This is a genomic window from Sphingorhabdus sp. EL138 (assembly GCF_945882965.1).
In the GTDB taxonomy this organism is placed as follows: Bacteria; Pseudomonadota; Alphaproteobacteria; order Sphingomonadales; family Sphingomonadaceae; genus Sphingorhabdus_B.
In genome coordinates this window covers 1-57,027 of record NZ_CAMCWY010000014.1, presented here as the reverse complement: position 1 = coordinate 57,027, position 57,027 = coordinate 1, and the positions used below count along the sequence as shown (strand labels likewise).

Genomic DNA, 57,027 nt, shown 5'->3' with positions numbered 1-57,027 from the left:
CTCGCTTTTCGATGCCCAAATCAGCGTCTCGTGCGCGTTGGTAAATCGCGTGCCCTTAAAATTGGGCATTGGATTGGCTTTACGCCACACGATGTCGTTCAGAATCCAATATCCAGCGTCCTGCACCGCCGTGCCAACGCGGAAAATATTGTGGTAACTGCCAATGACCCACAGCGAGCCGTTCGGCTTCAATATCCGCCGCGCCTCAGCCAGCCATTCGCGGGTGAATTTGTCATAAATCGCAAAGCTTGCAAATTTGTCCCATTCATCGTTGACGGCATCGACCTTGCTATTATCCGGGCGCAACAAATCTCCGCCAAGTTGCAAATTATAGGGCGGATCGGCAAAGACCATGTCGATGGAGCAATCAGGTAAGGAGCGCATTGCCGCAATGCAGTCCATCCGCAAAATCTGATTACGCGGCAGTTCATATACCGGTGCCAGCTTTGCTTTTGTGGCTGGCCTAATTTTATCAATAACACCCATTGCCTGCTCCCTTTGGCGCTTAATAAGCTGCGATGAGTCAGCAAGGCCCTTGGGTCAAGGTCGTTGATGGTTGGGGATTCTTCAGAACAACAGGCATTATGCCTTGCTGTAAGCGGAACGAAACGAGTCTGGCACAATATGTGGAGTCTTGCGAATCTGGGTAGACTCAACCCCTAGTGGTGTTACCCGAAGGACTCACTGCCCAAAAAAAATTACAGCAAAAGCAGTTGGGCGACTGGCGCGAAGCTTTTCCGGTGTAACGGCGTCGGACCATGCTCGCGCAGCGCGGCTAAATGGTCAGGCGTGCCATAGCCTTTGTTTTTTTCCCAACCATATTGCGCATGCTGCTGGGCGGCGGCACACATCATCCGGTCACGATGTTCTTTGGCGATAATTGACGCTGCTGAAATGCAGGGTTCTATGGCGTCACCGCCGACTATCGCACGCGCCGTCCAACGCCATTCGCGGCATCGGCCCATTGGCGTCATGTTCCCATCCACCAGCACTTCAAGCGGATCAGAACCAAGTTTCGCGCACAAGGCATCAACCGCCAGGGTCATGGCGAGCATTGTTGCGCCAAAAATGTTCAGGCGGTCAATATCCTCGACTTCGACTACACCCACCGCCCATTGGCAACGGCGCTTAATCGTGGCTTCCAACTCCGCACGGCGCGCGGCGGTGAGTTTCTTGCTGTCATCCAACCCCGAAGGCTTAGGTTTGCAAAGCAATACAGCCGCCGCAACGACCGGCCCCGCAAGCGGCCCGCGCCCCGCCTCGTCGACGCCGATAATCATATCCGCCAAGCAGGATAGCGCCTGTTTTCGCCTGCTTTATATAAGCAAACCATGTTGCCCGCAGGATCCAGCAAACGCGCCTCACGCCAGCCCCAGCTTTCATCCTGTGGCAATTGTTCAAACGCAAAGCCTTGGCTAGCCAGCTCCGTTACCCATGCGTCGAGGCGTTTGCTTTCAAAGTATAATATGGTCGATGTCGCGATATCGTCACGTTGATATATAGAAAAGGTAACGCCATTGGGCGCTTGGAATCGTGCATAGCCATTGGATGGGCTATCAACGATTAACGCAAGTCCAAGTGCCTTATAAAAATTGACGGACGCCGAATAATCGCGGCAACCCGCAGTCACATGGTTGAGCGACGGGCCAGATACCATAGCGTCCTCACGCACCGATTGATGCCCCATGGGGCCATGACCCTGCCCAAGCCCTGGCGCATCGCGCAGCGCGAGCCGCACGAACAGGCGCGCGCGCTCTATTGCGGGGACAAGCTCCATCCCCTGCCCAAGACCCGTTGCGATGGCCGTCGCCAATGTGCACCCGGTGCCATGCGTGCTGCGCGTGTGTATACGCGCATCGCGCCAACTTTCACTCTGCCCCGGCGCGAGATGCAATGCGTCGATGATATCATCCCCTTCCGCATGGCCGCCCTTTAGCAACAGCGGAAACCGCCGCGCGCGCAACGCATCCATACCGCCCAAAGCTTCCAACTCTGGCAAATTGGGCGTTGTCAGCGTGGCAAGCCGCATCAGCCGTTCAAACGCGGATATGGTATCCGCATCCGCCAAAACCGCACCGCTCGTCGCGACCATGACCGGGTCGAATATAATCGGAAAAGAATGGTAACAAAGGCTGTCTGCCACCGCATGCGCGGTGTCCGCATTGCCAATCATCCCGATTTTGACAGCGTCCACGCCAATGTCGCTGACGACCGCGCTAATTTGGTCAATCACCATCTGCGTTGGAACCATATGCACGGCATCGACGCCCAGCGTGTTTTGTGCGGTAATCGCGGTCACTGCTGTCATGGCATGGCCGCCAAGCATGGTCACCGTTTTGATATCCGCCTGAATCCCTGCGCCGCCGCCGCTATCGGACCCCGCGATAATCAAAATGCGTGCAGCCGCGCCTTTGGTCATCAGGATGCAGCAGCCCTGACCGCGTCGCAAATGCCATCAACAATACGCTCAACCTGCGCCGCGTCATCGCCCTCGGCCATCACACGGATAACGGGTTCAGTCCCCGACGGGCGGATCACCAAACGGCCATTGCCCGCCAGCTCGCCCTCGGCCTTTGCAATGACGGCCTGAACATCTGGGTTATCAAGCGGCTTGCCGCCGGAAAAGCGAACATTTTTAAGCAATTGAGGGACAGGATCGAACAAGTGCAGCACTTCACTCGCTGTCTTCCCGCTGGCGACAAGCTCAGTCAGCACCTGCAGCGCCGCTATGGTGCCATCGCCCGTCGTTGCGTGGTCCAACATGATCATATGGCCCGATTGCTCACCACCAAAATTGATGCCGTACTTACGCATTGCTTCAAGAACATAGCGGTCACCCACTTTCGCGCGAATAAGGCGCAAGTCCTGTGTTTCCAGATAGCGTTCAAGGCCCAAATTGGACATGACCGTGGCAACAATTCCGCCGCCCGTCAGCTTACCACTGCGGTTCATGGCCCCGCCCAGCAATGCCATGATCTGATCCCCGTCTACGACGCGTCCATGTTCGTCCACAACGATTAAGCGATCAGCGTCGCCATCAAGCGCAATGCCGATATCCGCGCCCGCTGCGACCACGGTTTCCTGCAACGTCGCGATATGCGTTGATCCGACCTTGTGATTGATATTCTTGCCATTGGGTTCAATGCCGATAGACGTCAGTTTTGCGCCCAATTCCCAAATCGCGGTCGGCGCGACTTGATAGGCCGCACCATTGGCGCAATCGAGCACGACGTGCAAACCGTCGAACCGGATATGTTCTGGCACGGATGCCTTTACCGCATGAATATAGCGGCCCCGGCTGTCTTCAATGCGCCGGGCACGGCCCACATCAGCCGCGTCCGCCAAAGCAAGCGGTGCATCCAGCAAAGCCTCAATGGCTAGTTCGTCCGCATCCGACAACTTAAAGCCATCGGGACCGAATAGCTTGATGCCATTATCCTCATACGGGTTGTGACTGGCCGAAATCATCACGCCCAGATCCGCGCGCATCGACCGTGTTAGCAAGGCTACGGCAGGCGTTGGAATCGGGCCAAACTGGACCACATCCATACCAACGCTGGTGAAGCCAGCCACTAAAGCATTTTCAATCATATAGCCGGACAAGCGCGTATCCTTGCCAATCACGACGCGATGCCGGTGTCCACCACGCAGGAAATGCGTGCCAGCTGCTTGGCCGACTTTCATCGACATTTCTGGTGTCATGGCACCGACGTTGCTGCGCCCCCTGATGCCGTCCGTTCCGAAATATTTGCGCGCCATTTGCGTTCCTGCTCTTTTGCGGTTGTTCAACGATTTGTCCGCACGGTGATGCCTCTCCCTTGCATAGGGAGCGACGGGCTGGCAAGACCCGATGCTATGTCTAACGCTACACGTATTCTCCTCGCCCTTGCCATCGGGCTTGCCCTTGGGATTTTCGCCGCTGCGATAGTTCCTGCCATTGGTACACAAATCGCCTATTGGCTCGATATCGTCGGCTCCTTGTGGCTTAACGGCCTTCGGATGACCGTCGTGCCGCTGGTCGTGGCGCTGCTGATTACCGCTATTGTCAAAAGCGCCGAGGCGGCGCGCGCGGGTCCCGTGGCTGCGCGGACCGTCACGTGGATTGTCGCCATGATGGGTCTTTCGGCGACCATGGGCGCCCTGCTGACGCCGACATTGCTGTCGTTATGGCCGATGCCATCGGAAAGTGCGGCAGCATTGCGTGCGGCACTTACAAGCGTTCCAGCGGTGGCAGAGCAGCAGCCGTTGCGCGACTTTATCGTCGCACTGGTGCCGACCAATCCTATTGCGTCTGCAGCAAATGACTCGATCCTACCGCTTCTGATCTTCACTTTAGTATTTGCCTTTGCGATAACCCGTCTCGCGCAAGCCCCAAGGGCGCAAATGGCCGGATTTTTCAGCGCGCTCGCCGACGCCATGGTTATCGTCATTGAATGGGTGTTAAAACTCGCACCAATCGGGGTATTTGCCTTGGCCTTTGTCGTTGGCGCTCGGTCGGGGCTCGCGGCACTGGGCGCAGTTGCCCATTACATCGTCACGGTTTCCATCGTCGGCATTATCGTCGGTGGCTTTGCGTATCTGGTCGCGGTGTTTGCCGGTAAGGTCCGCTTTACCGAATATGCGCGGCAGATCGCGCCGGTGCAGGCGTTCGCAGTGTCGACACAATCGTCACTCGCAAGCTTACCGCTAATGTTGAAAAAGGCAGAGGCGCTTGGTGTGCGCGAATCGACCGCTGGCTTGGTTCTGCCTATGGCCGTGGCTTTGTTGCGCGTCACTGGCCCGGCTATGAATTTGGCTGTCGCGCTCTATGTCGCGAACTGGTTTGGGGTGGAGCTCAGCGGCTTTGACTATGGCTTCGCAATCTTCATCGCTGCGTTAACCTCCATGGGCGCGGTCAGCCTGCCGGGCTCGGTTAGCTTCGTGACGTCTATCGCGCCTATCTGCTTGGCGCTTGGTATTCCGATTGAACCTTTGGCCCTGTTGATTGCTGTTGAAACACTGCCTGATATTTTCCGCACAACTGGCAATGTGCAGATGGACGTGGCGCTTGCTACGGCCATAGAGGCATCTGAAAAGGATAAAGCCGATGCAATATCGTGAACTGGGCCATGGGTTAAAAGTATCCGCACTCGGCGTCGGCTGCATGCCCATGATCACGGGCGGCAACATCACTTATGGCGAAGCTGCCGACCCGGATGAGGCGATCAAGACGATCCACCGTGCCATAGACCTTGGCATCAACTTTTTCGACACCGCGCAGATTTATGGACCGTTCCAGAATGAGGAACTGGTCGGCCAAGCCATTAAGGGCAGAAGCGACGGCCTCATCATCGCCAGTAAATTCGGCTTCAAATTTGATGGCGGGAATATTGTTGGCGTCGACGGTTCAGCCATGAATGCCAAAACGGCGGTTGAAGGCACGTTGAAACGCCTCAGCATCGATTGCCTTGACCTATATTATCAGCACCGCGTCGATCCCAATGTACCGATTGAAGAAACCGTCGGCGCGATCGCGGACCTAATCACCGAAGGCAAAATCAAGCATATCGGCCTATCCGAGGCTGGTCCGGAAACGCTGCGCCGCGCCGCTGCTGTTGCGCCGATTTCGGCGTTGCAAAGCGAATATTCGCTATGGGAACGTGATATTGAAGATGACATTTTGCCGACGTGCCGCGATTTGGGTATTGGTTTTGTGCCTTACTCGCCGCTCGGTCGCGGATTTCTCACAGGTACGTTCAGAAGCCTTGATGAACTGCCCGAAAATGACTGGCGGCGGCAGGACCCGCGTTTTCAGGGTGACAATTTTGCCGCGAACCTAAAAATTGTCGAGGTTGTGGGCGAAATTGCGGCGAAGCATCATGCGTCACACGCACAAATCGCGCTGGCATGGATTTTGGCGCAAGGCAGCGATATCGTTCCGATCCCGGGTTTCAAGCGCCGGGCGACGATGGAAGATAGCGCGATGGCTAGCGACATTGCGCTTGATACTGATGATCTTGCCAAGTTGGATGCAGCCGCCCCGCGCGGTGGCACATCGGGTCCGCGTTATGGCGAGCGGGGTATGAAAATGGTTCGGCTTTAAAAGTCGAACCAGCGGAACAGGCCGGCGCCGGGCACGCCCCAATATGGGTGCGCCCATGTCGCGAGAGCCCAGATCAACGCACCTGCGACCCAAGGGCCAATGCCCACGCGCAACAATGCGGCGGGACGGACAAAGAAGTATGTGCGGCGTAGCCACTGTGCCCATTGCCCCCCCATCAGGTTGCGCTTTTTTATCTCCTGCGCCTTGGAACCCACCAAAGCCAAGAAGATAAGACTACCTGCAAAAATGAAGTTGTCGATGCGCGGCGCAACAAGAATATGCCCCGCTCCCCATAAGGCAAAACCCCACATCATCGGATGCCGTGTCGCCTTAAACACCCCAGAGGGCGTCTGTGCGGCCAGTGCGGCAGGCACGCCGGGAAGCGACGGGTTGCGGATGAACGAGCCTGCAAACAGCACCGCCGCAAATAGGGTAAGTAAGCTCGCAAATATCCAGACGACGTCGCCCACAGGCCAAAGACCATCGGCCTTGGGTGCGCGTCCGAACGCGATAATCATCCCAACAAATGTAATCAGCGATATGGCCGAATAAAAAGCCATAAAACCGTTCGCCCCAAACCGGCTGACAAGAATTGCGCGCAACGGATGCGACATCAGAAAATGGCTGCCGACGAACAATAAGCTCGCGGAAACCAATGTTAGATAATCACCCAAAACGCCACCTCCCGCCGCTGAATAAACGCGCTAATTACACCCTTAAAAAATCAACGATCATATGCCTTGGGCAAATCACCTTCTGTGGGACGCGCATAACGGTCACGCAGGCGATTCTGACGGTTGGCGAGCGGTTGTTCAATACCGTCGATGATAACCGCAATAGCTGCACTCGAAAGCTCAAGCGGGTCGCCATCCCAGACCACGACATCTGCCGCCCTTCCTGCCTTCAAGCTGCCAAGGCGGTCGCCAACGCCCATGATCTCGGCAGGAACCGAACTAATCGCGGAAAAAGCCTCATCCCAGGTCAGACCCGTTGCACCTGGCACATATTGCAAGCCCACAATATTGCCCGCATATTGCGTTGTGTAGCGCAATTGGTGCGAATCCCGGTCGTTGATCATGCCAATGGCAACCTGAACACCGGCGTCTTTCATCCGGCCAATATTGCTTTGCGTCGCCCCCAGCATTTCGAATGTTGCGGGCAAATCATTGAGAGCGGACGCGACGACAGGAATGCCAGCCTGCGCAAGCTCGCGAGCAACCCGCCAACCTTCGCTCACGCCCACAAACACCATTTTAATCGCGGGGAATTCCCGCTTTAACTCCATCAGTCGAAGCATGTCATTTGCGCCTTCAACATGTATGAGCAAACGGGTTTCACCTTTAAGGACGGACAACAACGCCTTGGCATCCTCAGCCTTCAACAAATCATCATCAAAGGTGCCACGCCCTGCGGCATAATCTTGGGCCTCACGCAGCATGGCGCGGAAGTGCAGATGCGTTCCCGCACGGCTTCCACCCGCAGACGCAGCGCCATCTTCACCGAACTCGGCAAACTGGAACGCACGGGCTTTCGTCACCGGATTACTATCCGCACCCAGATCGGCAATCGCGCCCTGCCCTGCAAATATGTTGTCCGCAGCCTCTGGTGCAACCACAGCGCGGGTCACACCTGCCGCACGGTTGATGGCGAAGGATGAACGAAACGGATCAATCGCAGGTGCAACATCGATAGCTGCGGAAAAACCGCTTTTACCGCCGCTTTTGTCGTTTGTACCGTTAACGGCATCAACCTCAGATAGGCCAAGCCGTGTGAAGCCAGCAAAAACGCCCGGCGTTACCCAGTTGCCCGTTGCGTCAATTTTGCGGGCACCCGCGGGCACGGCAACATTTGCGCCTGCGGCGATGATTTTGCCGTCGCGGATAACCACAGTGCCACGTTCAATCGGCGCGCTGCCATCCCCGACCACGACGCGGCCACCTGTGATGGCAATGGTTTCGGCGGCAATGGGCGTTGCAAAGGCTGCCACAGCAGAGGCGGCATATAGGAAATGCCTCATTTCACATCTCCTTCACCGGGTTGGCCAAGCTCAAAATCGCTGACCGGACGTATTTTGGGGTTGCTTGCATCAAACATTAACGCACCATCAATCCACACCTTGTCTGGTCGGGCGTAGACGCTCAACGGGTTGCCGTTCCACAATACGACATCGGCCATTTTACCAGCCTTCAAGCTCCCTGTTTTGTCCGATATGCCTAACGCCTTAGCAGGGTTGTATGTCAGCCATTTGATGACTTCGGCATCGCTAATGTTGAAACCCATTCGACGGCCATCGGCTTGCGCCTTTGCCGCTTCTTGGTTCAAACGCTGAATCTGGTTTTCATCGTCGGAATGGATGATGACGCAGGCACCCGCATTATGCAGAATTGCGGCGTTTTCAGGAATGGCGTCATATGCCTCCATCTTGAAACCCCACCAATCGGCCCATACCGCCGAACAGACTTTATTGTCGCGCAACAGATCAGCGATTTTATAGCTTTCGACCGCATGGTGGAATGTCGATACCTTATACCCAAATTCCTTGGCCATATCGAGGACGAGCGCCATTTCGTCAGCGCGGTAGCAGTGGTTCTGGATCGAGATGTCACCATCCAATACGCCAGCCAATGTTTCCATGCCGAGGTCGCGGGTATATTCTTTGCCGCTATCGCGCTTTTTCTTATATTCCTGCGCCTGGATCCAAGTCTGCCGGTTCACGGCGATATTGCCCATGCGTGTTGACGGCATCCGGCCTTTGGATCCGTAAACGCGCTTGGGATTTTCACCGCAGGCCATTTTCAAACCATAAGGCGCGTCGGGAAACTTCATACCCTGCACCGTGCGGGCATAGACGTTTTTCAGGACAACGGACCGGCCGCCCATCAGGTTTGCCGAACCCGGCAATACCTGCAACGCCGTCACGCCACCATTTGCGAGCGCACGGCTGAAACCGGGGTCTTGCGGCCATACGCTATGTTCTGCCCATACTTCAGGTGTCGTGGGCGATGTCGCCTCATTACCGTCGCTATGCGCCTCAACCGATGGCGATGGATAGTTACCCAAATGGGAGTGAATATCGATGATGCCCGGCGTCACAAACTTGCCGGCTCCATCGACCACATTTACGCCCGGCGGAATGATCGTATCCGGGCCGCCAACACTGCTGATCTTGCCGCTGGTCATAAACACCACGCCATTGTCAATCTTGCCGCCTTCGCCATCATATATAGTGACGTTACGAATGGCCGTCGCCACGCCGGGATAGGCCTTATATGTTGACGGAAATGGCGCCGGGACCTTTTCCGCTGGCGCCGATGCCGGTGTGGCCGAAGCGGTCTTTGGACCGTCGGCGTTAGAGCACGCCATCAGGGCCAGTGGGGCGGCCAGTATCGACCAGAGCAAATTGCTCTTCATATGCTTATGCTGCCTTTTCTTCTGCAGTGTCTTCGTCCTTAAGCGTGTCAAGGTGCATCAGTTTCTTGATGAGCGGCGAGATGACTACAACGGCCACGCCGACGCCAATCGCGATCCAGCCAATCTGGCTATAGACGGCCATAACGACTTCACGCCCTGCGCCTTCGCCAGATGCCGCTTCTGATCCCGTTGCCGAGGCAATCAGGCCCGCAACAAAGTTCCCAGTTGCCGATGCAAAAAACCATGTTCCCATAATCAACGATGCAAGATGTGCAGGCGCAAGCCGGTTCATCGCACTTAGACCCACAGGCGACAGGCACAATTCACCAGTTGTGTGGAACAAATAGATCAGGAAGATGAACAATACAGGCACCATGCTGTCTGCACCCGCCGCAGCCGAACCCGCCACGAGGACCAGAAAGCCTATGCCCAACTGAACAATGCCAAGGCCGAATTTTGCCGTAGCCGATGGCTCAAGCCCCTTGCGGCCAAGTGATGTCCATAGCCATGCAAACAATGGAGCAAGCAGAACGATGTAGATGGCGTTTAAGGATTGGAACACTGATGCTGGAACGCCCGCGCGATCCACATGGCGGTCGGTAAACAGGTTTAAAGAAGAACCTGCCTGTTCAAATAAGGCCCAGAACAGGATCGAACCGATAATCAAGAACATCGCCGCAAAAATGCGGTCGCGGTCGTGCGGTTCAAGTTTACGCACCGCTGTCCACAAAACATAAGCAATGAGAATTGCACCAGCGACGCCAAGCAATGTGCCAACAACGCTTTGGTTTTGCACCAACCACCAGCAAATGACGACAGCCACAAGGCCGACAAGATATAGCAGCCATTCCAGCTTGATGCCCAAAACCGTCTTGTTCAACGCCTCAGGGTTTAACGGCTCACCGCGACCAAGCAGCAACGGCTTAAAAACGATAAAAACAATAAGGCCAAGCAACATGCCTACGCCCGCTGCGCCAAAGCCATAAGACCAGCCATAGGTCTCGCCCAGATAGCCGCAGAGCAGCGCTCCAAGCGCAGCGCCAAGGTTAATGCCCATATAGAAGATGGTATAGGCACCATCACGGCGCACATCGGTACGTGGATAAAGCTGCCCGACGATGACCGAAATATTTGCCTTCAAAAAGCCCGAACCGACGATGATAAACGCCAATGCGAGCCAGAAGATGTTCAGCGACGCTGCATCCTGGCCTCCAGCACCTTCAAAGCCCATGAGGAAGTGGCCAAAGGTTAGCAGAACAGCGCCATAGGTGACGGCCTTTCGCTGCCCAAGATAGCGATCCGCGAGGTAACCGCCAAGCACAGGCGTGATATACACCAAAGCAGTATAGGCCCCGTATATGACGCCGGAATCTTCATCCGAAAACAACCAGTGTTTAGTCAAATAGAAAATCAGCAGTGCGCGCATCCCGTAATAGGAAAAACGCTCCCACATCTCAGCGAAGAATAATACAAAAAGACCCTTGGGATGGCCAAGCAATGTCCCAGCTGCATCGCCTTCTTGCGCATATGATGTCGCCATCGAGCGAACCCCTCATCTTTGTTATGTTTAAAATCCCGTTAAATGGGACGATCGTGCCGGAACCTACCGAAAAAATTGCGCGTGTGAAGAATTTTATTGCCGAAAGGGTCGAATTTCGTCGAAGGGAGTGGAATGTTCAACGATCTTTCGTCTGTCACCGCCTATCTGGAAACCCGCCGCTCTGGAAAACCACGCGATATGGTCGCCCCCGGCCCCGACAGCGCGACGCTTGACCTGATCCTGCAAACGGCGATGCGCACCCCCGATCATGGCAAACTATTCCCGTGGCGTTTTGTCGAGATCACTGACCGCTCGGCCTTTGCGGACCTGTTGAAAACAGCATTCTGCGCCGCGAACCCGGATGCGCGCCAAGTGCAAATTGAAGCTGCTGTTGCGTCTGCTTACATGGCCCCAACGCTTATAATGCTGATTTTTTCCCAGCAACCAAGCCTGAAAATTCCGCTGTGGGAGCAGCAGATGAGCGTTGGCGCGGTGGGTATGAATTTGCTCCACGCGGCGCATGCGCATGGCTTTGTCGGCAGCTGGATCACAGGATGGACAAGCTATGACCCTGTGGTGCACGCGGCCATTTGTCAGGGCGAGGAGCAGATAGCGGGCATGTTCTTCATTGGTACCCCAGCGCTTGGCTTGGATGAACGCCCACGCCCCGTGCCAAGCGACATCATCCGTCAATGGCCATGACTATATAGTTTCCCCCATGCTTGACGCGCCATACTGTATTATGGCAGTGAGCATGTGATGAAAAATGATGCAAAGCCAGTCTATCTAAAATTACGCGACGTGATCACTGCGGCGATCCTAGACGGCAATTATAAAGAGGGCGAAATGCTGCCCTCCGTGCGAGCTTTTGCAGCCGTTCAGGGTGCAAATCCGCTGACCGTGGCCAAGGCCTATCAGTTATTTCAAGACAGCGGCTTGGTCGATGTCAAACGTGGCGTTGGCCTGTTTGTTGCCCTGGGCGCCACGGCAAAGCTGCGGAGTTTTGAGCGGGACAATTTCGTTCAGAATGTTTGGCCCGATGTAAAGGCACAGATGCAGCGCGCAGGTATTGATCCTTCAGAGTTACTCGCGCTGAACTAGGCCATGAGTTAGCTTCAGGCACTTTGGTCAAAGGTAAAAGGCGACATACCGCGTTCGCGTTCATTGAATACCAGCACACGGCCAGCGGGCGGCGCACTTCTTTGGGGACATTCCGGCCGCGTGCACGCTGAACAGCCAAGGCCAATCGCCGTCGCTCCGCCATTTTTAAGGTCCAACCCACGGGCAGCGGCCAAAGGCGCGGCAAGCTGTGCGTCCAAGCCAAGGCAAATCGCAAATTCTGCCTCCACGTTGCCGCTCACCGCAGTTTGCGGGTGCACTGTACGCGACAAAGTGAACCAACGACTGCCGTCCTCTAACTCCACCAGATGCGGCATAAGCGTCCCGGGCCGCGCAAACACATTATGCACATGCCATAAAGGACACCGCCGGTCGGTCGCCACCAATGGCGATGCGCTCGCACCAGCATAACGTTTGCTGCTTTGCCCTGCCCTATCAATGCGCAACATGAAAAACGGCAAACCGCGTTGGCCCACACGCTGCAACGTGGTCAGGCGGTGGGCGATCTGTTCAAAGCCTGCGCCAAAGCGTCGCTGCAAAAGCATGATGTCGTATCCCGTGGCGTCGCAGGCGCGCAGGAACCGCGCATAAGGCATCATGACAGCAGCGGCGAAATAGCTGCTTAAATGGCGCCGATAGAGCCGTTCAGCAGCCCGTTCCGGGAAGGATGCACCGGCGACGAGTGCATCAATCTCCGCCTTTGCCTCCAGAATACCAAGCTGCAACGCGGCTGCAAAGGTGCGGCTGGCGGGGTCAAGCAGTTCGGACAATTGCAGCTGCCGTGCGTGCAGGTCGAGGCGGCGGAGCCTGTCTGGCATTACGTCAAACGGCAAAATGCGGATGGAAAGCTGATGCTTTACGCGCAGCCGTTCGGTAATCGCGCCATAAAGGTCCGCATTGGCGAGGCGCAGTTCGTCCGCAAGGGTCTCCGCTTGAGAGTCCAAATCGGCAAAATGGTTGCGCCAGCGTTCAATCTCGCGTCGCGCCGATGCAATGGCTTCAGGCTCAATCTGTGCGCCGCCCCCTGCTGCGCTCGCCCCGCCGTGGGAGCCGCCCGAAAGACGGTCAAACGCCCGCGCAAACGCCTCGGCCGCATCCGGGCTTGCGGCAATCCATTCTTCGACCTGCGCCCGGTCAACGGCAAGGTCAGCAAACATCGGATCGCTTAACCGACGCCGGATAGCATCAACGCCGCCACCCGGCGTTGCACCCTTCAATGTGCGCGGATCGAAGTCATAAGACTGCGCCAGTTTCAATAACAAGGTCGCGGTCAACGGCCGTTGATTGCGTTCAATCAGGTTGAGATAGGAAGGCGAAATCGCAAGCCCATCCGCCATTGCCCCTTGGGTCAGACCATAAGCGCGGCGGATCCTTCGCACGGCATGTCCTGCAAATAGTTTCTCTTCAGCCATAGATCTCGTGTCAATAAAATTACAACATTACAAAGTAACGATACGGTTTAACGACGATAACACAATAAATATTACAAAATTGACTCGGCTTTTCTGCGGCAGTGGCGGAATACCTCGAAATCGAGCAACACGACTGAAGGAATAGAAAATGTCATATCAGACACTGATAGCCACAAACAGCGCGCAAATTGCCGCGCACAACGGAACGTGGGATTCCATCAGCGCTGAATCCGTCGCGCGGATGCAGTTGCAAAACCGCTTCCAGACGGGTCTCGACATTGCACGGTACACCGCCAAGATCATGCGCGAAGACATGGCTGCCTATGACGCAGACCCCGCGCAATATACGCAATCGCTGGGTTGCTGGCACGGGTTCATCGCGCAGCAAAAGATGATCTCCATCAAGAAGCATTTTGGCACCACCAAGAAGCGTTATTTGTATCTGTCAGGTTGGATGATTGCCGCATTGCGCAGTGAATTTGGCCCCCTGCCCGACCAGTCTATGCATGAGAAGACAAGCGTTCCTGCGCTGATCGAAGAACTCTACACATTCTTGCGCCAAGCCGACAGCCGCGAACTCAACATCCTCTTCCGCGACCTTGACGATGCGCGTGGACAGAATGACACCGCCCGCGCCGCCGCCATCATGGAGAAGATCGAAAACCATGAAACCCATGTCGTACCCATCATAGCGGATATCGACGCCGGGTTCGGCAACGCAGAAGCGACTTATTTGCTCGCAAAGAAGATGATCGAGGCAGGTGCATGTGCGCTGCAGATCGAAAACCAGGTCTCGGATGAAAAGCAGTGCGGCCACCAAGACGGAAAAGTTACCGTGCCCCATGAGGATTTCCTCCAGAAAATCCGCGCATGCCGCTATGCCTTCCTTGAACTTGGCGTTCCAGAAGGCATTATCGTTGCACGCACTGACTCGCTTGGCGCTGGCCTCACCAAGCAGATCGCCGTTTCAACCGCCGCTGGCGACTTGGGCGATTTGTACAACAGCTTCCTTGATTGTGAAGAAATCGACCCCGCCACCGCGCAAAATGGCGACGTCATTTTGAACCGGAACGGAAAATTGCTGCGTCCAAAGCGTTTGCCATCCAACCTGTTTCAGTTCCGCTCTGGCACTGGCGAAGATCGTTGTGTGTTGGATTGCATTACGTCGCTTCAGAACGGCGCCGACCTTATCTGGATCGAAACGGAAAAGCCGCACATCGAACAAATCGCCGGAATGGTTGACCGCATCCGTGAAGTCGTTCCCAATGCAAAGCTGGCCTATAACAACTCGCCAAGCTTCAATTGGACGCTGAACTTCCGTCAGCAAGTGTTTGATGCATGGTCTGCCGAAGGTCAGGACGTCTCGGCCTATGAACGCGCGAACTTGATGAGCGCAAGCTATGATGAGACGACGCTTGGGATTGAGGCGGATGTCCGCATCCAGAACTTCCAGCGCGATTCGGCAAAGCGTGCAGGCATTTTCCACCACCTCATCACGCTGCCAACATATCATACAGCGGCACTTAGCACCGATAATTTGGCCAAGGACTATTTCGGCGAAATGGGCATGCTTGGCTATGTCGCAGGCGTCCAGCGCAAGGAAATCCGTCAGGGCATCGCATGCGTCAAGCACCAGAATATGTCGGGCTCCGACATTGGTGATGATCATAAGGAATATTTTGCCGGTGAAGCTGCACTGAAGGCAGGCGGCAAAGACAATACAATGAATCAATTTGGTCAAGGCGCGTAAGGAGCGATCAATATGGGTGAGCCACCACGCGCACGTGCCGTCCTTTCTACCGAGGACCTAACGCTGCTTCGCCAAGCATTGGTACATTATCTTGAGGTCATTCAGGACAAGCCTGAATCGGTAAAATTTGCTCGGCTGTATCACCGCCTTGGTAGCGCTGGCGGCAAATAGACCTACCCGTTTTCCGTGTTTTCCTGGGGAGGAAAAACGCCTAACCGCCGGCAGCAATGTCGGCGGTTTTTTATCCCTCGGTGCTAGAAATGGACTGCTATTGCGCCGTCCAACCGCCATCAACGGACAGGTTTGTGCCAGTAATCGCGCTCGCCTCATCGCGGCACAAAAACACCGCGAGCGCGGCTAATTGATCCACCTGCACAAATTTCTTCTGCGGCTGGTTGGCAAGCAGTACATCGTTGATAACTTGATCCCGCGTTAGCCCGCGGGCTTTCATGGTATCGGGAATTTGGTTTTCGACCAACGATGTCCAGACATAGCCCGGGCAGATATTGTTCACTGTGATGCCTTGCGTAGCCACCTCAAGCGCAACCGTTTTGGTGAAGCCAGCAAGGCCATGCTTTGCGGCATTATAGGCCGATTTGAACGGCGATGCGACGAGGCTGTGCATCGACCCTGTATTGATAATACGGCCCCAACCCTTTGCCTTCATCGCGGGCAAGGCGGCCTTTGTAGTGTGAAATGCCGAGGACAAGATGATGGACAGGATCGCATCCCATTTGTCGTCGGGAAATTCGTCAACCGGCGCGACATGCTGGATTCCGGCATTATTAATCAAAATATCCGGAGATCCCAATAGGTTGGTGCATTCGGAGACCATAGCCCGGATGCTGTCGGGTTGAGTCATGTCGGCCGCGGAATACTGCGCCTTTCCGCCGCTTACCTTGCTGAGTTCGTCAACATAGCTTTGTATCAGGTCGGCATCACCGAACCCGTTTATCATCACATGTGCACCCTGCGCGGCTAACGCACGGGCATAGCCCAACCCAATACCCGAGGTTGAACCCGTGATGAGTGCTGTTTTGCCTTTGAGGAACATATGAGCATGCCTTTGCATTGGGGTCTGGACGTATTGATGACGCTGTCTTGCGCAATGCGACGCTAAACGCAATGTTCCATAAGGACAATATGCGGCGTAACGACCGTGAGCCAATCAGAAACGCAAGTAACCCTTGCGCGCGCAAACTATCCAAATAGATGCAAATCTGTGCAAGGTCTGTCATAGGACCAAAATGCGTTTAAAAGATTGCCATAATGTTGCCGATTTCCGCCGTTTAGCAGAATCGCGCCTGCCCTCACCGATCTTCAATTACATCGATGGCGCTGCCGACGATGAACGGACAAAGACGCGCAACACTTCGGCATTTGACGATTGCGATCTGGTACCCAATGTCTTGGCTGGCGTATCGGAGATCGACATGGGGGTGACCGTCATGGGGCAGCGGATTGACATGCCGCTAATGCTGTCCCCCACGGCGTTGCAGCGCCTGTTTCACTGGCAGGGCGAGCGTGCCGTTGCGTCAGTCGCGCAGCAACATAATATATGGTTTGGTATCTCCTCACTCGCCACCGTCAGCATTGAGGAAGTCGGCGCAACCATCAAAACGCCAAAAATGTTCCAACTCTACATCCACAAGGACAAGGGGCTGAACGCGTCGATGATCGAACGCTGCAAGGCGGCAAAGTTTGATGCGATTGCCCTCACGGTCGACACGATCGTTTCGGGAAACCGCGAACGATGCCTACGCAGCGGCTTCACTTCGCCGCCGCGCTTCACACCTGCGTCAGTGTTAAGCTATGCCATCCACCCGAAATGGGCGCTGAATTATATATTCCGCGAAAAATTTGCGCTGCCCAATTTGCAGACGCATGTCGATGCAGGCACCAATGTCGCGGTATCGGTGGCGGAATATTTTAACACTATGTTGGATACATCCATGGACTGGAAAATGGCCGAACGGGTCCGTTCGGATTGGGGTGGTGAATTCTGCCTGAAAGGGATCATGTCCGTTGACGATGCGAAACGCGCCGTCGACATTGGCGCGACCGCGATCATGGTGTCCAACCATGGCGGACGACAATTGGACGGGTCGCGCTCCCCATTTGACCAGATATCCGAAATCGCCGATGCGGTGGGCGGCAAGGTCGACATCATCTGCGATGGCGGCGTGCAGCGCGGAAGCCATGTATTGAAGGCGCTTGCCGCCGGCGCAACCGCGTGCTCCGGCGGGCGTTTGTATCTGTATGCCTTGGCCGCAGCGGGACAACCAGGCGTCGCGCGCATTGTCGGCAAATTGCGTGATGAGATTGATCGCGACATGCGGCTTATGGGCGTTACATCACCGGCCCAACTAGACCCGTCGATGCTGCGGTGGCGTTAGGGGCAGGCCCTAAGCTGAGCTCGCCAGAAACCAAATAGCGATACCTGCCAACAGAACGGCAAAGACGCGGCGGACGATTCGTGCCCTGGTCCCGGTGGATATCCATCCATGTGCCTGTGCCGCTAGTGCAACGATGACCAAATGCACAAAAGTGGCAATCGCTACATAGCTTGCAGAGAGCAACGCCGTTTGCGGCGCAACTGGCGCGCTTTGCGTGATATAGGCTGGCAGAACCGTTAGGAAGAAAACGGCTGCCTTGGGGTTCAGCAGGTTCAACAACAGCCCATGGCGAAACCATGCACCGAGCGCATTTTTGCTTATATTCTCCGGCATGGGTTCATTTTTGTCCGCCCATGTCTTCCACGCCAGCCAAAGCAAATAGGCAACGCCTGCATATCGCAACAGGCTGAATATCGTTGGAGAGCGCGTCGCCAACTCCGCAAGGCCAATGGCCGATGCTGTGGCCAGCGTCGCAAGGCCAAGCGCAATCCCTGCTACCGCCGCAAATCCGGACCTTTTGCCTTCGCTCGCGCTCGTCAACGCCAACCACGCCATATTTGGACCGGGGGTTAGCTCGATGAGCATTGTTGTCACAAGGAAAGGCATAAAAAGTTCAGTGATCACCAGAACGTATATCGCACGGCACGAAGAAATAGTCGATTGCGCTTGGCTTTGCGGTAATAACCCACCATCTACACCCCATGACTTCATTCTCTTTTCTTGATCTGGTGCCTGTTGTCGAAGGCGGGTCCGTTGCAAGCGCGCTCGCCAATGCGGCTGACCTTGCGGCGCATGCCGAAAACCTTGGCTTCACACGCTATTGGGTTGCCGAACATCACGGCATGCGCGGAATTGCGAGCGCAGCTACCAGCGTCGTCATCGGGCATATTGCTGCGGCGACAAAGACCATCCGCGTTGGTTCCGGCGGCATCATGTTGCCCAACCATTCCCCCTTAGTCATTGCCGAACAGTTCGGCACGTTGGATGCCCTGTATCCGGGCCGCATTGATTTGGGGCTTGGCCGGGCACCGGGCAGTGACCAACGCGTTGCCGCCGCAATCCGGCGGACGCTCGACAGCGACCCCAATGCGTTCCCGCGCGATGTGATGGAATTACAAAGCTATTTCGCCGATGATGGCCAAACCGGCATCGTCGCCACGCCGGGTGCAGGCGCCCATGTCCAACTCTACATCTTGGGCAGCAGCCTCTATGGCGCGCAGGTTGCCGCAGCCTTGGGCCTGCCCTTTGCCTTTGCCAGCCACTTTGCGCCACAAATGCTGGATGAGGCGCTGCATATCTACCGCAGCCATTTCCGCCCAAGCGCCGCGCTTGACGCCCCGCACGCCATGGCCGCGTTCAACATCATCGCCGCCGACACCGATGCGGAAGGGGAATTTTTAGCAAGTTCATTGATGCAAAGCTTCGTCGCATTTCGCACGGGCAACCCCCGCCAATTGCCGCCACCTGTGGAGGGCTATGTCGCATCCCTGCCCCCGCATTTTGCATCGGCCTTGAATGATGTACTGTCCGCAAGCGCCATCGGTGCGGCGGATACCGTCAAGGCCGCGGTGCAAGCGTTTCAGGCCCGGACGCAAGCCGACGAAATCATCGTTGCATGTTCGGTTTTCGACCATGAAAAGCGCAAACGGAGTTTGGCGATTACGGCGGAGGTTTTTGCGCGCCTTTGACGGGGTAAGGTAATCAGGCTTTTCCGCGCAAGCCGACAATCGGAGTGCGAGCCTTCACCACGTGATGGGCCCCAGCCTACGCCGGGGCGACGGTGGGTTGGGAGGATGATTTGGCAGAAGGCGGATATGTCTACATCATGGCCAGCGGCTCGCACGGCACGCTCTATATCGGCGTGACCGCCAACCTCCCAAGCCGGATTTGGGAGCATTAGAATGATCTAGGCTCCAAATTCTGTACAGAAAATGGCTGTAAGATTTTGGTCTATTATGAAGCATTTGACGACATCGAAGAAGCCATCAAGCGCGAAAAGGCCATGAAGGTTTGGAAGCGCCGATGGAAAACCGAATTGATCAGCCGAAGCAATCCTGAATGGCGGGACTTGTGTGAAGACCTGAACAAATAGCCATCAACCCAAACGTCGCCCCAGTGCAGGCTGGGGCCTATCGCGTTTATCGGTTTACACAAACCCCCGACGCGCTACCCTGATACGCGTGATAGGCCCCAGCCTGCACTGGGGCGACGGGGTGTTTGTTGACTGGGGTAATTTTCGAAATACCCCGATTTTCTAAGCCCTCAATACACCCTCGGCTTCGGCTTAATATACGCGACATCGTCGGTGAGGGTGTAGTCATGGACCGGACGGTAGTCGATTTTGACTTTACCGCCGGAGCCGCCCCAGCCTTCAAACCATGACGCCGTATGCTTCATCCAGTTGGCGTCGTCGCGCTCGGGGAAATCTTCGTGCGCATGTGCGCCACGGCTTTCCTTGCGGTTGTTTGCACTTTCGACTGTGCAAACCGCCTGTGCCATCAGGTTATCGAGCTCAAGCGTTTCGATGAGGTCGGTATTCCAGATAAGGCTACGGTCGGTCACGCGAACGTCGGCCAAACGCTTATTGACCTTCTGCATTTCAACTACGCCTTCTTCCAACAACGCAGTGTCGCGGAATACGGCAGCATGCTTTTGCATCGTGCGTTGCATTTGCAAGCGGATCTCGGCTGTGGGTGATCCGCCTTTCGCGTTACGAAACTTGTCGATGCGTGCAAGCGCAAGGTCCGCAGCGTCAGCCGGCAAAGCCTTATGCGGCGCGCCAGCAGTCAGGGATGCCTTCAAATGCAAGCCCGTTGCCCGGCCAAATACGACAAGGTCAATTAACGAGTTGGAACCCAAACGGTTTGCGCCATGCACCGAAACGCAGGCTGCTTCGCCAACGGCATAAAGGCCCTGCACGATGACTTCGGGATCATCGCCTACCTTGTTGACGACTTGGCCATGATAATTGCAAGGAATACCGCCCATATTATAGTGCACGGTTGGCGTGACGGGCAGCGGCTGCCGCGTCAGGTCAACGCCCGCGAAAATCTTGCCGCTTTCGGTGATGCCGGGCAAACGCTGCGCCAATACCGCAGGGTCGATATGATCGAGATGCAAATAGATATGGTCTTTGTGCTCGCCAACGCCGCGCCCTTCGCGCATTTCAAGCGCCATCGAACGGCTGACGACGTCGCGTGACGCAAGGTCCTTCGCCGATGGGGCGTAGCGCTCCATAAAGCGTTCGCCTTCGCTGTTGGTCAGATAACCACCCTCACCGCGTGCGCCTTCGGTGATGAGAACGCCAGCGCCATAAATACCCGTCGGGTGGAACTGGACAAACTCCATATCCTGCAATGGCAGCCCAGCGCGCAAGACCATGCCGCCGCCATCGCCGGTGCAAGTATGCGCCGAAGTGGCGGAGAAATAGGCGCGGCCATAGCCCCCGGTTGCCAACACGACTGCGTGGCTCTTAAACCGGTGAATGCTGCCATCTTCCATGCACATGGCGATGACACCTCGGCATTCACCATTTTCCATGATCAGGTCGAGCGCGAAATATTCAATAAAGAAGTCCGCGTCATACTTCAGGCTTTGCTGATACAAAGCGTGCAACATCGCGTGACCGGTACGGTCGGCTGCCGCTGCGGTACGCTGAACTGGGGGGCCTTCGCCCATATTCTGCATATGCCCGCCAAATGGCCGTTGGTAGATAGTGCCGTCGGCGTTGCGCGAGAATGGGACGCCCGCATGCTCCAGTTCGTACACCGCAGCAGGTGCCTCACGGACCATATATTCAATGGCATCTTGGTCACCGAGCCAATCGGAGCCCTTGACCGTGTCATACATATGCCAGGTCCAATGGTCCGGCGAATTGTTACCAAGCGATGCCGCAATTCCGCCTTGCGCCGCGACAGTGTGCGAACGCGTTGGGAAGACTTTGGTAATGCAAGCGGTTTTCAAACCCGCTTCTGCGCTGCCCATAGTGGCGCGCAGACCTGAACCGCCAGCGCCGACGACAACGGTATCATATGTGTGGTCAATAATCTTGTAAGCGTCTGACATCAGGCGGGAGCTCCGGTAAATGCGAGTTTTGCGACGACGAAAATGCCGAATACGGCGCTGGCGATGACGTAAAAGTTCAATAATGTCATGGCCGCAAACTTCAGGCCGTCATCATGGACATAATCCTCGATCAACACCTGAAGGCCCAAGCGGGCATGCGCAAAGATATTGGTAATCATCAAGATCATGGGAACCGCAACCAATGGCTGTGCCAGCCATTGCGCGAGCGCCGCATGGTCAAAACTTGGGATCATTAGCAAAGACAACACAAACCAAGTGGTCAGCAATACATTACCAATCGCGGTCAAGCGCTGCTTCAACCAATGTTCGCCGCCATGCTTGGCCGAACCAAGGCCGCGGACGCGACCAATATTTGTTCTACTGTCCATCACAAAACTCCAAGAAAGCGTGATGCCACAAACAGGGCGACCAATGCAGTTGCAAAAAAGGCTGCGACAAATGCAACCGATGCCCACAACCGGTTGGCCTTCAATTCATAGCCAGCGCCAATATCCAGCACAAAGTGGCGAAGCCCGGAGGCCAGATGTTGAAAGAAACTGAAGGTCACGGCCAAAGCCACAAGGCGGAAGAACCAGTTGCTAGCCATTTGCACGACCGTACCATCGGCACCTGCCGAAACGACATATTGTTGGAACGTGGCATAGCTTTGCGCACCGCCCCCAATTGCCGCCAACCACCACAATAAAGTCATCATTCCAGCAGTCGCGAGAACAAAACCTGTCGCGCGGTGGAAGATCGAAATGGCCATCTGCGGCGACCAACGATACACCTGCAAATGCGGTGACAGTGGCCGGTTAGGGTTTTTCGCCATCATATTAGCGTCCTTCATATATATTAGCGTTCGACGTTGTCACGCTCATTAACCGATTAATGCTTTGGTGCAAGACCTGCGCAGTGCGAAACGTGGAATCGGCTAACCAATTTTTGTGGTCCTGACCCTAATAACTTTAGTTGAAATTTTATCTGTGCTGTGAAAGGCAGCGCCGATGAAAACACATATCCTTATCACCGGTGCCTCACGCGGAATTGGCGCAGCAATTGCCGCAAGCTTTGATGCCGCCACAACGAAGGTAGTTGCCATGTCCGGCAAGGATGGTGACCTGAATGATCCGGCGGTTCCAGCGCAGCTGTGGGCAAAGGCATTTGACGCTTTGGATGGCCGGATTGATGTCCTCATCAACAACGCAGGCGTCTTCGAAGAAAACCCTATTTCCCGGCCAGACGACGAATGGCTGGCAAGTTGGGCACGAACGATGCAGATAAACCTGACGGCCAGTGCGGATATGTGCCGCCGCGCGGTGCTGCATTGGCAGGCCAATGGCACATCAGGCCGTATCGTCAACATCGCCAGCCGCGCCGCACATCGCGGCGATAGCCCTGCCCATTGGCATTATGCCGCGTCAAAGGCGGGTATGGTCGCGATGACCAAAACCATCGCGCGCGCTTATGCCAAAGAGGGCATTTATGCCTTTGCCATCTGCCCCGGCTTTACGATGACAGGTATGGCCGAAGAATATCTGCAAAGCCGTGGCGGCGACAAATTGCTGGCAGACATCCCCTTAGGCAAGGTCGCCGACCCCGAAGAGGTCGCGGTTATGGCGAAGTTTTGCGCTTTGGATGCCCCGCCATCCATGACCGGCGCGGTGCTCGACGTAAATGGCGCAAGCTATGTCCGGTGATTGGAAAGTCCGGTTTCCCTGCACCCGTGCAGAGGCAGAGGCAATCCACGAAGACGATGCATGGCTGGCATCGCTTGATCCCATGCCCACGATTGTAGCGGACGAGGTTGAGGCATTTAATGACGATAAATGGCGCTTGGACGCTTATTTTTCGGTTGAACCCAGCCAAGCTGTTATCAATGCCATACACAGCCGGATAAAAAGCGCCGCAAAGGCAAATCCAGTCATCGAAAAGCTGCCCGACGCCGACTGGGTCGTCATGAGCCAAAAAGCGTTACAGCCAGTCCATGCGGGCCGTTTTTATGTCCACACCAGTTCCAACAAGGGGACCGTGCCCAAGGGCGCAACGCCGTTTCTGATTGAGGCAAGCCGCGCCTTTGGCACAGGTGGCCATGAAACCACCACCGGCTGCCTGAATATGCTGGACAACATGGAACGCGCCGGCAAGCGGTTCGACGTAATCGCCGATATTGGCACGGGCACTGGGTTGCTCGCTTTTGCCGCCCACAAGCTTTGGCCAAAGGCCTATGTCACGGCGTCGGATATTGATCCGATCAGCGTTGAAGTCACCGCAGACAATGCGCGGGCCAACAACGTGCCCTGTGGCGTTTCTCAGGGGCAAATTGCACTTTGTGCAGCCGAAGGAACCGCGCACCCGCTGATCGCCGCACGAGCGCCCTACGACCTTGTAACGGCCAATATTCTTGCCAGCCCCTTGATTGAACTTGCGCCGTCGATTGCGAATATCTTGCGCGACAATGGTTCGTTGATATTGGCCGGGCTCCTGAATACGCAAGCCAAAACCGTATTACGCGCATACAAACGGCAGGGTTTCCGTCTGGAAAAACGCGTCGACTGTGGCGACTGGCCGTGTTTGTGGCTCGTGAAGCGCCGGAGTTACGGTTGGAAACGTCCCGTACGGGCGAGTGGTCGCACGAGCCAACCACCCGGAGATTTTGGAACTTGGTAGCAAAGCAGCATTGCACCGCCCGAGAGCCTTCGTTGCTGCCTTAATCAGTAGCTAGGTTGCCGGTCGCGCGTTCAATTCGCGATAATCGGGAATGCCGGGGCGGGACAGCTTGAGGACATCAATACCGCGCATAAAGGCATCGGCAGCACGCCCGGGCAGCATTGCCGATTACCGCGCAAACAACCTGTCCCAGTTGGCATGTTCATCCGCGCTGAACTTTTCCCAATTTTGGGGCACAGTCCAATCGGCATGCGCGCCAGCGGGAGGCGTTTCGTAAACATGGCTATTTGAGTTCATGGTATTAGGTTACACTTGAAACCGGATTACGGCAACTGCAACTGCTGGAACCTATCGTGCTTGGCCAGTTAGCGTCGCGCTCGGACGATAGACGTGATGGGCCCCAGCCTGCACAGGGGCAACGAAAAAGAAGGCGCGTTTCCCCTAACGTCATGCTGAACTCGTTTCAGCATCCATCGTGCCACATAGACCGAAGGGTAGAGACGAGAAATGGACCCTGAAACAAGTTCAGGGTGACGGTCGGGGGGCGACGGGGGGGGTGAAATTACACCGCCAACCCGGCCAGCACTAGACGCCTTGCACGATATTTGCCCATTCGGCTTCATCAATAACTTGAATGCCAAGCGCGCTTGCCTGCTTCAGTTTCGACCCAGCGCCCGGGCCGGCCACAACGAGATCGGTTTTTGCGCTTACGGAGCCAGCGGCTTTCGCCCCCAGCGCCTCGGCTTGTGCTTTGGCTTCATCGCGGCTCATCGTCTCCAGCTTTCCCGTGAAAACGATTGTTTTGTCCGTCCATGCGCTTTTGCGGACATTAGATACGTAAAAGGGCGCCTGCACCGCGTTCAAAAGGTCGTTCCAAACGGAGAGATTATGGGGTTCGTGGAAGAAGTCGCCCAATGCCTCGGCCACCGCGCCGCCGACCCCGTCTATCGCCGTTACATCCGCAATCGCGGATTCATCGGCCTGCGCAAGCCTTAGGCCGACCTTACCGATTTCTTCGACGGAACCGAACGCCTTGAACAAATCACGCGCCGTGACTGTCCCGATATGGCGGATTCCCAGACCAAAAAGCAGCTTTGCACCATCCGGCGCACGCTTTGCCTCAATCGCTGCCAACAGGTTATCCACAGACTTATCCTGCCAGCCATCCCGCGACAATATGTCAGCGCGGCGGTTCCGCAGCCGGAATATATCCGCCGGGCTTTCCAGCCAGCCCAGATCAAAAAATTCTTGGATGGTCTTCTCACCCAGCCCTTCAATATCGAGCGCGCCGCGACTGACAAAATGGATGAGCCGCTGCACCCGCTGCGCTGGGCAAATCAGGCCCGCAGTGCAGCGCACGTCAACTTCGCCATCTTCGGCCACCGCTTCCGAACCACATTCGGGGCAGTGCGCGGGAAAGTCGTATGGCGTGCGATCACTTTCACGGGTCAGGTTTTCAACGATCTGGGGAATGACATCCCCTGCCCTTTGCACGACCACACGGTCACCGGGACGCACGCCCAAACGCGCAATTTCGTCGCGGTTATGCAGCGTCACATTGGACACCACCACACCACCAACCGTGACAGGCGTCAGGCGGCCAACAGGCGTCAACTTGCCCGTCCTGCCAACCTGTATATCAATCTGCTCCAGCGTTGTCTCTGCGCGCTCTGCGGGGAATTTATGCGCAAGCGCCCAGCGCGGCGATTTGGCAACAAAGCCAAGCCGATCCTGCCATTCCAAACGGTCAACCTTGTAGACAACGCCATCAATATCATAAGGCAAATCGGCACGGCGACGCTCAATGTCGGCATAATGCGCAAGCGCGTCATCGGTTAGGCCAAAGCGGCGCAGCAAGGGCGATATCGGCACGCCCCAAGCGGCAATCGCCGCCATCACCTGACGTTGCGTATCGGAGGGCAAGGCGCTCACCTCACCCCAGCCATGCGCCAGAAAGCGCAAGGGGCGCGATGCCGTAACCTTTGCATCCTTTTGCCGCAAAGACCCCGCAGCCGCATTCCGCGGGTTGGCGAACGGCTTTCCACCCTTTGCCATTTGCGCTTCGTTAATCGCCGCAAAGTCCGATTTCGCCATATAGACTTCGCCGCGTATTTCGAAAATATCGGGCACGTCGCCTTTAAGTTGTTGCGGGATGTCCGCGATATAGGCGACGTTAGCGGTTACGTCCTCTCCCACACTGCCATCGCCGCGCGTTGCGGCTTGTTTAAGCACGCCTTTTTCATACCGCAGCGAAAGCGAAAGCCCGTCAATCTTGTCCTCCGCCGTTAACGCGACCTCTGCATCAGCCGCGAGGTTTAAGAAGCGCCGGACACGCGCGACAAAGTCATGCACATCCTGCGCCGCAAATGCGTTGTCGAGGCTCATCATCCGTTTGGCATGAGTGATTTTTTGGAGACCAGAGCCTTCGACCGCCGCGCCAATCTGCGTGTTCGGGCTATCGGCGCGGATAAGGTGCGGAAATGCAGCCTCTAGTGCATTGTTACGGCGCACCAATGCGTCATATTCCGCGTCGCTTATCTCCGGCGCATCTTCGGCGTGATAGCGTTTGTTATGATAGGCAATCTGTTTTGCCAAGCGCATCAGCTCATTGGCAGCGTCGGCCTCAGATGTCACTCACTCGCTCCAGTGACAGGATTGGCCACGTCAAACGCCACCCGGAATAATCGGTTCGGGCGTGCCAGTTCATAGGTCAATGTCTGGCCCGGATCGATTTCAAATGCCCAGACGTTGGTGTTCGAAACCGTGCGGCCTTCTTTGGTAAACATCGCTTTGGAATAGGCATCGACGGGAAACTCCTGGCGCATGGCCGTTCCCACCTGCGCGGTGTCGCCGCCATATTGCGATACGGGGTCTTCGGTGCCATCTTTTAACATATGGCGGTGTTTCAAGCGCAGGCCGCTGTCGGTCCGCGTGATGATCCAAGTCCGCGAACGGTCTTCGTCAACATCGAACGAAATCTGGATTTCGCGGTCGGTGCAGGTGCGGACAACTGCCTGCATCTTGGCCGTGGCAAAGCTCGCGTCGCTATCATCGCCTGCAGCTAGCTTGCCATTGAAGCTTTTGCTACACAGCGTGGACATTTGCGTAAAAAACTGGTCCGCCGGTTGCGGCGCTGCGAAGGCGCTAGCCGACAAAGACACCAAAATCCCATACATGTTCATACAATCTCCAACAACCGCATTGCCTGTGCCCTTGCCTCATCGGTTATCTCTGCGCCGGACAACATACGGGCGATTTCTTGGCGGCGGGCTTCGGCATCAAGCAAAATAACACCTGTCCGCGTGACCGTGCCTTGGCTCGATTTCGCGATAAAATAATGCGCCTTGCCTTTGGCAGCGACTTGCGGGCTGTGCGTGACGGCAAGCAATTGTGTGCGGGTTGCAAGACGCGCAAGGCGTTCGCCAATCGCCGCTGCAACTGCGCCGCCAACGCCTCGGTCGATTTCGTCGAAGATAATCGTGGCGGCTCCGCCCTCTTCGGCCAACGCAACTTTCAACGCCAGGATGAAACGCGACAATTCCCCGCCCGACGCGATCTTCGCCAAGGGCGCAAAAGGCGCACCAGGGTTGGTTGAAATCAGAAACTCAACGCGGTCCATGCCATAAGCCGTCCAGCGGTCCTCCGGCAATCTCTCCACCGCCGTCTGAAACTGCGCGGCATCCAGCTTTAATGGCGCAAGTTCATTTTTCACCGCTACGTCCAACTTGAATGCGGCTGCCGCACGGACCGCAGACAATGCGATTGCGCTCCCGACATAGGCGGTGTGCTTCGCCGCGACATCAGCCTCCAACACCGCAAGCCCCTCGCCGCCTGCCTGAATCGATTGCAACTGCGCCGTCAGCTTTTCCTGCAGCGCGATAATGCCGTCTGGCGAAATATTATGCTTGCGGGCAAGTGCGCGCAGTTCAAACAAGCGCTCCTCAATCTCATCAAGCCGTGCAGGCTCATATTCAATCGCGCGCGCCGCCGCGTTTAACTTATCCTCGGCCTCGCTCGCCTCAATCACCGCGCGGTCAAGCGCGGTCAGCGCCTCGGCCAACAACGGGTGCGCGTCGGCCAAACGGTCCAGCTTGCGCGCCGCACCACGGATCAGCGACACGCCGCTTTTCGGGCCATCAAAGCTCTCCAGCACGGCCTTCAGGTCCTCGGCAATGCGCTCACCCTTTTGCATATCCGACCGCTCGCCTGCGAGCTGCTCTTCTTCGCCGGGCTGCGGATGGAATGCGGCAAGCTCGGCCACCGCATGTTCCAACCATTCGCGGTCGCGCGCGGCGTTTTCGAGCGCTTCACGGGCAATATCCAAACGGGACTTTGCATCCTGCCACGCGGCAAAATTGGCCGACACGGTTGCGGTATCGCTGCGGCCAAAGCTGTCTAACAATCCGCGATGCCCGCGCGCATTGAGCATGCCGCGATCATCATGCTGGCCGTGGATTTCAACCAACGCTGCCCCAACTTCCCGCAAAAGCGCAGCAGAGCAGGGTTGGTCGTTGATAAACGCCTTGCTGCCGCCATCTGCCTTTACCGAACGACGGATGATTAACGGCTCATCGCTATCGATATCAATGTCATTGTCGGCCAAGAACGCCGCGACATAAGCAGGGGCATCAAAACTTGCTGTAACCTGCGCCTTGTCCGCGCCAGAGCGTACCAAGCCGCTATCGGCGCGCGCGCCAAGGGCAAGGCCAAGCGCATCCAACAATATGGATTTACCGGCCCCGGTCTCCCCCGTAAGCACGCCAAGACCGCCTGCAAATTCCAAGTCCAGTGCCTCGATCAGCACGACATCGCGGATCGAAAGCCCCGTTAGCATGGCATTACGCGGCGGGCGCGTTCTTCTGCATCAGATCATAGGCACGCGCATACCATTGGCTACCAGGATAATTGGCACCCAGCACCGCCGCTGCCTTCTTCGCCTCTTCGGGAACGCCCATCGCAAGATAGCTTTCGGTCAGGCGATACAAAGCCTCTGGTGTGTGCGTCGTCGTGTCATATTTATCGATCACTTCCCGAAAGCGCAGCGACGACGCCAGCCACAAGGCGCGGCGTTGGTAGAAACGGCCAATTTCCATTTCCTTACCGGCAAGATGGTCGCGCACAAGGTCGACCTTCAACATGGCATCCGACGCATAACGCGATGTCGGGTAACGGCGCTGCACTTCGCCCAAAGCTGCCAATGCCTGCTCCGAAATTTTCTGGTCACGAGTCACATCACTGATTTGCTCATAATAAGACAAAGCAATCAGATAATATGCGTAGCCTGCGTCCTTGTTACCCGGATGGATCGACAGGAAACGGCGCGACGATTGGATCGACTCATTATATTTCTGCGCCATATAATAGCTAAACGCGCTCATAAGCTGCGCCCGGCGGGCCCATGGCGAATAAGGATGCTGACGCTCAACCTCATCAAACAACGCCGCTGCGACTTCATATTGCTTGTTATCAAGTTTATCCTTTGCGGCGGCATACAGCGTATTTACGTCACGCGCGACATAACGGGTGTTGCTACCCGGCTTCGCACCGCCACCACCCAGACCAAGCGCAGCGCAGCCAGAAAGCATGGAAGATGCGGCCAACACCGCGACGGGCACGAGGAATTTTTTGTTCATGAATGCTCCCTAGATAATCTTGTCCGCCCCGCCAAGCCTTTTGCTTGGCACGGCGCATAAACACCCAAACAGCGTGGCCGAAATATTGTGTATCGGCGATGAACTGTTGCCCCAATGGGCACAAAAAAAGGGGCCGCCGAAGCCGCCCCCTTTCGTGTTCAATCCTTTACGGATTTAATCCTTCAAGAAAGCTGGCACATGGTCGGGATCGCCCCCGCCCTTGTTTTCGCCTTCTGAACGGTCTTGGCGTGGGCCACGGTCGCCGCGACCTTCGCCCCGCCCACCATCACGTCCACCGCCATCACGACGCGGGCCACGGTCGCCACGGCCTTCGCCGCGTCCACCACCGCCGCCTTCACGGCGGGGACCACGATCGCTACGCTCGCTCTTTTCGCGCGGCGGGCGTGTATCTTCCAGCTCTTCACCGGTTTCCTGATCGACGACACGCATCGACAGGCGAACCTTGCCGCGTGGGTCGATTTCAAGAACCTTGACCTTAACGTCCATGCCTTCGCTGACGACGTCCGTAACCTTTTCAACGCGCTCATTGCGCATTTCGCTGACGTGGACGAGACCGTCCTTGCCACCCATAAAGTTTACGAATGCGCCGAAATCAACCAGATTGACGACCTTGCCGTCATAAATCTTGCCGACTTCTGCTTCTTCAACGATGCCCGAAATCCACTTACGCGCGGCTTCGATCTGCGCGATGTCAGACGACGAAATCTTGATGAGACCTTCGTCATCAATGTCGACCTTCGCGCCGGTGGTGGCGACGATTTCGCGAATGACCTTGCCGCCGGTGCCGATGATGTCGCGGATCTTCGCTTTGTCGATCTGCATCGTTTCGATACGCGGTGCATGCGCGGACAGCTCGCCGCGTGTCTCGCCCAATGCCTTAGCCATTTCACCAAGGATATGCGCGCGGCCTTCCTTAGCTTGATTCAATGCAGCTTCAAAGATTTCGCGAGTAATACCGGCAATCTTGATGTCCATCTGCATCGTGGTGATGCCTTCGGACGTACCAGCTACCTTGAAATCCATGTCGCCGAGATGATCTTCGTCACCCAAGATATCCGACAGGACTGCGAAATCCGTGCCTTCAAGGATCAAGCCCATCGCAATACCCGAAACCGGACGCTTGATTGGAACGCCAGCGTCCATCATCGCAAGGCTTCCGCCGCACACCGATGCCATCGACGACGAACCATTGGATTCGGTAATGTCGCTGGTGATACGGATGGTGTATGGAAACTCGTCCTTGGTTGGCAACACCGCGTGCAGCGCGCGCCATGCAAGCTTACCATGGCCGATGTCGCGGCGGCTTGGTGCGCCAAAGCGACCCACTTCACCAACGCTGTACGGTGGGAAGTTATAATGCAGCATGAAGTTTTCATAATGCAGACCGCCAAGGCCATCGATCATCTGCTCTGCGTCCTTGGTGCCCAAGGTGCAGGTTGCGATGGTCTGCGTTTCACCACGGGTGAACAATGCTGAACCGTGTGAACGTGGCAAGAAATGTGTTTCTGCCAAAATCGGACGGATTTGCGTTGTGGTACGTCCGTCGATACGCGTGCCGTCCTTAAGGATGGCGCCGCGCACGATTTCCGCTTCCAGCTTCTTCATCAGCTTGCCTGCCGCCATCTGATCCTGCGGGCTTGCGTCGGTAAAGGCTTCCTTTGCCGCTGCACGCGCCACATTCAAAGCGTTCGAACGTGCCGACTTGTCGGTCAACTTGTACGCAGCAGCAATATCCTTGCCGATAAGCTTCTTCAGCTTATCCTTCGCGGCGGACAAATCAGCTTGCTCTGCCATGGCCCAAGGCTCCTTCGCGGCTTGCTCAGCAAGCTTAACGATGGCCTTGACGACTTCCTTACATGCATCATGCGCAAACAGGACGGCACCCAGCATGATTTCTTCCGAAAGCTCATTGGCTTCGGATTCCACCATCATCACGGCGTCGTAGGTTGCCGCAACGACGAGGTCGAGGTCGCCTTCGGCAACCTGTGCGTCCGTTGGATTCAGGATATATTCGCCGTTCAGGTAACCAACGCGTGCTGCGCCGATAGGGCCCATGAATGGAACGCCAGAAATGGTCATCGCAGCCGATGCAGCGACAAGCGCCAAGACATCTGGCTCATTCTCGCCATCATAGCTAAGAACTTGCGCGATTGCGTTGATTTCGTTGTAGAAACCTTCTGGGAACAGCGGACGGAGTGGACGGTCGACCAAACGCGAAACCAGCGTTTCTTTTTCGGTCGCACCACGTTCACGCTTGAAAAAGCCACCGGGAATACGGCCGGCTGCGGAATATTTTTCTTGATAGTGAACGGTGAGCGGGAAAAAATCCTGACCATCCTTCACCGACTTTGCGGCGGTAACCGCGCAAAGCACAACAGTTTCGCCGAGCGATGCCATAACAGCGCCGTCAGCTTGACGGGCAACTTTGCCCGTTTCGAGTGTTAGGGTTTGTCCGCCCCACTCGATTGATACAGTTTTCGTATTAAACATAGATTTTCCTTTGACCCGCATGCCCAATGCGATCCGGGGCCTCTTGAGTTGCGGAAATACCGATCCGCCGCGGATGGGGCATTTTCGAGCCCCGATGACAGTCCAGCCTCATTGCTGGAATGTCCTTCTACCGAACATGTCACCCTAAAATTGTTACAGAATGACATGCGACGGAATTTTTGGATCCTGAGACAAGTTCAGGATGACCCAATACGTAAACGGCCCGCCAAAGCGGGCCGAACGATTAGGTCACTTACGAAGACCAAGCTTCACAAGAAGGGCGGCATAACGCGCGCCATCAATTTTTTTCAGATAGTCGAGAAGCGAACGACGCTTGTTGACCATTTGAAGAAGACCACGACGCGAATGATTGTCCTTGTGGTGGTCTTTGAAATGTGAAGTCAGGGCATTGATACGGTCGGTAAGAATTGCAACTTGCACCTCTGGTGATCCGGTATCGTTAGGCTCGCGTGCGTGCTCTTTGATGACCTGGGCTTTACGTTCTGCAGTAATAGTCATATTTTTCCTTCGAACATCATGGCATAAGGTTAAAGCCACGGACGGTTTTCAATATCCCGTCGACGTTCTGCACCAGCGCAAGTGGCCGCAAATCTGCGCCTCTCGCCCAATGTAGCCCATCTTTCATGGCAATCCCGGTCAAGACGCGGCCCTGTTGGACCGCCCTTGCCTGTTCCGGGGAGAGATCAAGAGCCGGGATGTCGACCAGCCCTGCCTCTATCGGCAAGATAATGTCTTCTTGGCTGGCCCCATGGCCGAATGCATTCAGCCTGTCCAGTGAAATCGCGCTTTGCAGGGCGAATGGCCCGGCCCGCGTCCGACGGAGCATGGACACATGGCCAACAGTGCCAAGGGCATAAGCGATGTCCCGCGCTAGGCTTCGGATGTAGGTTCCTTTGGACACGTCCGCAGTTAACGTGATTTCATCAATAACCTCTGGCGTGGCGTCACAACGCGGTGTGACATCATTCTGTTCACGCAGAGGCGCAGAGACGCAAAGAGCGTAAACGGTCACGGCCCGTGCTTTTATCTCAACCACCGCGCCTGCCCGCGCCAAGTCATAAGCGCGTTGACCATCAATCTTTATCGCCGAATAGGCAGGTGGAATTTGTTCGATGGGACCATTAAATTGGGCAAGCGCCGCTTCGACTTGCGCCAAACTCGGGCGATGGTCTGAGGTCGCAACAACCTCCCCTTCTGCATCCAATCCGCTAGTTTCCGTGCCAAAACGGATCGTAAAGTCATAGGTTTTCGATGCATCCAGCATCCGCCCGCATAATTTGGTCGCTTCACCCAAGGCGATGGGCAGAACGCCCGTAGCCAAAGGGTCAAGCGTGCCGCCATGGCCAACCTTGACCTTGCCAAAGCCAGCCTCGCGCAAATTGCGTTTTACCGCTGCTACAGCCTGCGTTGAACCCAACCCAAGTGGCTTATCGAGGATGATCCAGCCGTGCATGCTGCGTTAACGCCCCGCCCGCGCCTCAATAAAATGTTTGCGGCACATGGCGATGTAGCGGTCATCACCGCCAATTTCGGTTTGTGCGCCGTCGACCACTGCTTTGCCGAACTCGTCCACGCGCAGGTTCATCGTCGCTTTACGGCCGCAATCACATACGCCCTTTAGTTCAACCAGACTGTCGGCAATAGCGAGCAAGGCGGCGGAGCCGGGAAATAACGCGCCTTGGAAATCCGTGCGTAGACCGTAACACACAACAGGAATGCCGGCCTTGTCGGCAAGGCTTGCGGCTTGCCAAACCTGTTCCTTGCTCAAAAACTGGGCTTCGTCGATCATCACGCAGGCCAATGGTGTTTCGTGATGCTGGGCAAGCACCGCCGCTTCAATGTCCGTATTGGATTCAAACCGGCTTGCATCACCGGCAAGACCAATACGCGAGCTGATCGCGCCAAAGCCGGGACGGTCATCAATGGCCGCGGTCCAGAGCATGACCTTCATGCCGCGTTCGCCATAATTGAATGCGGCTTGTAACAAAGTCGATGATTTGCCAGCGTTCATTGACGCATAATAGAAATAGAGCTTGGCCATTATGCCGCGTCGTCGGCCCCATCTTCGGCCAAGTCCTGCTGAACCTTTGGCTGCGCCAACAGACCGTCAATATGCGTTGCCTGATCAAAGCTGTCATCGGCGAGGAACTTCAACTTCGCCGCATATTTCATGCTCACCCGCGACGCGACTTCCTTTTGGAAAAAGGCAGTGTTGGTGCGCAGGGCCTTAAGCACCTTTTCTTCATTTGCACCCAATAGTGGCTTAATGAATGCCGTCGCATGGCGCAAATCAGGCGACATACGCACTTCAGTAACACTGACGCTGTGGCTGTTAAGGACATCGTCATGCACTTCGTCGCGCGCAAACAATTCGGACAATATATGCCGGAATTGCTCACCCACGCGCAGCAGGCGTACCGAACGCCCCTCTGGACCAGTGTCGTTATGTTTAGCCATGCTATTCCCCGTTTAGAACCGAGCTAAAATCACAACGTCCGTTCACGCTCCTCGATCTCGAACACCTCAAGCATATCGCCTGCCTTGACATCATTGGTGTCTGCCAAGACGACGCCACATTCCATACCGGACCGCACTTCGTCGACATTGTCCTTGAAACGGCGCAGCGATGCGATCGTGGTTTTCGACACGATAACATCTTCGCGGGTAAGACGGGCGTATAGACCTTTTTTGATGGTGCCCTCGGTGACCAACAAACCTGCGGCCTTGTCGCGCTTGCCGGACTTGAACACATCCTTGACCTCGGCGCGTCCAACAACGGTTTCGATGATTTCTGGCCCCAATTCGCCCGCCATTTCTTTGGCGATGTCGGCGGTCAGGTGATAGATTACGTCGAAATATTTCAAACGCACACGGTCACGCTTTGCCAAAGCAGCGGCCTTTGCATTGGGCCGCACGTTGAAACCGATCAGTGGCGCATTAGACGCTGCTGCCAACAACATGTCGGACTCGGTGATGCCGCCAACGCCCGCCAACAATATACGGACCTTGATATCGTCGGTCGAGATATTGTTGAGTGCAGTCACGATCGCTTCTACCGAACCCTGCACATCGCCCTTGATAACCACAGGATATTCCATCGCCCGCGAGGCGGACAGATTATCAAACAGATTTTCAAGATTTGGCGTGACTTGCGCCGTGCGGACCTTGGTCGATTGTTCCTTGCGATACAGGGCCACTTCGCGGGCACGCGCTTCGTTTTCAACGACGGTCAAAACGTCCCCTGCCGATGGAACACCGGTCAGGCCAAGCACTTCGACTGGGGTTGCAGGTCCAGCCTCGGATACCTGCTGTCCCTTTTCATTGACCAAAGCACGAACCTTGCCGCTTTGCGCGCCGACGACGAATATGTCACCGCGCTTCAGCGTTCCGCGCTTCACAAGCACAGTTGCGACGGCCCCGCGCCCCTTATCGAGCTGCGCCTCCACCACAACGGCTTCCGCCGGGCGGTCTGGATTGGCTTTCAGCTCCATGAGCTCGGCCTGCAAGGCAAGCTTTTCAAGCAAAGTATCAAGGCCAGTCTTCTTCAACGCTGAAACCTCAACGTCTTGAACGTCACCGCCCATTGCTTCGACCACAACCTCATGCTCAAGCAAACGCTCGCGTACCTTTTGTGGATTCGCGCCATCCTTATCGACCTTGTTGATCGCAACGATCATCGGCACATTTGCTGCCTTGGCATGCTTAATGGCTTCAATCGTCTGCGGCATCAGGCCATCATCGGCAGCCACCACCAGAATGACGATGTCGGTTACCGAAGCGCCGCGCTGACGCATTTGCGTGAACGCTTCATGGCCCGGTGTATCGAGGAAGGTAATGACTGAGCCATCCTTTGCCTTCACCTGATACGCGCCAATATGCTGCGTAATACCGCCAGCTTCGCCCGATACGACATTCGCACCGCGTAAGGCATCCAGCAAGGACGTCTTACCATGGTCAACATGGCCCATCACGGTCACGACCGGCGGACGCGGCTTCATGGTTTCGGTTCCGTCTACATCGTCGTCGTGGAAAATGTCGACGTCGGCATCCGAAACGCGTGTGATGTTGTGGCCAAACTCCTCGACCAGCAATTCTGCCGTGTCTTGGTCAATGGTTTCGTTGATCGTAATAGGCATGCCCATTTTGAACAATGCTTTGACAAGGTCGCTGCCTTTTTCCGCCATACGGTTGGCAAGTTCCTGCACCGTAATGGTTTCCGGCACGACCACATCGCGGGTTTGCTTAACCTGTGCCTGACGACTACCGCCGCCATGCAAGCGCTTTTCCTTCTCACGCGCACGCTTCAGCGCGGCAAGTGATCGGGCGCGCGCGCCATCTTCACCTTCAAGGGCGCGGGTAACCGTTAGCTTTCCAGACTGGCGGCGGTCATCGGCGGCACCGCGCGTTGGACGGTGCAGCGCCTTTTTGATTTCCTCACGCTCGCGCTCTGGACGCTTTGGTGCTTCTACAGGTGTAAAGCGACGCGGTGCAGGCGCGTCACCTTCTTTAGTGCCTTCTTCGGCAACGGCTTCAACAGGGTCAGTTGTTGCCGGAACGACCGCTTCAACGTCGGCTGAAGGCGGAGATGCAGCAACCTCCTCACGGTTGGCTTGGGCGCGCTGGCGCTCTTCTTCGGCGCGCTGCGCACGTTGTTCCGCTTCACGACGGCTGTTTTCCTCAAGCATGCCCAAGCGTGCTTCTTCGGCTTCGCGTAACAGCTTTGCCTGACGCTCCTGACGGCTCAGCATGTCATTGCCCGTGGGGCTTGGCCTTGGCGCAGGCGCAGCCGCGGGGGCCGCCGTTACTGGCGAAGCTGCGGGCGGCGGAGGTGGCGGGGGTGCCGCCACTTCGGGTTCGGGTGCATAACCTGGCTTACCGACGAGCTTTTTGCGTTTCACCTCAACCACAACCTTGTTGGTGCGGCCATGGCTGAAAGTCTGTTTCACTTCGCCCGACTCAAGCGAGCGGCTCAAAGTGAGCGGCTTGCGCGTCAAAGTTGGCTTATTATTATTTTCATCACTCATCGAAACAGAACCCGTCCTTACTCAGTCAATTGCGGGGATGTCAGCGTCATTGCCCCGCAATTCCGCAGCCGAAGCAGCGGAATCTACCGGCGCATTACTGCATCCTTTAAAATTTAGCCAGCGTCCAAGATGGTGCATCACCCGGTCCGCGGCTTTTTGGTTAATCAATGCAACGTGCACAGCATTTTGCCGTCCAAGCGCCGCCGATAGTGCATCTCGGACCACAGGCAGCTTCACGCCGCCTTTTCCGGTACCCTCGGCATCTTCGCCAACGCGCCAGGCTTGGTCGCGTTTGCCGCTCCCATCGGCGCTTGCGTCCGATGCATGCAGTAACAGCTTAACCTGCCCACTGCGTGATGCGGAATCGATCTTCTCTGCGCCCAAGATAAGGTGCCCAGCCCGCGCTTCCAACCCAAGCCGGTCCAAAAACGCCTTTTCCAATCCGCGATCAATGCGCCCCGTCAGGTCATCGATGATTTCAATCTTGTCGGTTTTGAACGCCCGGCGCAGCAATCCCGCAAGCTTACCCTTAGCCAGCGCCTTGGACAATTCTTCGCTAGAAACGCCAATCCACGCGCCACGACCGGGCGCCTTTGCGAACAGGTCAGGTGCGATACTGCCATCGGGACCGAGGGCAAGCCTGATGAGCTGGGCACGAGTCCCATGCTCACCTGACAATATGCACTTCCTTATTGGGGAGTGTCGGTTCTCATTGAGAGTCGTCCGCTGCAATCGCGTCCTCCTCTTCGAACCAATGCGCGCGAGCAGCCATGATGATTTCGTTACCCTGCTCTTCGGACAAACCAAAGACCGCCAATATGCCGGCCTTATCTTCAGTACGGTTGCGCCGAACTTCGCGATCGCTCCGCTCATTACGACGTGGTTCACGCGCTTTCTGGATCAATTCATCGGTTGCAAGGTCGGCCAAATCGTCAAGCGTCTTGATGCCAGCCTTGCCCAGAACGACCAGCATCGCTTCAGTCAATATGGGCAATTCCGCGACGGCATCTTCAACACCAAGCTCACGGCGCTCGGCCCGGTTTGCCTCTTCGCGGCGATCCAGCGCTTCTTGTGCACGGCTCTGCAACTCTTCGGCCAAACCGTCATCAAACCCTTCGATGGCGGCGATTTCGGCGGAATCGACATAAGCGACCTCTTCCAACTCGCTAAAGCCTTCGGCGACCAGCAATTGCGCAAGCGTTTCGTCAACATCCAGTTCTTGCTGGAACATTTCGGAACGTTCGACAAATTCCTTCTGTCGTTTCTCGCTCGATTCCGCTTCGGTCATGATGTCGATGCCACGGCCCGTAAGCTGCGAGGCCAAACGGACATTTTGTCCACGACGGCCAATAGCAAGGCTCAATTGATCGTCAGGAACGACAACTTCGATCCGGCCTTGTTCTTCGTCGATGACAACGCGGCTGACCGTTGCTGGCTGAAGCGCGTTCACGATGAATGTCGCGGTGTCTTCGGACCATGGAATGATGTCGATCTTTTCGCCCTGCATTTCCTGCACGACGGCCTGAACGCGGCTGCCCTTCATACCGACGCATGCGCCAACGGGGTCAATGCTGCTGTCATAGCTGATAACGCCAATTTTGGCGCGGCTGCCGGGGTCACGTGCGGCGGCCTTGATCTCGATGACGCCGTCATAGATTTCAGGCACTTCTTGCGCGAACAATTTCTTCATGAAATCCGGATGCGCGCGGCTCAACAATATCTGTGGTCCGCGATTTTCACGCTGCACCTTCATGATCAGCGCGCGGACGCGGTCGCCGCTGCGGACGACTTCGCGCGGGATTTGCTGGTCGCGGCGAATAACGCCTTCTGCGCGGCCAAGGTCAACGACAACATGGCCAAATTCAACCGACTTCACGACGCCCGTAATGATTTCACCGGTACGGTCCTTGAATTCTTCAAACTGGCGCTCACGCTCGGCATCGCGCACCTTTTGGAAGATGACCTGCTTGGCTGACTGCGCATCGATACGGCCCAAATCCACAGCGGGAAGCGGATCGACGATGAAGTCGCCGACAACAGCGCCCTTTTGCAGCTTGTCGGCCTGCTTTAGGTCAACTTGCTTGAAATAATCTTCGACGTCTTCAACAACTTCGACAACGCGCCACAGACGCAAGTCACCGGTTTGGGTGTCGAGCTTAGCACGGATGTCGTTTTCGGCCCCATAACGCGCCCTAGCAGCGCGCTGGATAGCTTCTTCAAGCGCTTCGATAACAATCGACTTGTCGATCATCTTTTCGGTGGCGACCGCGTTGGCGATTGCAAGCAATTCAGCCTTGTTGGCGGCAATACTACTGGCCATGTTTTAGTCTTCCTGTGCTTCGTCGTGAATGGGTTCAGCCTCTACTTCGTCGGCACCATCGCTGTTGATGGGGGCAGTCGACGCAATCAGGCGGTCTGTCAAGAGCAGCTTGGCGTGGCCAAGTGCGGAAAATGGGAAGGTCAGGCGTCCCGCCTTGCGGTCATCGACATGAATATTTTCGCCATCGACACCAGCAAGATCACCGCGAATATTCTTGCGGCCATCCATCGGCTCGCTGAGTTCAATCTTGGCCTCATGCCCTACCCAGTCAGAGAAATCGGCAAGCCGCGTCAATGGCCGGTCAATCCCGGGCGAGCTAACTTCAAGGCGATAAGGCTCGACAATGGGGTCAACCTCGTCAAACAGATCGGAGATACGATGCGAGAGCGCCGCACAATCATCAATGAGGAGTTGCCGTGTCTCGGGACGCTCGGCCATCACTTGCAAGGTCGGCTCATCGCTGCCCTGTGCGCCATTGGAAAACCACGCCACGCGCACCAAGGCAAAGCCAAGCGCTTGAGCCTCAGGCGCAATCAAACTGCTCAGTTTATCAAGATCAGGCAAAATCAGACTTTCTTATTCGGCATGCAACGACTATCGCGCCGGCCCAAGTAGCGCCAGCCCTTTCACGTTCTCACAATGTAAGGATAGCATTAGTATAGGCCCGAAGACTTTCATATGCAAGTGTCTTGCGCATCGCCCCAGCATGCACCAATTGATATGGGCATATATAAAAAGGAGCTTTGCATCATGTCAAAATTGTCTTTTCTGATCGGCGCAGCAGTGCTGGCCGCCGCCTGCCAGCCTTCAATCAGTGACGCTGCCCATGCAGACAAGGATGCTGTGCCTTTTGATGTTGCCGTCGTTGCCGATTTCGAACAACCTTGGGCCATGACATTCGTGCCCGGCACAGCTTACGCTCTTGTGACCGAGAAAAAAGGCAAGCTCAAGCTGTGGCAAAATGAAGGCGCGGTTGTGGATGTCGAAGGCGTTCCTGCGGTCGCTTATGGTGGCCAGGGCGGCCTTGGCGATATCATCCTCCACCCCGACTTTGCGAACAACACATTCGTCTATCTCAGCTTTGCAGAGGCGGGCGAAGGTGGCTTTGGTGCGGCAGTTGCCCGTGGTAAGCTTGATGTAACAAGCGCAAAGCCGATGCTGGCGGACGTTCAAATCATCTGGCGTCAGGAACCAAAGGTTTCGGGGCAAGGCCATTATGGCCATCGCCTCGCCTTCGGTCCGGACGCGATGCTGTATATCAGCAGCGGCGAGCGGCAGAAATTTTACCCCGCACAAGATCTCAACCAAAATCTTGGCAAAATTGTGCGCCTGACCGACGGCGGCATGGTGCCATCGGACAACCCCTTTTATGACCAAGGCCGGGTCAAGTCGCAGATCTGGTCTTACGGACATCGCAATCCGCTTGGCATTGCCTTTGATGCGCAGGGGCGCTTGTGGAACCAAGAAATGGGTCCTGCTGGCGGTGATGAATTGAACCTTGTCAAAAAGGCAGCCAATTACGGTTATCCAACCGTGTCAAATGGCGACCATTATGACGGCCGCAATATCCCCGACCATATGGCGGGCGATGGTTTTGAAGCGCCGAAGGTTTTCTGGAACCCCGCCATTTCACCCGGCGGATTGATGATCTATTCTGGCGACATGTTTGCAGCTTGGAAAGGCAGCGCGTTTATCGGTGGCCTTGGTGCAAAGGCTTTGGTCCGTGTGAAACTGGACGGCGAAAATGCAACAAAGGCAGACCAATGGGACATGGCCGCGCGTATCCGCGAAGTCGAACAGGGTCCCGATGGTGCTATCTGGCTGCTTGAAGACGAACGCGCAGGCTCTCAGGGCCGCTTGTTGAAGCTGACCCCCAAGAAGTAACGAGACTGGCGGCGGCGCTTTATTGCGCCGCCGTTACCGTTCCAGTTAAATCCGCCAGAAACGACCGAACACGTTTGGCGTTCATACCCAGATCACTCTGCCCGACGCGGCTGACGGAACGCATATCGACAATGCTCCCCTCGCCTGTGTCTGATGGACGAACGCGCAAGACGACATCATCTTTGAACTGGAAGAATGCGCTGGTTTCGGTGGCTTCCAAACGGCCTTCTGCGGGTAAAGATTTTGCGACATCCCAACCACGTGCTTTGGCCAGACGCTCCGCCTTGGCAACCACCCTCTGCACCGGTTCGTTCACACGCACCGAGCGGATGTCGCCATAGGCCTTTTGATGCACCATAGCCCAACGTTGTTCAGGCGTCAGGCCGCGCATTTTCGCATCGTCAGCACCGGGAACCGCGTCCCAATTGTCCGCACGCAATTGCAATGTCACAAAGGCTGGCGGATCAGCAAGGTCTGTAGATACGTCATGAATAGCAGGCACCGTCAGCGCCTTGACGAGAAACGTCCCTACCCAGCCCACATAGACCAACGCGACCAGCATCCCGACCCAGCGCCGTGCGCCCAACGGTGGAGTGGCAGATTTACGAACGCGCCACTCTTGAACGAGACCGATCAAAATGGCCGCTACCCCTAAAAGAAATGCCCCTGCAACGCCCTTCAACCCCGATGTATATTCCCAATAACCCCAACCTGTGCCAACCGCCGCAACCGCACCCCAGCCCAGCGCACCGACGCCTGTAATCAAAACCAGATAGCCAAGAATATCTCTTGGGGCCCGCGGTTGCGCCGGAGCAGGTGCCAATGTCGCTTCTGATGCCGCTTGGGGCGCTTCCTGATCGGTCAAATTCTCTCTCCTGCGTGACGAAACCACTTAAGCCACACATGCTAATCTATGTTCCGTCGAAAGGCAATTTACCCCGGCTTTTATAATCGGCGACATGATATTCGATTGGACAAACATCGCCCGCAATGACAGGGGACGCGGCTATAGTGTCCCTTATCCCGGCAAGTTTAATATGCGCAACACGTCCCTTTCAGGCATATCCGCTGATATGTTGAACGCTTTACTCGATGATGCGTTCGGGGCGGATCGGCATGCACGCACGGCCTATTTGCTGCGCAAAGGCATGGCCGTCATTGATCATTTGTCCTTTGGGATTTTGGACGATGGCGCATTACTCGCGAGCATTCAGTGTTGGCCAGTGCGCGTTGGAAAGGCCGATCTGGTCTTAGTGGGCCCAGTCGCGGTTGCCACCCATCGCCAGAATAGCGGGCTTGGAAAACGATTGATGCAATTGATGCTCAACGCCGCAACGCCGCAGGATGCGCCAATGGTTATGATTGGAGATGCGGAATATTATGGCCGTTTTGGTTTTGAAGCCAAGGGCACATCTGGCTGGACCTTGCCCGGACCTTGGGAACCAAGGCGTTTGCTGCTGCGCAATGTCGATATGGTTGCCTTGCCAACACATGGTATGCTTGGCCCTGCCGACTAAGCTTTGACGATTGGCCGGATTGGACGTATCGCGTTCTTATGCCTTACGAAGCACCTGATCTAGCCAAGCTTAGTCTGTCCGATATTGCGGAACTTGTTGCGACGCGAAAATTGCCACCTGTCGAAAGCTGGGAACCCGCCAATATCGGCGATAGCGAAATGCGGATCGCGTCTGACGGTAAATGGTTTTATCAGGGCGGAGAAATTACACGGCCAGCAATGATCCGTGCCTTTTCCAGCCTATTGCGCCGCGATGCCGATGGACAATATTGGCTTGTGACGCCGCAGCAAAAGCTGTCGATCATCGTCGACGACGCCCCGTTCATTGCCGCCGAACTGCAAAGCGAAGGCGAAGGACCAGAACGTAGCTTGGCGTTCCGGCTCAACAGCGACGACCTTGTTTTTGCCGATGCCGATCACGCAATTGAGCTGCGCGGCGGCCTGATGTATTTGCACGTGCGCGGCGGGATGTGGGCAAAGCTTGCGCGTCCGGTCTATTATGAACTCGCCAATTTGGCGCTTGCCGAAAATGCCGAAGACCCAAGCATTTGGAGCAAAGGCGCGCAATTCCAACTGGCTTCGCCTGCATGAATTGGCGGCACAGGTTGCAAGCGGCGCTTGATCCAGCACGCAGCATAGAGATTGAAGACGAACGGCACTTTGCCGTCGACACCCACCGTGCAGCAGCGGTTCTGATCCCAATAACAGACCGGGCAGAACCTGGTGTCATCTTGACTCAGCGCCCCACATGGTTGCGCAGCCATGCGGGCCAAGTTGCTTTTCCCGGTGGCAAAGTCGATGACAGCGATGAAGACGTAATCGCGGCGGCGGTGCGAGAGGCGCATGAAGAATTGAACATCCCGCCAACAATAGTTGACGTCATCGGCGTTGCGGACACATATTTCTCCGGCAGTGGATACAGCATAGCGCCTGTTATCGGCTTCATCCCGCCAAACCTTTCGCTTCAGCCCAATCCGGAAGAAGTCGATGACTATTTCGAAGTGCCGCTTGCCTTCCTGCTTGACCCTGCCAATTCGGTGCGAAAAGAGGCGGCTTGGAATGGACAGCAACGCAGCTATTATGACATGCAATGGGGCGAACGACGGATTTGGGGCGTGACGGCGGGGATCATCGCCAATCTCGTGCGGCGGCTGGCATGACGCGTGCGCGCCTTCCCGATGCCGAGTGGCAGCATCACGATGGCCTGAAAAGGATTGTGGCGGCGCTGGATGATGTTTATGGCGGCCCGCGTTATGTGGGTGGCGCGGTGCGCGACACGCTGCTTGGTTTGCCGGTATCCGATGTTGATATCGCAACGGCCTTATTGCCAAACGAAGTCATCAACCGTTTGGAAGCTGCGGGTATCAAGGCTATTCCAACTGGCATCGAACACGGAACAGTCACCGCCGCTGTGGATGGCAAGAATTACGAGATCACAACGTTGCGGCGCGATGTTGCAACGGATGGACGCCGTGCGACGGTTGCTTTTGCAACGGACTGGCAAGAGGACGCAAGCCGCCGCGACTTCACTATCAACGCTTTATATGCGGACCCCAAAAGCGGAGAAGTCTTCGACTATTTTAATGGGCTGAGTGATCTGGAGGCGCGCAGATTGCGGTTTATTGGCGATGCCCATCAACGGATCGCCGAAGATTTCTTGCGCATATTGCGCTATTTCCGGTTCCTTGCGCGATATGGCGGCGGGCAGATTGATGCGGACGCCATTGCGGCGTGCGCAACTGGCGCGCATGGACTGACGGCCTTGTCGCGCGAACGCATCGCGCAGGAACTCACGCGCATATTAGGGTTGCAAAATCCGGTCGCATCAGTCCTGCTGATGATCGCAAGTGGCATCTTTTCGCCATTTCTGCCCGAACTGTCGGGCAGTGCCGCCGATGACTTGCTGCACCTTGTGGAGCGCGAAACGCAATATGCGCAGCCCGTCTCGTTGCCTGCGCGCTTTCTGGCGCTGTTAACCCGCGATAGCGTTGCGGCCGATAAGGTTGCGGCGCGGTTGAAACTGTCCAACAAACTGCGCGAGGGCTTTGCCCAAAGGTTGCGCGCAGGTGTGCCCACACCCTTTAATGTCCGCGCGATTGCCTATCGTGCGGATATCGACACAGCACGTGATGCCGTGATGCTATATGCGGTCGATGCAGACGTGCCGGAATGTCTCGCGCGGCTGGAAAAATGGGACATTCCAAGCCTCGTGATCAAGGGCGGCGAACTCATTGTCATGGGCTTACCCGCTGGCCCCTTGGTCGCAACAACGCTGCAAGCAATTGAGGCCGCTTGGATAGAGGAGGATTTTCCAGATGCGGCACGCCAACGCACGCTGGCGACTCAAATGGTCGATGCTGCTTTGCGCGGAAAAGAAAGAATATAAGTCAGTTACGTAATCGGGAAAAGACCGGCGGCTTTGAGTCAGAGCCTAAACGCAGATGAGCGCGCCAATCACCAGATATTCGGCATCGGGCTCTGCCAGTTGTAATATGCCACCACCTTGCACCGCCAGCATATGTGCCGCCCATGCTACCGCCGTGCGCGAGTCCACGGCAGCGGGGTCAAGCTGACCGGTCAGGGCCTGTCGAATAGCTGAATCCATTATGATTTTGGGTCCACTCGCCCGAATGACAATTTCCTGCTCGCCGGAGCGCGCTTCGGCACCGACGGACAATGTCCCGCCACGCACCAGCGCGTCATTGGCCAACAGAACGAGATTTAGCAATATTTTCACTGCTCGTTTCGGCATCATCTGCGCAGGCACGGCCCACTCAAGTACCGTCCGTCCGCTTGAAGTCACCATTGGCTCAATCACCAATTTTGCCTCTATGGGATCAACTTCAGCGCCAAACCCGCCTGCAGCGCCAAAGGCCAGACGGAAAAACTTAAGTTTGTCAGCAGCGGCCTTTGCGCTCTCCGCCAGCAAATCCATGCATCGTTGCCGCATTTCGGGATCATGCTCATCCGCCAATAGCTCAAGGCCATTATTTATCGCGCCAACGGGGCTTAACAGGTCATGGCACAGGCGCGCGCACAGCAGGCTGGCAAAATCGATTTCGGTTTCGGACATTAACGAGAGTTCCAGATGGTATCGGGCGTGCAGCCGCCGCTCATGAACCGAGTTGGCGGGTGTTTCAACCCTCTACCAATAACGTGACGGGGATAAATCCGGTCACCCGAGCGTCTGCAACTACAGGCTGCCAAGCCGTGATCGAACGATCGGCAATGATGAGCCAAATATGCTGATCGGGTGCCGCATGGGCGACGTCGGTTGAGGACGGCGCGGCCACACCATTGGGGTGCGAATGGAAAAATCCCAACACAGGAATTCCACCACTTCGCACGTCCTTACCTGCTGAGATCAATGCGGCCGGGTCGATTTCGAAATGCCTTGCAGGATCGGCAGCGACATTCTGCGCCAGCTCCACCGCGGCAACAATATCCCCCGCCCCCCGCAATAACCCGCAGCACTCATGGTCCCCGGCAGTTTCAGCCCAGTCCAGAAGTTGTCGCCAGTCGCTGCTTGATAAATGCAAAGCCATCACCCATGTCTATGCGATGCTTGGAGAAATTACCACATTTACAGGTGTTTTGGGTGCGGGGCGGCTGGATAGCGCGCTTACCGCCGCATTGCCGCAATTTTCGCGCGCGCGTATTCAGGCTTTGATCGCGGATGCCGCGCTGCGCATCAATGGTCAGGTCTTTGCCGACGCCGGCAGCAAGAAGATGTCGGGACAAGCATTTGAGCTTAATGTCCCTGCCCCAGTGCCCGATAAAGCAGTGGCGCAGAACATCGCGCTCGATGTGGTTTTTGAAGATGAACATTTGATCATCATCAATAAGCCAGCCGGGCTGGTCGTGCATCCGGCGGCGGGTCATAGCGATGGAACCCTTGTCAACGCGCTGCTCCACCATTGCCACGGCAAGCTATCGGGCATTGGCGGGGTGCAGCGCCCTGGGATAGTTCATCGCATCGACAAAGACACGTCCGGGCTTCTGGTCGTAGCCAAAAGCGATGCGGCGCATGAGGGCCTCGCAAAACTCTTCGCTGCGCATGATATTGAACGCAAATATATTGCGATCGTAAACGGCATTCCCGCGCCACCTGCTGGCACGGTCCGCACACAAATTGGCCGGTCCACCACAAACCGAAAGAAAATGGCGGTGCTGCCCGAATCAAAGGGTCGCCATGCCGTCACGCATTACCGGATGGTTGAGGCCTTTGCCAAAACGGCAGTGGTCGAATGCACGCTGGAGACAGGGCGCACCCATCAGGTCCGCGTGCATATGGCCCATATCGGCCATCCACTCATTGGCGATGGCGTATATTCTAATCGACAAAACCATTATAAAATCGGTCCAAATCAAGCCAAATTCGACCGGCAGGCATTGCATGCGGCCTCTTTGGGGTTTATTCATCCCATTACCGGCGGAACTTTACGGTTTGAATGCGGTATACCAAAAGACATGCAGCTTCTGTTAAGCCTGTTGCAGTCATAAAGTTTTTAAGGGAACGCTTTACCAGCGGGTGCTTGATGAGGCCCAAAGGAAGGCACAATGAAAGAGGAAAACATGTCTGTTAAAAAGAATGTTCCGGCTACGATACCTGCCCTTGGGGGGGACGCGAGCCTTAATCGTTACCTAAGCGAGATCCGGAAGTTTCCGATACTCAAGCCCGAGCAAGAATATATGCTTGCCAAGCGCTTGCAAGAACATGGCGACACCAAAGCCGCTGAACAGCTGGTCACCTCGCATCTTCGCCTCGTATCGAAAATCGCCATGGGGTATCGCGGCTATGGCCTGCCGGTATCCGAGCTGATTTCCGAAGGGAATATCGGATTGATGCAGGGCGTAAAGAAATTTGACCCCGACCGTGGTTTCCGCCTCGCGACCTACGCGATGTGGTGGATCCGCGCTTCCATGCAGGAGTTTATCCTGCGAAGCTGGAGCTTGGTAAAAATCGGCACCACCGCTGCGCAGAAGAAGCTGTTCTTCAACCTGCGCCGCATGAAAAACAATCTTCAGGCTTTTGAAGATGGCGACCTGAACCAAGAAGCATTGCGCAAAATCGCAACTGACTTGGGCGTTTCCGAGGAAGAAGTGAACAATATGAACCGCCGCATGGCGATGGGCGGTGATACATCGCTCAACGTGCCCATGCGGGAAGATGGCGATGGTCAATGGCAGGATTGGTTGGTCGATGACACGCCTTTGCAGGACGAGCGCGTTGCCGACGCACAAGAAGGTGACATGCGCCATGCCTTATTGTCCGAAGCGATGGGCAGCCTGAATGAGCGCGAGAAGCACATTCTAACGCAGCGCCGCCTGATCGAAGAGCCGCAAACACTCGAAGAACTCAGCCAGACCTATAGCGTTAGCCGAGAGCGTGTGCGCCAGATCGAAGTGCGCGCTTTTGAAAAACTGCAAAATGCGATGTTGCGCATTGCTGGCGAAAAACGGCTACTGCTCGCGTTTTAACTGTCTGTAAAAATAGGTGACGGGCGGAAAACACTGCGCTAGTTTTTGGCAATGACAAAAACCAAGCGTTCGTTTTCCGCCCGCGTCCTTCGTTCCAGCTTTAAGGGCGCATTGTACTTCATTGGGGGCAGCCTCGCGCTTACCGGCGTCTATGCCGTGGCCCCTGTCCCGACGACATTGACGATGTTATTCGACAGCAACGGCGCCAAACGCGACTGGACCCCCCTTTCCGATATATCGCCGAACCTTGTGCGGGCAGTGATCGCCGCAGAGGACGGTAAATATTGCAGCCATGATGGTTTTGACCGCGATGCCATTGAACAAGCCTTCGCGCGTAACCAGCAAGGTGGCCGTATACGTGGTGGGTCGACAATCAGCCAGCAGACCGCGAAAAATGTATTCTTGTGGCAAGGATCAGGCTGGACGCGCTATCTGCGCAAAGTGCCAGAGGTGTATTTCACGTTCCTGATCGAAAACATCTGGGGCAAACGCCGGATCATGGAAGTATATCTGAACGTCGCCGAAACCGGTATCGGCACCTATGGCGCAGAAGCCGGCGCGCAGCGTTATTACAAGAAATCCGCCAAGAACCTGACCCGCATAGAGGCCGCGCGCTTGGCCGCAATCCTGCCCTTGCCCAAAAAGCGTGCAGTGAACAGCGTGGGCGGCTTTACCCGCCGCTATGGCAACAGCATCTCCGCACGCATCCGCGTCGTCAAACGTGACGGCCTTGATGCTTGCATCTACACATAAAAAAGGACGGAGCCGAAGCCCCGCCCTGTTTTTAGTTCGGTTTAGAGTAGCTTAGAAGCTAAGCTTCACGCCAACACGAACGCCGTAGAGCGACTGCCGCGACACCAGCGCTTCGCTTGGGGCAAGCACGTCAGAGTACCTAAATTGCGCACAATTTTGTGTCGAAGCAGTGTTTACAACGCCAGAACCCGGCGTTGTACCAGTTGCAACAGCGGTGGTTAGGCATTGTACCGAGACGAGAGCAGCTGTCTGCGGGAACGATACCTGACGCAATGAACCCCAATCCTTATTGATCATGTTCAGCACATTCTCAATGTCTGCAAACAGGCGCAGTTTAGAGTTGCCTACAATCAGTGGGAGCTCTTGGCTGATTGAAACATCAATTTTGAAGAAATCTGGCGACTGTTGCGTATTCTTGCCCAAGATCGTCCCGCGATATTTGCCGATCTTAAGCTTATCTACAAGTGCATTAAACGCTGTCTCGTTCGCCGATGAAGCAAATGATACACGGCTATCACCAACAGTTGGTACATAAAGGAGGTGACGGCTGCCATTCCCTACAGTGCCGAACACTGCTGACCGACCTGACGTCTTATCGTTCATAGTCAGGCTGTAAGGCCGGCCTGAGCGATATTCGCCAAAGAGTGACAGGCGAGTTTTGTTTTCACCGAAGAACGCTCTGTTGAAATCGACGCCAAATTTCCACTGGTCCTTGATTTGATAAATCGAGGTACCGTAGGCTGCAAAATTTGGATTGGAGAACGCATTGTTCGAATACAAAGAACCTGCTGTGGCCGAAGTGATGGCGTTGGTGTCTTTAACGTCCGAACGGGTGTAGCTGGCATTGACCGCCAGACCCCAATCCCAAGACTTAGCCAATCGTGCAACGCCGATATAAGAACGACCGCGCTGGTCATTGGTCATTAACAAATCTTGGTTGGTGGTCGCAGTTCCGCCCAAAGGCGCATAACGGGGGCGGCCATCGGGAAGCGTGCCGATGACAACCGAACGCGCGTCAGTCCACTGATACGCCTCGATAACATCACCATAAAGCGCATCAACGCCAAACAGCCAGCCATCGCCAAGCGGTCCGAGATCCGCATCATAGTTGACAGACAAGGTTGCACGCGCCTGACGTGCGGTCGAAATATCGGGATCAATTGCGTTGACGGGTGCAGCTGCCAGGGATGCAGTGTTGGTCGCGGCAAATGCACCAACGGTTGACGGTATCTGTCCTGTCACGCCGGTAAGGGCCGCCGCACACAAGGTTGGGTTAGCCGGAGACACGTTACAAGTCGCCTCCGAAGAGTCACGCGATATGTCGATGGCATTTGTCCGCTGTCCGGTGTTCGAATAGCTGTTTGACAGGAACACATCAGGTGTTCCACCCGCGAAAATACCAATCCCACCGCGAACGACGAGACGATCTGACGCCTGCCAGTTAAACCCAAATCGCGGTTGGAACACGCCCTCACCATTGAAGGTATTGGTGTTCGGGAAATTCTGGCGTGTAAGGAAATTGGTATTCAACGCCACGGCCGTTGGATTTTCATATAAATCATAACGGAAACCGAAGTTCATTTCCAAATTTGGCAATACTTCCCAATCATCTTGGATACCAAATGTGTAAGCACTGCTGCTGAAATTGGCTGCCGCGTCATTCGCATCAAGACTTGGAACGGCTGCGCCGAAGCGAAGACGGCTTGCAACGCGATTTTGGAAGTCGGCTATCGAGTCAAAGTAATAATCACCCAATGACCTTTGCAGGAAAAGGTTGAAGGTGTTGATTTTTGAATAGCCAAAGGTCGCCTTAATACGATGGCTTCCCGCATCTTTCCGTGCTGTAAAATCGATTGAGAGGTTATCGGTATTCAAATCATTCGAATGACGGCTGACGTCAGGTCCGAAGAATACACGCGAACTGCCGCAAGAGGTGCGGGTACTTGCACCGCTGACCACTGAAGTTGGGTCCAGGCAAACCTCAACCTGAGAGAATTCTCGGCCACCGAAAGGCGTTTGGTCGCGGTTATAGTCGCGATAGGACGCCCGGACTTCGGTTGAAAATGTGTCAGTCCATTGCGAGTTGAGCTGAAACGCGCCTGAGTTCACTTCCTCACCAAGTTCATATCCGTTCGAAAACAAACCTATCGCATAAGGGGCGCTTCCGGTGACGAATGTATTTTGCTGGAACTGTTGCGTCCCAACGTTGCGGATGTACGTTACCGAAGCACGGTGGTCTTCGTTGATGTTCCAATCCAATTTGGCGACGTATTTCTCGTCTTGTTCAACGGCATTTTGGATTTGGCCAAGTGTATCGTAACCATATACCGATTGTGCAATCGCGCTAACCTGATCGATTTGCGCTTGTGTGACGCCTGGTACCTGATTGGCATAACCGGAGCCCACACCATCATCAAACGGATCCGACTCCTTCGTTTTTTCATAACCAAACATAAAGAACAACTTGTCCTTTACGATTGGCCCAGAAATAATCCCGCCATATTGCTTCGAGTCAAATTTCAATGCGACTTTGCGGTCACGTGTTTTGTCGCCCGTCAGACTTTCGTCGGTGTACGTGTAAAAGGCCGAACCCGAGAAGTTGTTTCCGCCAGACCTCAGAACGACGTTAATTGCGCCTCCCTGAAAGTCGCCTTCCGAAATGTCAAAAGGTGCCACTTTGACGGAAAGCTGCTCAATTGCGTCAAACGGCACAGGACCGCGTGAGGTGGGCAGACCGCCGTTATTCAAGCCAAAATCATCCGAGAATTGAACGCCGTCAACAGAGAAGCGATTTAAGCGGCCATTTTGGCCAGCGACTTCGATCGTACGGCTGTTCGAAAGGTCAATAGTCACAAATGGATCACGCCGTGCAACATCGCGAATATCACGGTTAATCGACGCAACACCCTCAATATCCTCGCGATTAAAAGCAGATGTTGGTCCATTACTTGTCTCAGTCGCACCGCGAAGAGCAGAGGCGGTAACTACGATCTCGCGTTGTGTTTGAAGAACAACGGGAAGGCGAAAGCTTTGGCCAGCGCTCAAGGATAGGTCAGTTACCTGAGCAGTCTCGTAACCGCTTGCGTCAACACTTACTGTGAAAGGTCCGCCAACACGAAGACCACTTGCGCTAAAGTTACCCGCGTCGTCGGTCAAACTTGTTGATGTCGTGCCAGACGGCTCATGGACAATCGTTACCGTCGCGCCAGCAACTGGACCGGTATCGCTTTCAACGGTTCCACGAACAGATGAAGTGGTCTCTTGCGCGAAAGCAGGCGTTGCGAGAACTGAAGCCACCGACAACGCAGCAGCACTAGCAGCGAGATAAAAACGGACTTGCATAAACATACCCCTTAGAAAATTGTAGTTCCTACGGTTTTGCGTGCGCAGAGAAGATCGGCAAGTCGGCGCGCGACTAGGAACGGCCCCCCTGATGGAACTGGTAAATGTCAATAAAATGACAATCGTACGCCCGTATGGGTAGCTGCACCCCGACGGCACTCCACACGCAAGGTTTTGCGTTACGGCACGCCATGGATTGACATTATTTTGTCAGCGAACGTGGCTTATTTGCCACAGTCAATTGAGCCTTTGCTTAAGCGGCGTCTTCTTTGCTGGCCTTGGCGGACTTGGCATATACCAAAACAGGGGTCTTGCGACCCTCGACGACGTCCTTATCCACCACAACCTCGTCCACACCGTCATAGGTCGGCAGGTCGAACATCGTATCCAGCAAAATCGCCTCAAGAATGGATCGCAGGCCACGCGCACCGGTTTTGCGTTCAATCGCCTTCTTGGCGATGGCTTCCAACGCATCATCGGTGAAGCTTAGGCCGACATCTTCCATTTCAAACAGCTTGCGATATTGCTTCACAAGCGCATTTTTGGGTTCCGAGAGAATTTTCACCAACGCCGCGGTGTCAAGGTCTTCAAGCGTAGCGGTTACCGGCAAGCGTCCGACGAATTCGGGGATTAGACCAAATTTCAACAGGTCTTCAGGTTCGACCTGCTTGAGGATTTCGCCAGTACGACGCTCGTCCGGGTCAGCAACATGCGCGCCAAAACCAATCGACTTGCCCTCAAGACGATTTGAAATAATCTTTTCAAGCCCGGCAAATGCACCGCCGCAGATGAACAAGATGTTCGTCGTATCGACCTGCAGAAACTCTTGCTGTGGATGCTTGCGACCGCCCTGTGGCGGGACGCTGGCCGTTGTGCCTTCCATGAGCTTGAGCAGCGCCTGTTGAACGCCCTCCCCGCTGACATCGCGAGTGATGGAAGGATTTTCGGCCTTGCGGCTGATTTTGTCGATTTCGTCGATATACACAATGCCGCGCTGCGCCTTTTCGACATTATAATCGGATGCTTGCAGCAGCTTGAGAATGATATTCTCTACGTCTTCACCGACATAGCCGGCCTCCGTCAATGTCGTTGCGTCTGCCATCGTAAACGGCACGTCGAAGGTCTTAGCCAGCGTTTGTGCCAATAATGTCTTACCGCAACCTGTGGGGCCGACGAGCAGGATGTTGGACTTCGCAAGCTCAACATCCGCGCCCTTTGCGCCATGGTTGAGGCGTTTATAATGGTTATGCACGGCAACCGACAATACGCGTTTTGCCTGCGGTTGACCAATGACATAGTCGTCCAATACCTCGCAGATTTCCTGCGGCGTGGGCACTTCGCCCTCTTTACGGCCATTCAAGGCGCCCTTTGTTTCTTCGCGAATGATATCATTGCAAAGTTCAACACATTCATCACAGATGAACACTGTAGGGCCAGCGATCAACTTGCGCACTTCATGCTGCGATTTTCCGCAGAAAGAGCAATAAAGGGTACTTTTCGTATCTGAACCGCTCAACTTCGTCATAATATGTCCTGTATGCACGCCAATTTTAAAAGCACATTAAAGCCCCAGTATCCTAAAGATGCGGTCCGATTAAGCAATAGCCCAATGCGGACTGTGCCATGAAGGCAAATCTGCCAAAATGACCCCGCTAGTGTCAGCTTGCGTCGGCTTCTGCATTTGCCGGGCGCTTGTCAAATACCTCGTCTACTAGGCCAAAGGCCTTTGCCTCGTCCGCTTCAAGGAAGGTATCGCGGTCCATAGCTTTTTCTATATCCTTCAATGGCTTACCTGTATATTTTGCATATAGGTCATTCATACGCTTGCGAATACGTAAGATTTCATTTGCCTGAATCTGGATATCCGACGCCATGCCGCGTGCGCCGCCGGAAGGCTGATGCACCATGATACGCGAATTGGTCAAAGCGACGCGCATGCCCGGCTCGCCCGCCGCAAGCAGGAAACTGCCCATTGAAGCCGCCTGCCCAATGCATACGGTGCCGACTTTCGGACGGATATACTGCATTGTGTCATGTATCGCCATGCCCGCAGTGACCACACCGCCGGGCGAGTTAATATACATCCAGATGTCTCTCTTCGGATTATCCGATTCGAGAAACAACAGCTGCGCCGTGATGACGGAGGCCATATTGTCCTCCACTTCGCCCGTCACGAAAATGATCCGTTCTCGTAAAAGCCGCGAAAAAATGTCCCAGCTGCGCTCCCCACGGTTCGATTGCTCGATAACGACGGGAACCAAAGCTTGGACGGGATCAAAAGGAACGTGCATGAAATACCTCTAAGATGTTATGTTTATGCGTTACCGCCTACATCGGCGTGGGCAAGCAAAGTTTCAAGCACGAAAACGGTTTAGTTTGGGGATGAGTTGGAAGCTTCGTCGCACGCTGCGGCTCCACCGTTCCCTAATTCGATTATTTCTTATATTTTTAGTGCTTTAATAGATGTGTACGTTTCTGTCGCGAATATGTCTAACAACAAGCCGCCATTGTTATGACGATAAAAAAGGGGGACGCATCGCATCCCCCTTTTTGCTGCAATGTTTGATGCAGAGATTATTTCTTAGGTGCAGCCTTTTTGGCGGGTGCCTTTTTGGCTGGCGCGGCATCAGCGTCCTTTTTAGGGGCAGCTTTATTCGCAGCAGGCTTGGCTTCCTTGGCAGGCGCTTCGTCTTTTGCGGCTGCCTTTTTTGCAGGTGCCTTTTTCTTATCGGCAGGCTGTGCATCTGGTTCAGCTTCAATGGCGGCTTCAAGCACGTCCTTGGTCACGGTCTTGTCCGTCACGGTCGCCTTGTCGAACAGGAAGTCGACAACCTTGTCTTCAAACATCGGTGCACGAAGCTGAGCGGCTGCCATTAAGTTTTCCTGCAGATATTGCACGAAACGCTGACGGTCTTCAGGGCGATATTGCTGCGCAGCTTGCTGCACGAGCATGTTCATTTCCTGCGAACTGACTTCAACACCATTGGCTTGGCCAATTTCCGAGAGGAGCAAGCCCAAGCGAACGCGGCGGACGGCGATATCGCGATACTCTTCGCGCTCGGCTTCCATTTCCTTTTTCGCAGCTTCGGCGTCTTCTTCGCGGGCAGCTTCCTGCTCCAATTGCATCCAAATCTGTTCGAATTCGGCTTCGACCATTGAAGGCGGCACTTCGAAATCATGACCGGCGGCAAGCTGATCCAGCAACTGGCGCTTCATATAGGTGCGCGTCAGGCCGTTATGTTCTTGTTCAACCTGAACCTTCATCAATTCACGCAATTTGTCGATGCCGTCCAGGCCGAACATCTTGGCCAAATTGTCATCTGCCTTGGCTTCAACCGGCTTGCGCACTTCGTTGACGACGATGTCAAAAGTTGCCGCCTTACCCTTCAGGTTTTCGGCATTATAATCTTCGGGGAAGGTTACGTTCAGAACCTTTTCGTCATTGGCTTTCACGCCAACCAACTGGTCTTCGAAACCGGGGATCAACTGACCAGAGCCAAGCTCAACGGCCATGCCTTCGCCCTTACCGCCTTCGAAAGGCATGCCGTCGACCTTGCCTTCAAAATCGATAACGACGCTGTCGCCCATTTTGGCAGCATATTTCTTGTCGGCCGCTTCAAAGCTCTTTTGCCCTTCGGCAAGCTTCAGGATCGATTCATCGACTTGTGCGTCGCTGACTTCGACGGTCAGGCGGTCAAGCGTGATGCCGTCGATCGACGGCGCTGCAATGATCGGCAGGATTTCGAGATGAAAATCGACAACCGCGTCTTTACCCGGCGCATAATCGTCATCGAGATGCACATGTGGCTGAGTCGCTGGACGCAATTTGTTATCCGAAATCGTCTTTTGGACGCCTTCTTGAATCGAGCTGTTCAGCGCGTCCTGAAGCAGCGAGTCCTTGTGCATTTTCTTGACCAGATTGGCGGGAACCTTACCGGCACGGAAACCGGGCATACGCACTTGAGGTGCAATTTTCTTCACCTCGGCATCGATGCGGGATTCAACGTCCTTTGCGGTAATCGTCATGCGATAAGCGCGCTTCAGGCCTTCATTCTGTGTCTCGACGGTCTGCATGTTTTCTTCTCTATCTACGACAG

54 protein-coding genes and 1 pseudogene (1 of these 55 only partly in view) are annotated in these 57,027 nt (G+C 55.4%); 20 read left to right on the top strand and 35 right to left on the bottom strand.

Annotation, left to right across the window (positions count from 1 at the left end; translation table 11 throughout):
- The 4 genes from Q0N43_RS07800 to glmM all read right to left on the bottom strand — a co-directional run.
- A protein-coding gene (locus Q0N43_RS07800; protein ID WP_295444933.1) for a DNA methyltransferase crosses the window boundary here: on the bottom strand, positions 1 to 486 show its 5' end (the start). It extends 645 nt beyond the left edge of the window; only the first 486 of its 1,131 coding nucleotides appear in the window; it begins with the start codon at positions 484 to 486; its stop codon lies beyond the left edge, outside the window.
- Between the two features lie 212 nt (positions 487 to 698).
- A complete protein-coding gene (locus Q0N43_RS07795) occupies positions 699 to 1,280 on the bottom strand; it encodes a ribonuclease HII (RefSeq protein WP_295444985.1) in 582 nt (193 codons plus the stop codon).
- The gene (gene thiD, locus Q0N43_RS07790; protein ID WP_295444930.1) at positions 1,277 to 2,419 is read right to left on the bottom strand and encodes a bifunctional hydroxymethylpyrimidine kinase/phosphomethylpyrimidine kinase; all 1,143 of its coding nucleotides are present in this window, start codon (positions 2,417 to 2,419) and stop codon (positions 1,277 to 1,279) included. The genes Q0N43_RS07795 and thiD overlap by 4 nt, the downstream gene beginning before the upstream one ends.
- A complete protein-coding gene (gene glmM / locus Q0N43_RS07785) occupies positions 2,419 to 3,759 on the bottom strand; it encodes a phosphoglucosamine mutase (RefSeq protein ID WP_295444927.1) in 1,341 nt (446 codons plus the stop codon). The genes thiD and glmM overlap by 1 nt, the downstream gene beginning before the upstream one ends.
- Positions 3,760 to 3,855: 96 nt before the next feature.
- On the opposite strand from glmM, the gene Q0N43_RS07780 reads away from it, so the two are divergent.
- Positions 3,856 to 5,100 carry a dicarboxylate/amino acid:cation symporter gene (locus Q0N43_RS07780; RefSeq protein ID WP_295444925.1) on the top strand — a complete coding sequence of 415 codons (1,245 nt, stop codon included), beginning with the start codon at positions 3,856 to 3,858 and terminating at the stop codon, positions 5,098 to 5,100.
- Complete coding sequence (locus tag Q0N43_RS07775) at positions 5,087 to 6,082, top strand: aldo/keto reductase (protein WP_295444922.1); 996 nt, start codon at positions 5,087 to 5,089, stop codon at positions 6,080 to 6,082. Before Q0N43_RS07780 ends, Q0N43_RS07775 begins: the two co-directional genes overlap by 14 nt.
- On the opposite strand, the gene Q0N43_RS07770 is transcribed toward Q0N43_RS07775, so the two are convergent.
- Genes Q0N43_RS07770 through Q0N43_RS07755 form a run of 4 tightly spaced genes read right to left on the bottom strand, consistent with a single transcriptional unit; the run spans position 6,079 to position 11,033 of the window.
- Positions 6,079 to 6,756: an NnrU family protein gene (locus Q0N43_RS07770; protein WP_295444920.1), complete on the bottom strand. Its 678-nt coding sequence runs from the start codon at positions 6,754 to 6,756 to the stop codon at positions 6,079 to 6,081. The genes Q0N43_RS07775 and Q0N43_RS07770 overlap by 4 nt on opposite strands.
- A gap of 50 nt (positions 6,757 to 6,806) precedes the next feature.
- Positions 6,807 to 8,099: an amidohydrolase family protein gene (locus Q0N43_RS07765; protein ID WP_295444918.1), complete on the bottom strand. Its 1,293-nt coding sequence runs from the start codon at positions 8,097 to 8,099 to the stop codon at positions 6,807 to 6,809.
- Positions 8,096 to 9,493, bottom strand: a complete 1,398-nt coding sequence (locus Q0N43_RS07760) for an amidohydrolase (RefSeq protein ID WP_295444915.1) — start codon at positions 9,491 to 9,493, stop codon at positions 8,096 to 8,098. The genes Q0N43_RS07765 and Q0N43_RS07760 overlap by 4 nt, the downstream gene beginning before the upstream one ends.
- Positions 9,494 to 9,497: 4 nt before the next feature.
- The gene (locus Q0N43_RS07755; protein ID WP_295444911.1) at positions 9,498 to 11,033 is read right to left on the bottom strand and encodes a peptide MFS transporter; all 1,536 of its coding nucleotides are present in this window, start codon (positions 11,031 to 11,033) and stop codon (positions 9,498 to 9,500) included.
- Between the two features lie 132 nt (positions 11,034 to 11,165).
- Between Q0N43_RS07755 and Q0N43_RS07750 the strand changes: the two genes are divergently transcribed.
- Entirely contained in the window at positions 11,166 to 11,735 is a 570-nt protein-coding gene (locus tag Q0N43_RS07750) for a nitroreductase (RefSeq protein WP_295444908.1), read from the top strand.
- 57 nt (positions 11,736 to 11,792) lie between these two features.
- A complete protein-coding gene (locus tag Q0N43_RS07745) occupies positions 11,793 to 12,134 on the top strand; it encodes a GntR family transcriptional regulator (RefSeq protein ID WP_295444905.1) in 342 nt (113 codons plus the stop codon).
- A gap of 14 nt (positions 12,135 to 12,148) precedes the next feature.
- Here the strand turns inward: Q0N43_RS07745 and Q0N43_RS07740 are convergent, their stop codons facing one another.
- Entirely contained in the window at positions 12,149 to 13,564 is a 1,416-nt protein-coding gene (locus Q0N43_RS07740) for a short-chain fatty acyl-CoA regulator family protein (RefSeq protein WP_295444902.1), read from the bottom strand.
- A gap of 148 nt (positions 13,565 to 13,712) precedes the next feature.
- On the opposite strand from Q0N43_RS07740, the gene Q0N43_RS07735 reads away from it, so the two are divergent.
- Both Q0N43_RS07735 and Q0N43_RS07730 read left to right on the top strand, forming a co-directional pair.
- Positions 13,713 to 15,314 carry an isocitrate lyase gene (locus Q0N43_RS07735; RefSeq protein ID WP_295444900.1) on the top strand — a complete coding sequence of 534 codons (1,602 nt, stop codon included), beginning with the start codon at positions 13,713 to 13,715 and terminating at the stop codon, positions 15,312 to 15,314.
- A 12-nt stretch (positions 15,315 to 15,326) separates the two neighbouring features.
- The gene (locus Q0N43_RS07730; protein ID WP_295444897.1) at positions 15,327 to 15,485 is read left to right on the top strand and encodes a hypothetical protein; all 159 of its coding nucleotides are present in this window, start codon (positions 15,327 to 15,329) and stop codon (positions 15,483 to 15,485) included.
- 97 nt (positions 15,486 to 15,582) lie between these two features.
- On the opposite strand, the gene Q0N43_RS07725 is transcribed toward Q0N43_RS07730, so the two are convergent.
- On the bottom strand, positions 15,583 to 16,368 hold the full coding sequence (locus tag Q0N43_RS07725) for a 3-hydroxybutyrate dehydrogenase (protein WP_295444983.1): 786 nt from the start codon (positions 16,366 to 16,368) through the stop codon (positions 15,583 to 15,585).
- 193 nt (positions 16,369 to 16,561) lie between these two features.
- Here Q0N43_RS07725 and Q0N43_RS07720 point away from each other — a divergent pair, with 193 nt between their 5' ends.
- Positions 16,562 to 17,710, top strand: a complete 1,149-nt coding sequence (locus tag Q0N43_RS07720; RefSeq protein WP_295444894.1) for an alpha-hydroxy acid oxidase — start codon at positions 16,562 to 16,564, stop codon at positions 17,708 to 17,710.
- A 9-nt stretch (positions 17,711 to 17,719) separates the two neighbouring features.
- Here Q0N43_RS07720 and Q0N43_RS07715 read toward each other — a convergent pair whose 3' ends face one another.
- Positions 17,720 to 18,316, bottom strand: coding sequence for a LysE family translocator (locus Q0N43_RS07715; protein ID WP_295444890.1), 597 nt, complete (start codon positions 18,314 to 18,316; stop codon positions 17,720 to 17,722).
- Positions 18,317 to 18,411: 95 nt separating this feature from the next.
- On the opposite strand from Q0N43_RS07715, the gene Q0N43_RS07710 reads away from it, so the two are divergent.
- From Q0N43_RS07710 to Q0N43_RS11505, 3 genes are all read left to right on the top strand, one after another.
- The gene (locus tag Q0N43_RS07710; protein ID WP_295444887.1) at positions 18,412 to 19,398 is read left to right on the top strand and encodes an LLM class flavin-dependent oxidoreductase; all 987 of its coding nucleotides are present in this window, start codon (positions 18,412 to 18,414) and stop codon (positions 19,396 to 19,398) included.
- A gap of 110 nt (positions 19,399 to 19,508) precedes the next feature.
- A complete protein-coding gene (locus Q0N43_RS11510; RefSeq protein WP_366845954.1) occupies positions 19,509 to 19,610 on the top strand; it encodes a GIY-YIG nuclease family protein in 102 nt (33 codons plus the stop codon).
- A gap of 45 nt (positions 19,611 to 19,655) precedes the next feature.
- Positions 19,656 to 19,802 (top strand): hypothetical protein, encoded by a 147-nt coding sequence (locus Q0N43_RS11505; protein ID WP_366845953.1) that lies wholly within the window; start codon positions 19,656 to 19,658, stop codon positions 19,800 to 19,802.
- A 170-nt stretch (positions 19,803 to 19,972) separates the two neighbouring features.
- On the opposite strand, the gene sdhA is transcribed toward Q0N43_RS11505, so the two are convergent.
- The 3 genes from sdhA to sdhC are packed head-to-tail and all read right to left on the bottom strand — an operon-like array spanning position 19,973 to position 22,610.
- Positions 19,973 to 21,775 carry a succinate dehydrogenase flavoprotein subunit gene (gene sdhA / locus Q0N43_RS07700; RefSeq protein WP_295444884.1) on the bottom strand — a complete coding sequence of 601 codons (1,803 nt, stop codon included), beginning with the start codon at positions 21,773 to 21,775 and terminating at the stop codon, positions 19,973 to 19,975.
- Positions 21,775 to 22,164, bottom strand: a complete 390-nt coding sequence (gene sdhD, locus Q0N43_RS07695) for a succinate dehydrogenase, hydrophobic membrane anchor protein (RefSeq protein WP_295444881.1) — start codon at positions 22,162 to 22,164, stop codon at positions 21,775 to 21,777. Before sdhD ends, sdhA begins: the two co-directional genes overlap by 1 nt.
- Positions 22,164 to 22,610: a succinate dehydrogenase, cytochrome b556 subunit gene (gene sdhC / locus Q0N43_RS07690; protein ID WP_366845952.1), complete on the bottom strand. Its 447-nt coding sequence runs from the start codon at positions 22,608 to 22,610 to the stop codon at positions 22,164 to 22,166. The genes sdhD and sdhC overlap by 1 nt, the downstream gene beginning before the upstream one ends.
- 172 nt (positions 22,611 to 22,782) lie before the next feature.
- Between sdhC and Q0N43_RS07685 the strand changes: the two genes are divergently transcribed.
- Entirely contained in the window at positions 22,783 to 23,475 is a 693-nt protein-coding gene (locus Q0N43_RS07685; protein WP_295444877.1) for an SDR family oxidoreductase, read from the top strand.
- On the top strand, positions 23,465 to 24,445 hold the full coding sequence (locus Q0N43_RS07680; protein WP_295444874.1) for a 50S ribosomal protein L11 methyltransferase: 981 nt from the start codon (positions 23,465 to 23,467) through the stop codon (positions 24,443 to 24,445). Before Q0N43_RS07685 ends, Q0N43_RS07680 begins: the two co-directional genes overlap by 11 nt.
- Before the next feature lie 63 nt (positions 24,446 to 24,508).
- Here the strand turns inward: Q0N43_RS07680 and Q0N43_RS07675 are convergent.
- The 14 genes and pseudogenes from Q0N43_RS07675 to rimP all read right to left on the bottom strand — a co-directional run.
- Positions 24,509 to 24,742: pseudogene (locus tag Q0N43_RS07675) on the bottom strand (phenylalanine 4-monooxygenase); the annotation flags it as partial.
- Positions 24,743 to 25,030: 288 nt separating this feature from the next.
- Entirely contained in the window at positions 25,031 to 27,046 is a 2,016-nt protein-coding gene (gene ligA, locus Q0N43_RS07670) for an NAD-dependent DNA ligase LigA (protein WP_295444978.1), read from the bottom strand.
- A 29-nt stretch (positions 27,047 to 27,075) separates the two neighbouring features.
- A complete protein-coding gene (locus Q0N43_RS07665; protein WP_295444871.1) occupies positions 27,076 to 27,627 on the bottom strand; it encodes a hypothetical protein in 552 nt (183 codons plus the stop codon).
- Positions 27,624 to 29,279: a DNA repair protein RecN gene (gene recN / locus Q0N43_RS07660; RefSeq protein ID WP_295444869.1), complete on the bottom strand. Its 1,656-nt coding sequence runs from the start codon at positions 29,277 to 29,279 to the stop codon at positions 27,624 to 27,626. Before recN ends, Q0N43_RS07665 begins: the two co-directional genes overlap by 4 nt.
- A gap of 4 nt (positions 29,280 to 29,283) precedes the next feature.
- Positions 29,284 to 30,078 (bottom strand): outer membrane protein assembly factor BamD, encoded by a 795-nt coding sequence (locus Q0N43_RS07655; protein ID WP_295444866.1) that lies wholly within the window; start codon positions 30,076 to 30,078, stop codon positions 29,284 to 29,286.
- 174 nt (positions 30,079 to 30,252) lie between these two features.
- On the bottom strand, positions 30,253 to 32,589 hold the full coding sequence (gene pnp, locus Q0N43_RS07650; protein WP_295444863.1) for a polyribonucleotide nucleotidyltransferase: 2,337 nt from the start codon (positions 32,587 to 32,589) through the stop codon (positions 30,253 to 30,255).
- A gap of 249 nt (positions 32,590 to 32,838) precedes the next feature.
- A complete protein-coding gene (gene rpsO / locus Q0N43_RS07645) occupies positions 32,839 to 33,108 on the bottom strand; it encodes a 30S ribosomal protein S15 (RefSeq protein ID WP_295444859.1) in 270 nt (89 codons plus the stop codon).
- Between the two features lie 16 nt (positions 33,109 to 33,124).
- The gene (truB, locus tag Q0N43_RS07640; RefSeq protein ID WP_295444857.1) at positions 33,125 to 34,063 is read right to left on the bottom strand and encodes a tRNA pseudouridine(55) synthase TruB; all 939 of its coding nucleotides are present in this window, start codon (positions 34,061 to 34,063) and stop codon (positions 33,125 to 33,127) included.
- Between the two features lie 6 nt (positions 34,064 to 34,069).
- Positions 34,070 to 34,651 carry a thymidine kinase gene (locus tag Q0N43_RS07635; RefSeq protein WP_295444854.1) on the bottom strand — a complete coding sequence of 194 codons (582 nt, stop codon included), beginning with the start codon at positions 34,649 to 34,651 and terminating at the stop codon, positions 34,070 to 34,072.
- The gene (gene rbfA, locus Q0N43_RS07630; RefSeq protein ID WP_295444851.1) at positions 34,651 to 35,067 is read right to left on the bottom strand and encodes a 30S ribosome-binding factor RbfA; all 417 of its coding nucleotides are present in this window, start codon (positions 35,065 to 35,067) and stop codon (positions 34,651 to 34,653) included. The genes Q0N43_RS07635 and rbfA overlap by 1 nt, the downstream gene beginning before the upstream one ends.
- Positions 35,068 to 35,096: 29 nt before the next feature.
- Complete coding sequence (gene infB, locus Q0N43_RS07625) at positions 35,097 to 37,634, bottom strand: translation initiation factor IF-2 (protein ID WP_295444849.1); 2,538 nt, start codon at positions 37,632 to 37,634, stop codon at positions 35,097 to 35,099.
- A gap of 21 nt (positions 37,635 to 37,655) precedes the next feature.
- On the bottom strand, positions 37,656 to 38,312 hold the full coding sequence (locus Q0N43_RS07620; protein ID WP_295444847.1) for a DUF448 domain-containing protein: 657 nt from the start codon (positions 38,310 to 38,312) through the stop codon (positions 37,656 to 37,658).
- Between the two features lie 31 nt (positions 38,313 to 38,343).
- The gene (gene nusA / locus Q0N43_RS07615; protein WP_295444843.1) at positions 38,344 to 39,954 is read right to left on the bottom strand and encodes a transcription termination factor NusA; all 1,611 of its coding nucleotides are present in this window, start codon (positions 39,952 to 39,954) and stop codon (positions 38,344 to 38,346) included.
- 3 nt (positions 39,955 to 39,957) lie between these two features.
- Positions 39,958 to 40,518 (bottom strand): ribosome maturation protein RimP, encoded by a 561-nt coding sequence (gene rimP / locus Q0N43_RS07610; protein ID WP_295444840.1) that lies wholly within the window; start codon positions 40,516 to 40,518, stop codon positions 39,958 to 39,960.
- Positions 40,519 to 40,704: 186 nt separating this feature from the next.
- On the opposite strand from rimP, the gene Q0N43_RS07605 reads away from it, so the two are divergent.
- Positions 40,705 to 41,838: a PQQ-dependent sugar dehydrogenase gene (locus Q0N43_RS07605; RefSeq protein ID WP_295444838.1), complete on the top strand. Its 1,134-nt coding sequence runs from the start codon at positions 40,705 to 40,707 to the stop codon at positions 41,836 to 41,838.
- A 19-nt stretch (positions 41,839 to 41,857) separates the two neighbouring features.
- Here the strand turns inward: Q0N43_RS07605 and Q0N43_RS07600 are convergent, their stop codons facing one another.
- Positions 41,858 to 42,703 (bottom strand): DUF1499 domain-containing protein, encoded by an 846-nt coding sequence (locus tag Q0N43_RS07600; RefSeq protein WP_295444835.1) that lies wholly within the window; start codon positions 42,701 to 42,703, stop codon positions 41,858 to 41,860.
- Between the two features lie 94 nt (positions 42,704 to 42,797).
- On the opposite strand from Q0N43_RS07600, the gene Q0N43_RS07595 reads away from it, so the two are divergent.
- Genes Q0N43_RS07595 through Q0N43_RS07580 form a run of 4 tightly spaced genes read left to right on the top strand, consistent with a single transcriptional unit; the run spans position 42,798 to position 45,740 of the window.
- Entirely contained in the window at positions 42,798 to 43,355 is a 558-nt protein-coding gene (locus Q0N43_RS07595; RefSeq protein WP_295444832.1) for an N-acetyltransferase, read from the top strand.
- 38 nt (positions 43,356 to 43,393) lie between these two features.
- The gene (locus tag Q0N43_RS07590; protein WP_295444829.1) at positions 43,394 to 43,945 is read left to right on the top strand and encodes a DUF1285 domain-containing protein; all 552 of its coding nucleotides are present in this window, start codon (positions 43,394 to 43,396) and stop codon (positions 43,943 to 43,945) included.
- Complete coding sequence (locus Q0N43_RS07585) at positions 43,942 to 44,514, top strand: CoA pyrophosphatase (RefSeq protein ID WP_295444825.1); 573 nt, start codon at positions 43,942 to 43,944, stop codon at positions 44,512 to 44,514. The genes Q0N43_RS07590 and Q0N43_RS07585 overlap by 4 nt, the downstream gene beginning before the upstream one ends.
- Positions 44,511 to 45,740, top strand: coding sequence for a CCA tRNA nucleotidyltransferase (locus Q0N43_RS07580; protein ID WP_295444822.1), 1,230 nt, complete (start codon positions 44,511 to 44,513; stop codon positions 45,738 to 45,740). The genes Q0N43_RS07585 and Q0N43_RS07580 overlap by 4 nt, the downstream gene beginning before the upstream one ends.
- A 45-nt stretch (positions 45,741 to 45,785) precedes the next feature.
- Here Q0N43_RS07580 and Q0N43_RS07575 read toward each other — a convergent pair whose 3' ends face one another.
- Entirely contained in the window at positions 45,786 to 46,427 is a 642-nt protein-coding gene (locus tag Q0N43_RS07575; RefSeq protein WP_295444819.1) for a histidine phosphotransferase family protein, read from the bottom strand.
- A 64-nt stretch (positions 46,428 to 46,491) separates the two neighbouring features.
- Complete coding sequence (locus Q0N43_RS07570) at positions 46,492 to 46,893, bottom strand: M67 family metallopeptidase (RefSeq protein ID WP_295444815.1); 402 nt, start codon at positions 46,891 to 46,893, stop codon at positions 46,492 to 46,494.
- Positions 46,894 to 46,915: 22 nt separating this feature from the next.
- On the opposite strand from Q0N43_RS07570, the gene Q0N43_RS07565 reads away from it, so the two are divergent.
- The 3 genes from Q0N43_RS07565 (at position 46,916) to mtgA (ending at position 49,588) form a co-directional block, all read left to right on the top strand.
- Entirely contained in the window at positions 46,916 to 47,857 is a 942-nt protein-coding gene (locus Q0N43_RS07565) for an RluA family pseudouridine synthase (RefSeq protein WP_295444812.1), read from the top strand.
- A gap of 72 nt (positions 47,858 to 47,929) precedes the next feature.
- The gene (rpoH, locus tag Q0N43_RS07560) at positions 47,930 to 48,835 is read left to right on the top strand and encodes an RNA polymerase sigma factor RpoH (RefSeq protein ID WP_295444975.1); all 906 of its coding nucleotides are present in this window, start codon (positions 47,930 to 47,932) and stop codon (positions 48,833 to 48,835) included.
- 51 nt (positions 48,836 to 48,886) lie between these two features.
- A complete protein-coding gene (mtgA, locus tag Q0N43_RS07555; RefSeq protein WP_295444809.1) occupies positions 48,887 to 49,588 on the top strand; it encodes a monofunctional biosynthetic peptidoglycan transglycosylase in 702 nt (233 codons plus the stop codon).
- 51 nt (positions 49,589 to 49,639) lie between these two features.
- Here mtgA and Q0N43_RS07550 read toward each other — a convergent pair whose 3' ends face one another.
- From Q0N43_RS07550 to tig, 4 genes are all read right to left on the bottom strand, one after another.
- Entirely contained in the window at positions 49,640 to 52,930 is a 3,291-nt protein-coding gene (locus Q0N43_RS07550; protein WP_295444807.1) for a carboxypeptidase regulatory-like domain-containing protein, read from the bottom strand.
- 253 nt (positions 52,931 to 53,183) lie between these two features.
- A complete protein-coding gene (clpX, locus tag Q0N43_RS07545; RefSeq protein ID WP_295444804.1) occupies positions 53,184 to 54,455 on the bottom strand; it encodes an ATP-dependent Clp protease ATP-binding subunit ClpX in 1,272 nt (423 codons plus the stop codon).
- 133 nt (positions 54,456 to 54,588) lie between these two features.
- On the bottom strand, positions 54,589 to 55,221 hold the full coding sequence (locus Q0N43_RS07540) for an ATP-dependent Clp protease proteolytic subunit (RefSeq protein ID WP_295444801.1): 633 nt from the start codon (positions 55,219 to 55,221) through the stop codon (positions 54,589 to 54,591).
- A gap of 283 nt (positions 55,222 to 55,504) precedes the next feature.
- Positions 55,505 to 57,004 carry a trigger factor gene (gene tig / locus Q0N43_RS07535; protein WP_295444972.1) on the bottom strand — a complete coding sequence of 500 codons (1,500 nt, stop codon included), beginning with the start codon at positions 57,002 to 57,004 and terminating at the stop codon, positions 55,505 to 55,507.
- Between the last annotated feature and the right edge of the window lie 23 nt (positions 57,005 to 57,027).

Excerpts from the sequence above, each read along its gene's own strand:
- Q0N43_RS07795 (WP_295444985.1), bottom strand. The coding sequence starts at position 1,280 with ATGATTATCGGCGTCGACGAGGCGGGGCGCGGGCCGCTTGCGGGGCCG.
- thiD (WP_295444930.1), bottom strand. The coding sequence starts at position 2,419 with ATGACCAAAGGCGCGGCTGCACGCATTTTGATTATCGCGGGGTCCGAT.
- glmM (WP_295444927.1), bottom strand. The coding sequence starts at position 3,759 with ATGGCGCGCAAATATTTCGGAACGGACGGCATCAGGGGGCGCAGCAAC.
- Q0N43_RS07780 (WP_295444925.1), top strand. The coding sequence starts at position 3,856 with ATGTCTAACGCTACACGTATTCTCCTCGCCCTTGCCATCGGGCTTGCC.
- Q0N43_RS07775 (WP_295444922.1), top strand. The coding sequence starts at position 5,087 with ATGCAATATCGTGAACTGGGCCATGGGTTAAAAGTATCCGCACTCGGC.
- Q0N43_RS07765 (WP_295444918.1), bottom strand. The coding sequence starts at position 8,099 with ATGAGGCATTTCCTATATGCCGCCTCTGCTGTGGCAGCCTTTGCAACG.
- Q0N43_RS07760 (WP_295444915.1), bottom strand. The coding sequence starts at position 9,493 with ATGAAGAGCAATTTGCTCTGGTCGATACTGGCCGCCCCACTGGCCCTG.
- Q0N43_RS07755 (WP_295444911.1), bottom strand. The coding sequence starts at position 11,033 with ATGGCGACATCATATGCGCAAGAAGGCGATGCAGCTGGGACATTGCTT.
- Q0N43_RS07750 (WP_295444908.1), top strand. The coding sequence starts at position 11,166 with ATGTTCAACGATCTTTCGTCTGTCACCGCCTATCTGGAAACCCGCCGC.
- Q0N43_RS07745 (WP_295444905.1), top strand. The coding sequence starts at position 11,793 with ATGAAAAATGATGCAAAGCCAGTCTATCTAAAATTACGCGACGTGATC.
- Q0N43_RS07740 (WP_295444902.1), bottom strand. The coding sequence starts at position 13,564 with ATGGCTGAAGAGAAACTATTTGCAGGACATGCCGTGCGAAGGATCCGC.
- Q0N43_RS07735 (WP_295444900.1), top strand. The coding sequence starts at position 13,713 with ATGTCATATCAGACACTGATAGCCACAAACAGCGCGCAAATTGCCGCG.
- Q0N43_RS07730 (WP_295444897.1), top strand. The coding sequence starts at position 15,327 with ATGGGTGAGCCACCACGCGCACGTGCCGTCCTTTCTACCGAGGACCTA.
- Q0N43_RS07725 (WP_295444983.1), bottom strand. The coding sequence starts at position 16,368 with ATGTTCCTCAAAGGCAAAACAGCACTCATCACGGGTTCAACCTCGGGT.
- Q0N43_RS07720 (WP_295444894.1), top strand. The coding sequence starts at position 16,562 with ATGCGTTTAAAAGATTGCCATAATGTTGCCGATTTCCGCCGTTTAGCA.
- Q0N43_RS07715 (WP_295444890.1), bottom strand. The coding sequence starts at position 18,316 with ATGCCTTTCCTTGTGACAACAATGCTCATCGAGCTAACCCCCGGTCCA.
- Q0N43_RS07710 (WP_295444887.1), top strand. The coding sequence starts at position 18,412 with ATGACTTCATTCTCTTTTCTTGATCTGGTGCCTGTTGTCGAAGGCGGG.
- sdhA (WP_295444884.1), bottom strand. The coding sequence starts at position 21,775 with ATGTCAGACGCTTACAAGATTATTGACCACACATATGATACCGTTGTC.
- sdhD (WP_295444881.1), bottom strand. The coding sequence starts at position 22,164 with ATGGACAGTAGAACAAATATTGGTCGCGTCCGCGGCCTTGGTTCGGCC.
- sdhC (WP_366845952.1), bottom strand. The coding sequence starts at position 22,610 with ATGATGGCGAAAAACCCTAACCGGCCACTGTCACCGCATTTGCAGGTG.
- Q0N43_RS07685 (WP_295444877.1), top strand. The coding sequence starts at position 22,783 with ATGAAAACACATATCCTTATCACCGGTGCCTCACGCGGAATTGGCGCA.
- Q0N43_RS07680 (WP_295444874.1), top strand. The coding sequence starts at position 23,465 with ATGTCCGGTGATTGGAAAGTCCGGTTTCCCTGCACCCGTGCAGAGGCA.
- ligA (WP_295444978.1), bottom strand. The coding sequence starts at position 27,046 with ATGCGCTTGGCAAAACAGATTGCCTATCATAACAAACGCTATCACGCC.
- Q0N43_RS07665 (WP_295444871.1), bottom strand. The coding sequence starts at position 27,627 with ATGAACATGTATGGGATTTTGGTGTCTTTGTCGGCTAGCGCCTTCGCA.
- recN (WP_295444869.1), bottom strand. The coding sequence starts at position 29,279 with ATGCTAACGGGGCTTTCGATCCGCGATGTCGTGCTGATCGAGGCACTG.
- Q0N43_RS07655 (WP_295444866.1), bottom strand. The coding sequence starts at position 30,078 with ATGAACAAAAAATTCCTCGTGCCCGTCGCGGTGTTGGCCGCATCTTCC.
- pnp (WP_295444863.1), bottom strand. The coding sequence starts at position 32,589 with ATGTTTAATACGAAAACTGTATCAATCGAGTGGGGCGGACAAACCCTA.
- rpsO (WP_295444859.1), bottom strand. The coding sequence starts at position 33,108 with ATGACTATTACTGCAGAACGTAAAGCCCAGGTCATCAAAGAGCACGCA.
- truB (WP_295444857.1), bottom strand. The coding sequence starts at position 34,063 with ATGCACGGCTGGATCATCCTCGATAAGCCACTTGGGTTGGGTTCAACG.
- Q0N43_RS07635 (WP_295444854.1), bottom strand. The coding sequence starts at position 34,651 with ATGGCCAAGCTCTATTTCTATTATGCGTCAATGAACGCTGGCAAATCA.
- rbfA (WP_295444851.1), bottom strand. The coding sequence starts at position 35,067 with ATGGCTAAACATAACGACACTGGTCCAGAGGGGCGTTCGGTACGCCTG.
- infB (WP_295444849.1), bottom strand. The coding sequence starts at position 37,634 with ATGAGTGATGAAAATAATAATAAGCCAACTTTGACGCGCAAGCCGCTC.
- nusA (WP_295444843.1), bottom strand. The coding sequence starts at position 39,954 with ATGGCCAGTAGTATTGCCGCCAACAAGGCTGAATTGCTTGCAATCGCC.
- Q0N43_RS07605 (WP_295444838.1), top strand. The coding sequence starts at position 40,705 with ATGTCAAAATTGTCTTTTCTGATCGGCGCAGCAGTGCTGGCCGCCGCC.
- Q0N43_RS07595 (WP_295444832.1), top strand. The coding sequence starts at position 42,798 with ATGATATTCGATTGGACAAACATCGCCCGCAATGACAGGGGACGCGGC.
- Q0N43_RS07590 (WP_295444829.1), top strand. The coding sequence starts at position 43,394 with ATGCCTTACGAAGCACCTGATCTAGCCAAGCTTAGTCTGTCCGATATT.
- Q0N43_RS07585 (WP_295444825.1), top strand. The coding sequence starts at position 43,942 with ATGAATTGGCGGCACAGGTTGCAAGCGGCGCTTGATCCAGCACGCAGC.
- Q0N43_RS07580 (WP_295444822.1), top strand. The coding sequence starts at position 44,511 with ATGACGCGTGCGCGCCTTCCCGATGCCGAGTGGCAGCATCACGATGGC.
- Q0N43_RS07575 (WP_295444819.1), bottom strand. The coding sequence starts at position 46,427 with ATGTCCGAAACCGAAATCGATTTTGCCAGCCTGCTGTGCGCGCGCCTG.
- Q0N43_RS07565 (WP_295444812.1), top strand. The coding sequence starts at position 46,916 with ATGCTTGGAGAAATTACCACATTTACAGGTGTTTTGGGTGCGGGGCGG.
- rpoH (WP_295444975.1), top strand. The coding sequence starts at position 47,930 with ATGTCTGTTAAAAAGAATGTTCCGGCTACGATACCTGCCCTTGGGGGG.
- mtgA (WP_295444809.1), top strand. The coding sequence starts at position 48,887 with ATGACAAAAACCAAGCGTTCGTTTTCCGCCCGCGTCCTTCGTTCCAGC.
- Q0N43_RS07550 (WP_295444807.1), bottom strand. The coding sequence starts at position 52,930 with ATGCAAGTCCGTTTTTATCTCGCTGCTAGTGCTGCTGCGTTGTCGGTG.
- clpX (WP_295444804.1), bottom strand. The coding sequence starts at position 54,455 with ATGACGAAGTTGAGCGGTTCAGATACGAAAAGTACCCTTTATTGCTCT.
- Q0N43_RS07540 (WP_295444801.1), bottom strand. The coding sequence starts at position 55,221 with ATGCACGTTCCTTTTGATCCCGTCCAAGCTTTGGTTCCCGTCGTTATC.
- tig (WP_295444972.1), bottom strand. The coding sequence starts at position 57,004 with ATGCAGACCGTCGAGACACAGAATGAAGGCCTGAAGCGCGCTTATCGC.